The organism is Acetobacter estunensis (assembly GCF_019083805.1).
GTDB lineage: Bacteria > Pseudomonadota > Alphaproteobacteria > Acetobacterales > Acetobacteraceae > Acetobacter > Acetobacter estunensis_A.
This window is the reverse complement of record NZ_JAHRDV010000002.1, coordinates 57,672-115,342: the sequence shown is the minus strand read 5'-3', so window position 1 is coordinate 115,342 and position 57,671 is coordinate 57,672. Positions and strand designations below refer to the sequence as shown.

Genomic DNA, 57,671 nt, shown 5'->3' with positions numbered 1-57,671 from the left:
CTGCGTTCAGTGACGGCGGCAAAAGCGCCAGATATTCTGTCAGAAGCCCTGATGGCGTGGTGCTCATCGAAAGTATTTCGACGGTCCGGATCCGTTCGACAAACGAAAGGCCGATGAGAGACGCATCCGTGTAATGACGCGCGAGCCGTTCCAGCCCCGGCCGGTACTCTGCCGAGCGCGACAATGTGCTTCCCAATGTCGCCAGATGACGCAACCGTCTGTTCCCGGCTTCGAAAGCGATCAGTAGCGAATCCGGCCAGACAGAAACCGGCCATCGAATGAGAAGATCTTCACTGACCAGTAGCGCAAACTGCGCGCGCGCCGCCTGTATGGCCGCTGCCTTGAGGCGCGCGGCCGGAAGCACATGCAATGAGCAGCGATTGGCAAACTTCACCAGAGACAGAACAGACGCCAGTTCAGCAACATCCAGCCAAGGAACGCAACGCCGCATCTCCCGTTCGGCCGGTTTTACCCGCTCAATGGCCGCTTGCGCCTGCGTGCAGAAGCCTTCGAAGCGCCCAAAGATGCTGACCAGCGCGGTATCACACGCATCGAGAAGGGTCCGCCCCATTCCGCACTCACGAGCCACGGACCGGGCAATCGGCAAAACGATGTCGCAAGTAATGCGTGAAGCCAGCAACACGAGCAGCCCGTACATCCATGACCGACTGCCTCCCATCGCCAATCCGCGCAATGTTTCCTCGAATTCGTCACGATCCGGACTGACGGGAGCGGCTTCCCGCCGATGAGGAAAAAGAAATTCAGCCTTTGCAAAAATCACCCCGAGTGCAGGAAGAATTTCTTCTATTTCGTTCGTGCGTAAGCCTGATGAAACCGCGATCTCGTTAAGCACCTGCTCTGGAACTGGCCGAGACAGCACATCGGCAGCCCGCGCCCACAACAATTCCGAAGCCCTGCGGATCGGATCGGCCCACTCCGGTTCGTGGACAGCATCGCGCTCAGGAAGGTGCTGACCGTCCGCCGCCTGAATCAGACGCTCAACCAGACTCGCCTGTGGAAAGCAGTCCAGCACCCATATGGCGAGCGGCTCAAGCAGGGAATCCGGCACACCTTTTTCCGATTCCGCGACTGATGCACGCCATGTCGTCACTGGCACGACAAGCGGCCAGAGCGGATGAAGCAACAGGAAAACTGGCGTTACAACAGCATCCGACGGTGGCGTCATGCCAGCTTTCGAAGACATTACGACTGGTAGATCAATCTTGTCTCGCATGTCAGACGTCCTCCAGCACATGAAGGAATGCCATGCGGAGCAGTCGTTCGTTCCGTTCGACCAGATGGAGGGACATATCCACCGAAACCGGTCTGTCGATCGCAGCCGTTTGCCACCGGCTCGCCCAACTCCGCCCCTCTGCTGCCGCTGTCTGACGATGCATGAGCATGATCGCCAAAGCCGCCATATCCGAAAGGAAATGAAAAGCCGTGTGGGCATGTACCGTATCGCCCAGCAGGTGACAGAACCGTATCCACCCCGGGAGAAGAGCCAGCTCCTCGGCATAGGGCAGATTGGCGGCAGTCAATCGCTTCATTCTCATTCTGTCATGCAAAAGCGCCCTCATATCCGCATAGACAGCTTCGTAATGCGCAAGAACCTGCCGTGAAACACGCACAAGTCGTTCAAAAATGACGCCGCCACCCGTCCAGGCGAGACAATCCTCCACGCTCCCCAGTTCACGTCTCAAAAGCTCCATGGTCGGAACGGCTGGGCACAATCGCCGGGCATCTTCGGAAGGACGAAATCCCATCTGCACGAGAATGGCCGCCAATCTCTCCGGTACATCGGGACGCGCATCCCATGGGCCGAAAAGAGTCTGCACATAGGCCAGCAATCGGCTTTGACGCTCGGCCTGCACGGCTCTGGCTTTTCGCGCGAGAACCTGCGTTTCCCGTCCCGCAAAGCCCGCCACTGCCGTAGACAGCGTCAGCGCGCTCATTTCGAGGAAGTCGGGCGCCTCGACCGCTCCGAGTTGCCGAAGCAGCACGCGATCGAAGGCGGTCGGTACGAACCCGAGATCTTCCAGCGAATCAGCAGGTGTAACGAAGAGACCTGCCCCGAAAGGATTGGGCAGAAGAAGCTCCGACTCACGTCGCCGATGCGATCTGAGAAGCAGGCCTCCCGTCACAGGACTGGTAGAGGGAAGAAACAGCAGCAGTCCGGGTGAGAGCGGCAGTTCTGTAGGCGCATGAGAGAGAAACGAGTTCCCGGCAAGCATCTCCATGAGGGAAGGCTGTTCTCCTGAGGGTATGGGATCATGACGGATCGAACGGAAAACGGCTGGCACCGACGGCGATGACGTGTCATGTGCTGGCCCGAGCACATTCAGACCGGGAACAATGAACATTCCGTCAAGCGCGCCCTCATCCGCACGCCGCAAGCCCGCCGGCCGTAGCGGTAAGTCCCGTCCCACAAAAGGGAGCCGGCCCGTCGCCGCCGATCCGACACGCGACATCGCTTTCGACATTGTCAGTGGCGTGATCGAAAACAGGCGCATGCTGGAAACCACGCTTGCGCGTTCGCCTGCGGCACAGGATGCCGAAGCGCGCGACCGGGGAGCGGCCCATCGTCTTGCCGCCGCCACACTGCGCCATCGCGGCACGCTCATGGCCGTGCTGGAACCTTTCCTGCGCAAGGAACCACCCGAACCGGTGCGCATAGCGCTCCTTATCGGTGCCTGCCAGCTCCTGTTTCTCGAAACGCCGCCGCACGCCGCCGTGGGCACCACGGTCGATCTGATGCGTCGTCGCGGACTGGCGCCCTTTGCGGGGCTGGCCAACGCCGTGTTGCGAAAGATCGCGACAGGGGGAGCCTCCCTGCTGGAAGGGCTGGATCAGGAACGCCTCAATATCCCTGCATGGCTGTGGACCTCATGGAAGACGTTCGGCCCGGGAACCGTGCGAGCCATTGCGCGCGGCCTCTCCCATGAAGCGCCTCTCGATCTCACTTTGCGTCCGGAGGCGCCCGTCCCCGAAGGCGGAGAACTGTTGCCAACCGGCTCTGTTCGCCTTCCCGCCGGAACACGGGTCATGGACATTGCAGGCTACGAAGAAGGCACATTCTGGGTGCAGGACGCCGCCGCCTGTCTGCCTGCACGCCTTCTGGCCGCTCAACCGGGCGAACGCGTGGCTGATCTGTGCGCCGCTCCCGGCGGCAAGACCGCGCAACTGGCGCTCGCGGGCGCACAGGTCACGGCTCTGGAGCGCGATCCGGTGCGCATGGAGCGCCTGAAGGAAAACATCGCGCGCCTTAGGCTGGATGTGAACACTGTCTGCGCCGATGCGGCCGCATGGCAACCCGAACAACTCTTCGACGCCATCCTGCTCGACGCCCCCTGTTCCGCCACCGGCACAGCGCGGCGCCATCCCGATGCGCTGTGGATCAAGCGCCCGCGCGATCTGAAAGCACTGGTCGAGTCACAGGAACTGCTTCTTGCCGCCGCTGCCCGCATGCTCAAACCCGGTGGCCGACTGGTTTACGCGGTGTGCTCTCTCCAGTCCGAAGAAGGTCCGGAACAGGCCCGCAAAATCGCGGGCAAACTTGGGCTGCAGCCTCGACCCTTCACACCGGAGGAACTGTCCGATCTTCCGGAATCTTTCACCCCTGAAGGCTGGTTGCGCACACATCCCGGCATGTGGCCGGAACGCGGCGGAATGGATGGTTTTTTCGCCGCCCGTTTTGTAAAGGCCGACTGAGGACAGACATCATGACCTCCATCCGGATCGAGCATATCGATACCCCCGAGGGCCGCGCCCTGTGGAGAGAGATGCTCGACCGGATGCCTGGCCTTCAAGGCACCCTCAATTATGTGACTGCACAACAGGATAGGTCCTCGGAGCGGCATCTGCGCTGGTACCAGCGGGAACTGTTCGAGCGCTGGTTCTTCCGCGTCCCCTGCCCGCGCACCGGTCGTATGATTCACTCGGGCGATTCATGGACCGTCCATGAGCGCAAGACGCTCTTTCGTTTTCCCGACGCGCCTGAACTGATTCTGGCCAGCGCCAATCTCGGTGACGGCTTTCCCATCAGCACAGCGCTGCTGCCAGAACTGGGCGCGGGCCTGACCTTCGGATCCCGGGTATGGAGCCTGACACCCGAAGAAGCCACAGAGGCGCTGACCGCCTTTGCCCGCCCCGAATGGCAGTCCCTCCGCCCAGCAAACGCTGCCATCGCGCTGTGCGGTGACGAGAATTATGCGCATGTGCTGTGGAATCAATTGCCGGCCCTGCAGGAAGCTGCCCGCCTGCCACACTGGCGCGGACCCGTAACGCTCTATTCCCTGCTGGAGCCGCTCGGAGATGTGCGCGACTTGCTACCCGCGCTGAAAGACTGGCCCGTCGAACGGTTCGGTCCCTACCGCATGCCCAATGCGCCGGGACAGGTGACGTTCTGCTTTGGCTCGACATATATCGATCGGCAGACGCGACTGGATGTGCTCGCACACGCCCGTCAAGCCGTATCTCCCAGTCTCCGTCGCTTGATCGGTCAGATCGGAGGGCGTTTCCCTGTGGTGTGGATCAGCGTTCGCACCGGCAACCGCACAGCCACCAACCAACGGGCTTTTCTTGTCGCCCTGTGCACGGGCATTCTCCGTCATTGGCCGAAAAGCGCCATCCTGCTCGATGGCTTTTCCCTACCCGCTAACCATTCCTATCGCCCACGCGATGAAATGGTGCAGGCCGTGGAGCGTGACCGGACCGAAATCGCCGCGATACGACGTGCCGTGTGCCCGTCCGCACCCGATGGGGAGCAGCGGGTGATCGACGCATCCGGTCTGTCCATCACGGATTCCATCGCCCTTGCGGAACATGCGAGTCTTTCCGTGTGTCATCATGGCACCATTCAGCACAAGATCGGCTGGACCGTGGGCGTGCCAGGCGTCGTGCACTCGAATCGACAGGTGCTGGAACGCACGCCCGGACAATGGGCCGCAGAGCAAGCCGAAGGCGTCGCCGTTCCTTATTATCTGCCGCCGGAACTGGTGGTGGACGAAGAGGTCGATTTGACGAACATAAACGTGGAGCGGTTTTCGTTGCTGAATGGCAATTACCGCTTCGCCTCACCTGATGAGGCGGCAACTCATGCGCTGCGGGAACTCGCCCGCCAGCTACGTGTTGGAACACTTTGATGTGGCGTGAAAGTTGCCGTCTGTACGGTTGCGCGAAACGCCACGATTACCGATAACGAAAGCATGACCCAGACCATGCCGTTGCTGATCGCGCCCAGCCTTCTTTCCGCAGACTTTGCCCGACTGGGTGAGGAAGTCGCAGCGATCGAGCAAGCCGGAGCCGACTGGCTGCATCTGGACGTGATGGACGGCCATTTCGTGCCCAACATTTCCTTTGGCCCCGCTGTTATCGCCGCACTGAGGCCGCACACGAAACTGCCGTTCGACGTCCATCTGATGATCGAACCCGTAGATCCCTATCTGGAAGCCTTTGCCAAAGCTGGCGCAGATCACATCACGGTCCATGCCGAAGCCGGACCGCACCTCCATCGCTCGCTCCAGGCCATCCGCGCGCTGGGTGTAAAAGCCGGAGTTTCGCTCTGTCCGGCAACGCCCCCTGAGATGCTCTCACAGGTCCTGGACATGGCGGATCTGATCCTCGTCATGTCAGTCAATCCGGGCTTTGGCGGCCAGAAGTTCCTGAGCAGCCAGACACACAAGATTCGCACCCTCCGCCAGATGATCGACGATTCCGGCTACCCCATAAAATTGGCGGTCGATGGCGGCATCGATGCCGAAACCGCGCCGCAGGCGGTTGCATCTGGCGCGGATGTGCTGATCGCGGGCAGCGCTATCTATGGCAAGGCCGATCGTGCGGCAGCCATTCGGGCGCTCCGCACAGCCGGAGCCGCGTCCTGATGCCTGAAGACTCGGACAGTAATGGCAAGGACCGACGCGAATGACAGGAGGACGACGCTGGCTTCGCGACTTACGGTTTTCCCTGGCACTTCTTGGTCCGCTGGGAGGCATGCGCTCCATTCCGGTCGTTCCGGAACAGACCGTGCGCGATCTTTGGCCCGGCGATGCGGCAAAGGGAGAACGACTGGTTCAGGGGACCGCCTCCCATGACGGAGAGGTCCGACGTCTCCACGCCGGTCATTGGAGCGAACCGGACTGGCCAGAAAATTTTCGTGACTGGCTGCAGGGATTCGAATGGCTGCGCGATCTGCGCGAGCTTGGATCGGATTCTGCTCGCACGCGTGCCCGTATCCTCGTTGCTTCTTGGATTCAGCAACCCATAGCCGATACGCCTCTCCAGAACCCCGCGATTACAGGCGCGCGTATCGCGTCATGGCTGTCGCATTACGACTTCTTCGCCGCCTCAGCGGATGAGCCTTATCGGCGCGCCCTGATGCATCGTGTCGTGCTCGAAGCCCGGACGATCATGGCGCTTCTGCCGACCGACCGGCACGACTGGACCGTGTTGCAGGCCCTCAAAGGGCTTCTTGCCGCCGCCATCGCCATACCGGGACAGACGGGTTTCCTATCCCGCTACATGAAGCTGATCGATCCGGAACTGGAGCGGCAGATCCTCCCCGATGGCTGCCATGCCTCCCGTAGTCCGGGTGCGCAGCTTCGCGTCCTGCGGGAACTGGCCGAAATGCGGCTGATGCTCCAGAGCACGCGCATCCCCATGCCCACATCGCTGGCGTCTGCGCTTGATCGCATGGCGCCCGTCCTGCGCGCCTTCCGTCATGGTGACGGTCGTCTCGCCCTGTTCAATGGCACATGCTTTCACAGCCCTGCACTGATCGATCTCGTAATCGCACGCGCCATGCCGCGGGGCCACGTTCTGGCGCGCAGCATGAAGGACGGTCGCTTCGGACGTGCCGCATCCGGCAACACCGTGCTGCTGGTGGACGGCGGGTCGTCCGCAGCAGACTATCCCGATCTGGCCCACGCCGGTTTCCTGTCAATGGAACTGTCATCGGGACGTTCACAGATCGTGGTGAATTGCGGCAGCAGTCCTAAAAAAGGCTGGCACGAAGCCCTGCGCGATGCACCCGCTCACTCCGTGCTGTCCATCCCCGCGTTTCCTCCAATGACGTGGCGCAATGATGGCCAGATCGAGACCTGTCCAAAGGTCAATTACCGTCACACGATGTCGGACACGGACCATCTGATTGAATTGGAAAGCGACTGCTACCGGCCAGCGGGGGGCGAAACCTATCATCGTCGGCTGTTCCTTGCCCGTGAAGGGGCCGATCTTCGTGGCGAAGACCGGCTCGACTGCAAGGGAGATACTCCCGAGTTTGTCCTGCGCTTTCATCTGCATCCGCTGATCCGCGTAGAACTGGAAGAAACCGATATTCTTCTGCATACGCATGATGAAGTCTGGCGTTTTCGCAGTGACGGTTATTCCTCCATTGAGGAAAGCATGTATTTCGGCGGCCCCACCCCTGTCGCGACCCAGCAGATCGTCGTGCGTCCCGCCGAAATCGAACCTGAGCAACCGGCTTACGAGGCGCCGTTGTCTGCGGAAGATGCAACTGCCGAACAGATAAGCGTTGAGGAAGTATCGGTTCAAGAAGAAGAAATAGACCTATCCTCTGCCGAGAACGTCTCTCCCGTTTCTGAAGAACCAACCGCCTCCGCACTTCCATCAGACGAAGAAACGCACGTCGAGGAACCTCTTTCCGTCGAAGCGGAAGCTCAGGCACCAGAACCACCACCCCCTCCTCGACTGGCATCTGCCATCCGCTGGGCCTTCACACGTCTCGACGAATGATCGCAGGTGAGACGGTGTTTCACGTATGAAAATACTGGAAATCACCAACGTCGATTTTTCGCTTAGGCAATTTCTGCTTCCTCTCATGAGAGAACTGCGGACCAGCGGACACGAGGTTGTCGGCGTCTGTGCGGATGGCCCGCTTCTTGCCGATGTGCGAGCGGAAGGTTTCCGCGTTGAGATCGCGCCAATGGCCCGGTCCTTCTCCCCGCTCGCGCAGTTCCGTGCTTTCATCTCTTTGGTCCGGCTTATCCGACGCGAACGGCCCGACATCGTTCACGCGCACATGCCCATCAGCGGCCTTCTCGCACGATTTGCGGCCAAGCTCTGCGGCGTGCCGAGAATTGCCTACACCTGCCACGGCTTTCTCTTCAATCAGCCGGGTTCATGGGCGCGGCGCACACTTGCGCTGGTGTTGGAATGGTTGGCCGGACATATCACCGACATCTATCTGACCGTCTCGCAGGAAGAAGCCGCTGACGCGCGACGCCTGCACATCAATCCGCGCGCGCAAGCCATCGGCAATGGACGCGATCCCGAGCAGTTCAGGCCGGACAACGCGGCACGGAGACGGATCAGAACCGCCATGGATGTACCGGATGGACGGGTGGTAATCGTCGCCGTCTCACGACTGGTGCGTCACAAAGGATATCCGGAACTACTGGCGGCCATGGAGCACGTGCCAGACGCGGAACTATGGATCGTAGGCGATCGTCTGAGCAGCGATCATGGAGCCATGCTTGATCCACTGTTCGAGCGTGGCCGTGAGCAATTGGGAAACCGGCTTCGTTTTCTGGGCTATTGCACAGATGTCTCCGCCATTCTCGCAGCCGCCGATATATTCACACTACCAAGCCACTTCGAAGGACTGCCCATGTCCATCATTGAGGCCATGCTTACGAGCCTTCCCGTCGTCGCAACCGATATACGCGGCCCCAGAGAGCAGGTGGTGGCGGAAAAAACGGGACTGCTCGTACCTCCCGGCGCCATATCGCCCCTCGCCCGCGCCCTTGAACGCCTCGTGCAAAATGCGGATTTACGTCACCGTATGGGTCATGCCGGACGCATTCGCGCCGAACATCTGTTCAATGAACGAACAATCCTACGCCGCACCGTGAAACTGCTGACTTCATTCTGAAGAAGATCCACCCAGCACACCGGGTTGGAGAAGATCCTGCACAAAATTGTAATGAGGTGGCAAAAAAGACGCGAGGCCATAACAGACGAGCGCAAAAACGAACGTCGCGCCATACAGCACGATGGCACGCCCCCAGCCCAATGCCAGCCCTTTGCGGGCCACAAATACGCCGAGCCACAGCCCATAAAGATCGCTCGCCAGCACCACGGCCGTTCCAAACCCCGGGCTGCTTGCCAGAGGCGAGAACATCAGGGCACCAAGCAACAGCGCCACTATGGACACCAGAACCGTAACCCACTCGCACCACACGGCGGCCGTCGCGTAACGCAGCCAAAGTTTCTCACGTCCCCACCGACGGGCCAGTGCGTGGGAAATGACAGGAAGCGCCAACAGGGTACAAAAAGAGAGTTCGACACGCACCAGCCCGATGAAAGGCTGCTTTTGGAGCGGAACCGTCAGAAAACCCACCAGACACATGGCCAGACCCGGCGCGAGCGCTGACAGGAGGCTGTCCACACTTCCTCCGAAACGCTCGATCCCCTCCGCACGACCGCAAGCCAGAAGGGCCATGCCCTCCACGATGGATTTCGGACCCGGCCTCTCGCCGCCACGGGATGAGCCGCTCACGCCACCGTCCTTTCCAGAAGATTTTCATAGATTGCCGTAAGGCACGCCAGATCGGACACCGCGACGTGCTCATCGATCTGGTGCATCGAAGCCCCGACAAGGCCGAATTCCGCCACAGGGCAATACTGCGCGATGAACCGTGCGTCCGACGTGCCGCCTCCCGTGTCGAGTTTCGGCTCACGGCCCGTCACAGCTTTAACCGCAGCGCTCAAGGCACTCACATCCGGGCCCGGCTTCGTAAGAAAGGATTCTCCGCTGATGCTGACATTCACAGTCGCACCCGGAGCATGCCGCATGCAGATCGTCTCGATCCAGCCGCGAAGTGCCGCTCCCGTATGAAGATCATTGAAGCGAATATTAAGCCGCGCCTCAGCCATCGCCGGAATGACATTGGTCGCCGTGTTACCCACGTCCACGCTCGTCACCTGGAGGCTGGAAGGCTCGAACCATTCTGAACCGTTGTCCAGTGGGGCGGCCGTCAACTCCGCAAGGACGTGGAGCAGCCGATGCACAGGATTGTCGGCCCGATGCGGATAGGCAACATGACCCTGCCGTCCGTTCACGACGATATGGGCATTGAGACTGCCACGGCGACCGATTTTGATCACCTCTCCTATCGCTACGGGATTGGTCGGCTCTCCCACAACGCAGAAATCGGGAATCAGGTCGTGCTGCTTCATCCATTCCAGCACCTTCCGCGTGCCGAACCGGGCTGGCCCTTCTTCATCTCCCGTGATGAGCAGGCTTATGGAACCGCGTGGCGTGGGTGTTCTCGCAAGAAAAGCCGAAACCGCCGCCACGAAAGCCGCAATGCCGCCCTTCATGTCGCAGGCCCCACGTCCATACAGCCGTCCATTTTCAACAGTGCCTGCAAATGGGCCATGCGCCCAGTCACTGCCACCCGGCGGAACGACATCGGTATGCCCGGCGAAGCACAGATGCGGCTTTCCCGTGCCCAGACGGGCAAATAGATTCGGCGTGCGTTCAGCACCTTCCCCGAAGGGAAGATGCGTGACGACAAAGCCCATCGCCTCCAGCGTCGCCCCCAGCGCAATCTGCGACTCACCGGGGTCCGGACTGACGGAGGGATGACGGATCAGATCCGCCGTCAGTGTCGTGACGTCGAGAGGCTGGGTCGTCACTGTAAAATCAGTCCCGAAGCAGATCGTTGATGGATGTCTTCGAGCGTGTGCGCTCATCCACACGCTTGACGATCACCGCGCAGGCAAGGCTCGGATTGGGGAGCCCCTTGTCATTGAGCGGCGTCTTCGGCGGCAGATTGCCGGGCACGACCACGGAGTAGGCCGGGACACGTCCCATATGGATCTCGCCTGTCGTGCGATCCACGATCTTGGTGGATGCGCCAAGGAAGACACCCATGGACAGCACGGCACCGGTCTCGACGATCACGCCTTCCGCTACTTCCGAGCGTGCACCGATAAAGCAGTTGTCCTCAATGATGACGGGAGCTGCCTGCAACGGCTCCAGCACGCCACCAATGCCCGCACCTCCACTGATGTGGCAATTTTTACCAATCTGGGCACAGCTTCCCACCGTGGCCCAAGTGTCCACCATGGTGCCGGAATCAACGCGGGCACCGACATTCACAAAGCTGGGCATCAGAACAGCGCCCGGCGCAATGAAAGCCGAACGGCGCACGACTGCTCCCGGCACGGCGCGGAACCCGGCACTGGCAAAGCGTGCCGCATCCCATCCTGCGAACTTCAGCGGCACCTTGTCGAAGGCCGGAGCCCCCGCCGCGCCTGCCTCCATGACGCTGTTGTCGAACAGACGGAAAGACAGAAGAACGGCCTTCTTGAGCCATTCATGCACGGTCCAGCCGCCTTCTTTCTTGGGCTCCGCAACACGCAGGCGACCAGAATCCAACGCATCGAGCGCGCTCTCGATGGCGGCACGATCCTCGCCACCCGTGGCGGGCGAAACGTCTGCGCGCGCTTCCCACAACGCTTCGATCCGGGATCTGAGTTTCTCTTCGCTCATCGTCTTCCACATCCCCTGCTGGTCGCCGCCTTCTGTTCTCGAAGGCCTCTTTCCTGCGCGGGACCATGCTGTTCATGCCCCCGCATGTCAACGCGAAGACCTTAACGCGAAGGAAACCATTCGCACCTGAAATATGCTCCCATGAACACGCAGCCTTCCTCCCCTGTCCCGGATTCGTCACCGTCCGATCAGGACACCGAACTGATGAATGCGCTTCTGGCCAGTCGCCGACGCTGGAAAAGCCTGACTCAACTGGTGGCTGATTTTATTTTCGAAACGGATGAGGAAAGCCGGTTCACCTTCTTTGAGGCCGCGCCTGCCATGGGCTGGGCCGATCAGGATCTGCTTGGCGAACCCAGCAGCCGCCTTCTGCCATTTGTCGCGTCAACTGCCGCCCCCAACCCGTTCCAGACGCACGCTGTCATGCGAGGGCGACGCTGCTGGATCAAGCAGGGCGACGGAAGTTTCAGTTGCATGCTCATCTATGCCACTCCGCTCCTTTCCCCAACGGGGCAACATAGCGGCGTACGAGGACTTGGCATCGACGTGTCGGACGAGGTGAACGCGAACGCCGATCTGGCGGTCGCGCGTCTTCACAGCGAAATCGTTCGACGCATCACCGCGACGATGCGTTCACGCGCGCTCTCCCGCCTCGGCATTCCCCCGGCTTTTGAAGAACTGGCGACCATGCTCGGAGCCGCAGGTGGGCTTCTTCTCGCGCCTGCCAACGCAATGGAAGAAGGCACGGAACCTGCTGAGGAAGAGGACATCGTCCATCGCATTCCGTCATCCATGCCGGCCTTCGATGCGGCAATGGAGCACATTCTGCGCGAAATTGACGGGGAAAGTTCATTCAACCCGGAAATCCGTCAGATCGACGGACATGATGTCATTATCTGTCGCAGCCGCGTGCGATACAATGCGCCCGTGACCATGGCACTGTGGCGCAACAGTCTGGGCGTCTGGTCACAAGACGATGCGAATCTGGCTGACGCCGCGCTCGCCACCGTTGCCTCCGCGCTGGAAATGAGTGCTCTCAATCAGGCACTGGCGCGCAATGCCCGGTTCGACCCCCTTACAGGCATCCTCAATCGCAATGGCTTTCAGGGAGAAATCGCCCGGCGCTTCCCCAGACTGGACCGGGAGCGCTTGTCCGGCACCCTGCTCGTCATAGGTCTTGATCGCTTTTCGGAAATAAATGCCCGCTTCGGGTTTGAGGCCGGGGACAGCGCCCTTCAGCAGGTTGCGACTTATCTGCGCGATGCCATTCGCCCCACCGATCTTGCAGGCAGACTTGGCGGGGACATCTTCGGCTTGTGGCTGGATGGCGCGGATCATTTCGTCGCTGCTGAGCGGGCTGAGGCTTTTTGCCAGCATGGCGCCGCCATCTTTCTAACCGAACCCGTCACTCTGACCTTTTCCGTCGGTCTGGCCGCCCGCGACTGGGAAACCGGTGAAAGCGTCGAATCCCTGATTGATCGCGCCACCTTTGCAATGCGGAGCGTCAAGCTGGCTGGAGGCGCCCGCTGGCACACTTCACTGGAGGAGTCCTCCCCATGACCGCTTCTCTCAATCCGAAGTTCTTTCAGATTTTGCCAACCCGTGCACTGTCGGGTTCCACACCCGCAGCCGGAACGCTGCGCGGCAAATCCCGAGCCGAGATACCGGTCGCACCGGACGCTTCCCTACTAGACAGGCTGAAACAGCGTCTGAACGGCCTGCGTATGGACATGGAGCCGGCCCGACGTGAGGCGCTGATTGCCGTCATGTGCAAAACACTGACCGAACTGATGAATGAAAACTGGCAGACAGGTCGCCGCATACTGGCGCAGATTACAGGGGATGCGCAGGCCATAGCCATCATCGGTCCGCTGTCCGAATCGTCCGAGGCCACAGACCGTCTGATGGCAGAGCTTGACGAAAACACCCTGTCGCTCGAACTGACACGCCTCGAAGCCGACATGCAGGACCGTCCGAGCAGCGTTCGCCAGCCTGTAGCAGCTTTCTCTCTCGACGCCCCCGCCAGTCAGTCGATCGCCCATGTGGAACCGGCTCTGGACAAGATGGAACGCCTTCCGCCTCCCCCGACCGCGCTGGAACATGCCTGCATCGTCACGGTCAAGGCGCTGATCCGTGAACGTTGCGCCCATCTTGTCGCGCCCGTGCGCCAGAAAATCGAAAAAGAACTTTCCTTTGAAATGGCCGCCACCTCGGAGGTTACGCGCGCGCCAACCCTTCCGCCTCTCCCTTCGACAGGAGGAATATCTTCCAACGTCGAAACCGTCATCGCGCGCGCCCTCCACGACCATGACCTAGCTGCGATTGCCGCAGCCCTCTCCGAGAAAACAGGCATAGACATTTCGGTCGTGCAGGATGCTTTTTCCGGTCGAAATGCCCGGGCCATTACAGCGCTGTGCTGGAAATCCGATCTGCCCGCTCCAATAGCGGCCGCTCTTGCGATGCACATTGCACTCATTCCACCTCAGCGCGCCATTCAGCCGGCTGCTGATGGGTCTTATGCTCTCACCGCCCGCGAGCTCCATTGGCAGTTGGATTTCCTCAAGGAAAAATGCACCTCCATGGCGGCCTGAAACTCTTTCACTCTTGTTCTGGAGCAATACGCAGGGCGTGATGATCCAGAACACCTTGCAGCATGTAAGCGGCCGCCAGTTTATCCACGACCTCCTGCCGCCTCTTTCGTGAAAGATCCGCCTCCCCCACAAGGAGGCGGTTCACCACGGAAGACGAGAAGCGCTCATCCCACACAGCCGCTCGAATCTCCAGACGCCCAGAGAGGGCCAACGCCCAATCCCGCGCCGCCTGCGCTGCAGGGCCAAAGCTGCCATCCAGCGAAAGCGGCAGCCCCACAACCATGCCCCCCACGTCTTCGCGGCTTATGATTTTCTGGATTTCGTCCGCCACGACAGAGAGTTTGCCGCGCTTCACCACACCACAAGGCGATGCAACCATGCGCATCACATCCGAAAGCGCCAACCCGATTATACGGGAGCCGGGATCAATCCCGAGAAGACGCTGACCGGGTGACAGCTCTTCCATCAGTTGCGCCATGTTGAACAGTGCCATGGCTTGACGGTATGTTACCGGGCCGGTGGCAACGCCAGCACTTTTTTCCCTTCAGTTGAGAGTTCTGCTTCATGTCGCTCGATCCCGCGACCACGAGACGCATAGCCAAGCTCGCCCGCATCGGGCTTGACGATCAGGAAATCGAAGCTGTGCGCACGCAGCTCGGAGGAATCCTCGGCTGGATCGAGATTCTGGATGAAGTCAACGTGGAAGGCGTGCCGCCAATGGTGGGCACAGCCGTCAATACAGCCCTTGCCCCCCGCGTGGATGCCGTGACGGATGGCAACTGTCAGGACAAGGTGTTGTCCAATGCGCCAGACCGCGAAGGTCCCTTCTTTACTGTTCCCAAGGTGGTCGAATAATGCTGACAGATCTCACGATCGCACAGGCGGCTGACGGTCTCCGAAAAAAGGATTTTTCGGCGGTCGAACTGACGCACGCGCACACCACCGCCATTGAAGCGCTGAACGGACGTCTCAACGCCTACATCACGCCAACGCCCGACAAGGCTCTCGATGCCGCGGCAAAAGCTGACACAGCACTGGCGGCTGGAGATGCACCCATTCTCACCGGAATCCCGCTTGGGGTGAAGGATCTGTTCTGCACCGATGGCGTAAAAACCACCGCCGCTAGCAAAATCCTCGCCAATTTCATCCCTCCTTATGAGAGCACGGTGACGGCGAAATTGCTCAAGAACGGAGCGATCTTCCTCGGCAAAACCAACCTTGATGAATTCGCCATGGGATCGGCCAATCTCACGTCCGCTTTCGGAGAGGTCGAGAACCCCTGGCACCGCGCGAATGATCCGTCCCCGTTGGTTCCGGGTGGATCTTCCGGTGGATCGGCCGCGGCCGTAGCCGCACATCTCGCCATGGGCGCGACGGGCACGGACACCGGCGGCTCCATCCGCCAACCGGCCGCCTATTGCGGTATCGTCGGTCTCAAGCCGACCTATGGGCGATGCAGCCGCTGGGGCACGATCGCCTTCGCAAGTTCGCTGGATCAGGCGGGACCGATGACCCGCTCCGTGGAAGACGCTGCCATCATGCTCGGCGCGATGGCGGGTCATGACCCGAAGGACAGCACCTCGGCCAATCTTCCTGTGCCGGATTACAGAGCAGCCTGCGGCCGGAGCCTCAAAGGTCTGCGTGTCGGCATCCCTGCCGAATATCGTGCGCCCGGCATGTCCGAGGAAATCCTCGCGGTCTGGCAAAAGGGCATCGACATGCTGCGTGAGGCCGGATGTGAGATCGTGGACGTCTCCCTGCCCCACACGAAATATGGGCTAGCAACCTACTATATCATCGCACCCGCTGAATGCTCGTCCAACCTCGCCCGCTATGATGGCGTACGCTTCGGCGTTCGGGCCGAAGGCGCCACAAGCCTCGACGAGATGTATGAAAAGACGCGCCACAATGGCTTTGGCGAGGAAGTGCGCCGCCGTATTCTGGTGGGCACCTACGTTCTGTCCGCAGGTTACTACGATGCCTACTATCTGAAGGCTCAGAAAGTCCGCACACTGATCCGCCGTGACTTCACTGAAGCTTTCGAAAAAGTGGACGTATTACTGACGCCGACGGCCCCGACGGCCGCTTTCCGTCGCGACGAGAAGCCGGTCGATCCGGTGCATATGTATCTTAATGACGTCTTCACCGTCCCGGCCAGCATGGCGGGTCAACCCGGAATGTCATTGCCGATCGGTCTCGACAGTCAGGGCCTGCCCCTCGGGCTTCAATTGATCGGTCGCCACTTTGATGAAGAAACACTGATTGCCGTGGGTTCGGGCTTGGAAAAGGCCGCCGGTTTCACGGCTCGCCCGGATCTGCGGGCGGGAGCGGATGCATGACCTACACACTTGAAGGCAACACCGGCACTTGGGAAATCGTCGTCGGGCTTGAGGTGCATGCTCAGGTCATCAGCCAGTCCAAGCTGTTCTCGGGCGCGTCCACCCTCTTCGGAGGGGAACCGAACTCGCACGTGAGTCTCGTTGACGCCGGTTTTCCCGGCATGTTGCCAGTCATCAATCAGGAATGTGTGCGACAGGCCGTCCGCACCGGTCTTGGCCTGAAGGCGCATATCAACCTGGAAAGCCGGTTCGACCGCAAGAACTACTTCTACGCGGATCTTCCCACCGGGTATCAGATCAGCCAGTTCGAGCATCCGATCATCGGCACAGGTGTCGTTTTGATCGAGCTTTCGGATGGCAGTACGCGCGAAATCGGCATCACGCGCCTGCATCTTGAACAGGATGCGGGCAAACTGATGCACGATCAGGATCCGAAACGCTCTTTCGTGGATCTCAACCGCGCGGGTGTTGCCCTGATGGAAATCGTCAGCGAACCCGATATCCGCTCTCCCGAAGAAGCCGGTGCCTATCTGCGCAAACTACGTCAGATCCTGCGCTATCTCGGCACCTGCGACGGCAACATGGAAGAAGGCTCCATGCGTGCCGACGTGAATGTCTCTGTGCGCAAGGCCGGAGAGCCGTTCCGCACACGGTGCGAGATCAAGAACGTCAATTCGATCCGCTTTGTCATGCAGGCCATCGAGATCGAAGCCACACGTCAGATCGAGATCTGGGAAGCCGGCGGCGAAGTGGATCAGGAGACGCGCCTGTTCGATCCGAACAAGGGCGAAACACGCTCCCTGCGTTCCAAGGAAGATGCGCACGATTACCGCTACTTCCCTGACCCGGACCTGCTTCCTCTCGTGATCGAGCAGGATTGGGTGGATCAGCTCAAGCAGACACTACCAGAATTACCTGACGAGAAACGTGCACGTTTCCAGAAGGAGTATGGCATCACGGCTTATGACGCTGGCGTTCTTGTGGCTGAGCAACCAACAGCGGATTTTTATGAACGCGTGGCCAAAGGCCGTGACGGCAAATCCGCTAGTGCGTGGGTAACAGGAGATTTCTTTGCGGCCCTCAACCGCACGGGAAAGTCAATCGAGGAAAGCCCGGTTAGCTCGGAAAATCTAGGCGCGATGCTCGACTTGATCGCGGATGGCACAATCAATGGCAAGATCGCCAAGGATGTGCTGGAGACGATGTTCGAAACAGGTGAAGCACCGCTTGAGATCGTGGAGCGCAAAGGCCTGCGTCAGGTGACGGATACGGGTGCCCTTGAAACAGCAGCCGATGACATCATCACGAAACATGCTGACAAGGTGACGGAATACCGTGGCGGCAAAGACAAGCTCTTCGGCTTCTTTGTTGGCCAGATGATGAAGGCAACCGGAGGCAAAGCCAACCCGGCCATCGTCAACGACATCCTTCGCAAAAAGCTGGACGCCTGATGCCGTCTGTCCGGGCCATTCCTTAATGGCTCGGACAGAGTGGTTTAAAGAAGAACGAGATTGTCCCGATGGATCAGTTCCTCAGGACCGTGCCAGCCGAGAATATCTTCAAACTCTTCCGATCTGTGCCCAAGTAATCGTGTGGCTTCCCCAGACGTGTAGGCACAGAGTCCACGCCCAAGCTCTTCTCCTGAAGAACTCACAACGCGCACCAGATCGCCCCGTCCAAACTCACCTGAGACACCTACGACACCGACGGACAAAAGCGATCCGCCCTGCTTCAGCGCACGTACGGCCCCTGCATCAATGACGATATCCCCAACTGGGTTGAGGCTACCGGCAATCCATTGTTTGCGAGCCGAACGGCCGTCCACTCCGGGCAGAAACCACGTGCATCGTGCGCCATCGCGAAGAGCCGCCAGCGGATGTTCTCGCTTACCCAGCGCAATGGCCATGGCGCAGCCGGATTCCATCGCGATATGCGCGGCCACGAGTTTCGTCCGCATCCCACCTGAAGAGTAGCCGGGCGGCGGCGCGCCTCCCATGGCGTCGATGTCCGATGTCATCGCCTCGACTATAGGAATATGCCGCGCTTGGGGATCGGTACGAGGGTCGGCAGTATAGAGGCCATCGATATCGGAAAGCAGGATGAGTTGATCCGCATCGATCATCTGCGCCACGCGGGCAGCCAACCGATCATTGTCACCAAACCTGATTTCCGCTGTGGCCACGGTATCATTCTCGTTGATAACCGGAACACAGCCGAGCGCCAGAAGCGTATCGAGCGTGGCCCGCGCATTGAGATAGCGCTGCCGATCTTCTGTATCATCCGGCGTCAGAAGCAACTGGGCTGCAGTAAGCCCACGTTCCGAGAGAACGGCTGTCCAAGCCTGCGCGAGACGTATCTGCCCGACGGCCGCAGCAGCCTGCTTCTCTTCCAGCCGAAGCTTGGGTCGGCTTGTCAAACCGAGCGCATGACGTGCCAGTGCAATAGCACCCGATGAAACAAGCACGACTTCCGTGCCCGCCTTTCTCAAAGCGGCAACGTCATCAGCGACACTGGCCAGCCACTCTTCACGCGGGGCGGCACGATCCGGATCGACCAGCAGAGCGCTCCCGATCTTGACCACCACACGACGGGCCAATGCGAGAGACGGTGTTGCAGTCATGATGCAGCGTCCGTATCTGCTGCCTCCTCCGCACGTTTGGCACGTGCCTCGGCGACGCGTTCATACAAAGCGCGCAATACTTCGGGCACACCTTGCCGGGAGACGCCCGACATGACCATGACAGACGAGCCGGAAGCTTTCGCCAGCGCCCGTTTACGCGCTGAAAGCTGCTGCGGGGTCATCGCGTCTGCCTTGTTGAGCACGATGATCTCGGGTTTATCCGCAAGTCCACCGCCATACTCGACCAGTTCATTACGAATGGTCCGCCACGCCTCCACCACATCGCCAGCCGCACCATCGATAAGATGGAGCAGCACAGCACAACGCTCGACATGGCCGAGGAAGCGATCCCCAAGCCCATGTCCTTCATGCGCACCTTCAATCAGGCCCGGAATATCGGCGAGGACGAACTCTTCCGTCATGGACAGCCGCACTACGCCAAGCTGAGGATGCAGCGTTGTAAACGGGTAATCCGCGATCTTCGGGCGAGCCGCCGACACGACGGATAGGAAGGTCGATTTTCCAGCATTCGGCAATCCGACCAATCCGGCATCCGCAATCAGCTTGAGCCGGAGCCAGACCCACCGTTCCTCTCCCGGCCAGCCCTTGTCGGACCGACGAGGCGCGCGGTTGGTACTGGTCTTATAGTGGGCGTTGCCACGACCACCATCGCCTCCGCGACACAGCACGATACGTTTCCCTGCCGCATCCAGATCGGCCAGCATGGTTTCGCGATCATCGTCCATGATCTGCGTGCCGATCGGCACCTGAATGACGACATCGGCAGCAGCCGCACCAGTGCGATCGGACCCGGCACCGTTGCCGCCTTTGCGAGCGCGAAAATGCTGCGTGTAGCGAAAATCGATGAGCGTATTCAGATTGGGAACGGCTTCGAAGATGATGTCGCCGCCACGGCCGCCATTTCCACCATCGGGTCCACCGAACTCGATGTATTTTTCACGCCGGAATGCAGTGACACCGTCACCACCATCTCCAGAGCGCACATAGATCTTGGCCTGGTCGAGAAACTTCATCACCGTCACCTTGCATCCAGAGATGCAAAAAGGGCCGATCCAGATGGACCGGCCCCTGTCTTGCGTCTGAGCACGAACTCACGTCCGCGCCGGGCGGTCTTACTCGGCCGCGATCGGCAGCGCTTCGACCGAAACATGAACACGACTGTCCGCACGACGCTGGAAACGTACGCTTCCGTCCGTCAGCGCGAACAGCGTGTGGTCACGACCCACGCCAACATTCTCACCAGCGAGCATCTTCGTGCCGCGCTGACGGACGATGATGTTGCCAGCCACGACGGCTTCGCCGCCGAACTTCTTCACACCGAGACGACGGCCTGCACTGTCGCGTCCGTTGCGGGATGAACCGCCTGCCTTTTTTTGTGCCATAAGTCTTACTCCTTAGTGTCTTGCCGTCTGAAATCTTCAATCCCTTGATAGGGAGAGAAATCAGGCAGCCTTGATCTCGCTGATGCGCAGGACGGTGACCGGCTGACGGTGACCGTTCTTGCGACGGCTGTTCTGCCGGCGACGCTTCTTGAAGATGATCACCTTGGGAAGACGATCCTGTGCGACGACCGTGGCCGTTACCGTAGCGCCTGCCACGAGAGGCGCGCCGATGGTTGTGCCGGCTTCACCGCCTACTGCGAGGACTTCGGAGAAGGTGATGGTCGAACCGGCCTCACCCTCAAGCTTCTCGACCTTGAGAACGGCGTTCGGTGTAACGCGATACTGCTTGCCGCCGGTGCGGATGACTGCGAACATTCTGAAACTGTCTCTTTCCGATCAATCGACCTCTCGCGGCGCTTTCGCACAGGCGATCAGTCCAGTCGCTTCTTCTCGTTGACCGTCATACGCGGCCTGCCCCGCCTTATGGCAGCGGAGTTGCGCTTTTACGCGGCGTCGTGCCGATCCGTCAACAGGAAACGCCGGAAGATGAAAATGGCTCTTGTCATTCCCTTCGGGTTTCCCTAAAAGCCGCTGGCAACGCCGCTAGGCGTGTGGAGAGGTGCCAGAGTGGTCGATTGGGGCGGTCTCGAAAACCGTTGTGCCTTATGGGTACCGTGGGTTCGAATCCCACCCTCTCCGCCAACCACCCTTACAATCCAGTTTCAACTCGCATCATAAATGGCGGATTTCTGCGGATATCCTCTCATTTCGTGTTGCATCCTGAGTCATCAAATTGCATTCTATCCCACATCACGCGTGGTATGGAGTGTGGGAATAGATGGGCCGGTTATCAACGACCTCTGTAAAAGCCACTAAAGAGCCTGGACGCTACGGAGATGGCGACGGGCTCTATCTCGTTGTGACCCCATCGGGGAGCAAATCTTGGGTTTGCAGGGTTCAGAAGAACGGCAAGCGGCGGGATATCGGCTTAGGCAGCGTCAAGAAGGTGCCTTTGGCTCTTGCTCGGGAGCGCGCCATCAAAACACGAATGCAGGTCGAGGTTGGAATTGACCCCGTCTCAGAGCGTCGCAAAAAGGCAGGCATCCCCACATTTCGTGAAGCCGTCTCTCTGGTCTTCGCGGAGAACAAGGCGAGCTGGAAAAATCAGAAGCACCGCGCTCAGTGGTTGTCCACACTGGAGCGCTATGCCTTTCCCATCATTGGTGACCTCTCCATCTCGGAGCTCGACGGACATCATGCGCGTGATGTTGTTGCACCCATCTGGCTTGAGAAGCCCGAAACAGCGCGCCGGGTGCGTCAACGCATTGGCAGTGTCGTCGATTGGGCGATTGGCAAAGGCTACCGAACCTTACCGTTGCCGCTCGCAGCGATGGACAAATCTCTCCCGCGAATTCAATCCAAGCCCGTTCATCATGCGGCACTTCCCTATGCGGAGGTACCGCAATTTTTGTCTTATCTCCAAGACGGTGATTCGATCGGTCGCTTAGCACTGTCGGTCTTAATCCTTACTGCGACACGCTCCGGTGAGGTCCGCGGGGCAACGTGGGACGAGATCGACTTCGAGAAAGCCCTCTGGACAATCCCGGCTGAGCGCATGAAGGCAGGTCGAGAGCATGTCATTCCTCTCTCGCCGCCAGCGCTCGCGCTGTTACGAAAAGCTGCAACCTATCGGGAGGCGCGGAGCCCTCTAGTCTTTCCAGGGCAGCGAGGAGCGAAGCCGCTGTCGGACATGACTCTCACCAAAATCTGTCGTGACGCCAAAATTGAAGCCGTCCCACATGGTTTCCGATCGTCTTTCCGCGACTGGGTTGCAGAAGAAACCACCTTTGAAGGTGATATCGCCGAAATGGCCTTGGCCCATGCGATTGGGAACAAGGTCGAAGCCGCTTATCGCCGGGGAAACTTGTTGGAAAAACGGCGGGTCATGATGGATGCTTGGGCTTCATTTTGTATTAATGAAAGGACATCGGTGTGTCGTTAGCAGCTCAAGATCCTAATGATGTCGCTGCTCGACTGATGAACCCGCAACAGCCGTCTTTAGGGCGAAAAAAGATTCATGATCTAACGAAAATAGCAGTAACAAAACTGAGAATAATTTCGTTCACTCTCTTTTTATTACAGGCTATTTTAGTCTCATTTCTTCTAGCAAGCGTGGTCTGTATAGTCTTAGCTACGCTGATGAACCGCCCTTACGTCACGCCAAACTATCAAATAAATGCATTTTTGGCTTTTGTGTTGAGTTTATTATTCATTCTATTCATAGAATATTTATTTTTTATACTGCAATTCAAGCCGCACCTAATTCCATCTGTCTATCTGAAAAAAATTCTATGCCTACCTCATAAGTGCAAGCTCCAAGAGCTGGACTCCCTTTTAGAAGCGCTAAAATCAGGCGATATCAAATTGCGCTCAAAACGAGGAATCCTGCCCCCTTATATATACAAGAGTGATTGGGCCATTCTCCTTTTTGCAGGAGCCGCCTACAAATCCGAGCGTCGCTGGGTCGGCTGCCGCTGGTTACAGTCTTACGATGGTGATTTGGAATTGTTGGGAATCTTCCCTGTCACGCCTTCCAAAACATCATCTTCGGCCGAACTGACTTCTACAGCTGACAGAAAATACACTCCTACACTTAAACCGCAGCCGCACGAGCTTCATTGGATATTGGCTGTCCCTCAGGAAAATTTTGAAGATTTTTTAGAAAAAGCGAAAAAGGCAAAGTCTTGGGAGCACGAAGATGGACCCGAAAGGCTTGTCATCGTTTTGCGTGCTGCCCGTCGTTACGCCCAAAACTGCTACGAGAACAATACTCCACTCGTTGTTACCAAAATGTTGGCTGACGCGTCAAAGGTACTGGCGGAAACTATTCCTGGCGGGCGCATCAGCCTCACTGACAAATTCGGAGACAACTCAAAAAGTTCAGAAGCTTGGATAGATTCTGTGCTCAGAATCAAAGGAAGCACAAAGACCTACAAGCCCATTCGACAGCTTGCATTGAGCTATACGCAGAGCAAAGAAAACTCGATACCCTGAGATTGTATTCAATTAAATCATACACTTAAGATTTACGAGCCCTTACATCTTGTAAAGAGCCGCAGTCGCAAAGCAACTCATTTACGGTCATTTCGTCGCTAACAGTGTCGAAAAAGGACAGATCGAAATGGCCGATGAATTTAACGACCAGAGGCTTCTAACAATCGATGATCTGTTGCTCCTCACGGGGTACCGATCGCGCGCCACCATTTACAGGCATCTCCACAAAAACATTTGCCCAAAGCCAATTATCATTGGCGGAGGCCGCGTCCGATGGCGCTCTGGCGACATTGAGCACTGGCTCAAGAGCCTCCCGACCCAATCCTACCGTTAACGGTCTGAGGCAGCGCCTACGTCGTTAAGCGCCACACCGCCCCAGAGCTCCCGAACATTCTTAGCCCTTCCAGAATTTGCGTCCTCGAACGCGAAAAGGATCTCGCATGCCCGTGTTCCTGAGTGCTTTTGTACGCCTTCAGTCCTGGTTATCACGCGCCTCTAACCAGCCCCTCTCGGTCAAAGCGCCAGCCCGTATTCTGCGGGGAGTTGGCCCCATCATCGAGAAGCTGATTGCCGATGATAAAATCGGCGAGAGCTACCGCTGCGCCACCTCGCACTGGTTTCGCTATGACGTGCCCCCTTTGGCCTATTATCACGGCACCACATCGACCTGCGTCATCTCTGGCCCGTTGCTGGAGCAAGGCAAAGCCTACCGCCCAACAGGCGCGATCATTGAGACACCTGGCTTCGATGTCCGTCTCCCGCCAGAAGACGCTCACGACCTGGACCAACAGATCCAGATCGCCATAGAGAGCACGATCGTCGATTGGGTCGCGGAGTATCAAGAGCGCGAGCCTGCCCCTGAGCCTCGCCATCCGCCAGGCCCAACAGTCGATCTCGACGCGCTTCTTGACGATACGGCCTCAGTGTTTCATCCAGACTCATTAGAGACACGGTTTGCGCCGCTTAAAACGCAGAAGCGCCGCCGTTCTACCTCCTCATCCAAGGGAGGTCAGCATGCCTAAACGACAGCCTGTCTCTCTACCGTTCGACCGACCCGAGACTTCGTCTCGGGCCACAGAAAGAAGAACACACCCCACGCATTGGCCTGCGGCTTGGGGCTGCGCTTTTCAGAGCGTGCGATCCGCCTACACATCCGGCGGTTCTGTTCGACACCTTGGAGCGCCTAGATTTTCCGAGAGTGCGGATTGCCTACACGGGCAGATGCAGCCATGAGCACGGTCCAGCACACTCTGCGCCTGCCAAGGGCGCTCGATCAGGCTCTACGCAAGCACGCGGCAGCTCGCGAGCTGACCCCTTATGCACTCTTACAGCTCTGCGTTCGCAGCGGACTCGCGAGCGCAATCGAAGAGCGCGGCCAAACCCCGCTCCTTAATGAGATCGCGCAAGAGCTTGGAGCGCTCAGTGCTCGCGTTGCCCATGTCGAGCGCCTGACAGAACGTACGCTCTATGTGTCGTGCGCGGCCTATGTCTATGCCCGCGCCGCAGCATCGGCCCGTGTCGATGACACCCAACTCAGTGATGACATCATGGCCGCTTTTCAGCGCCAGCTTTCTCATGCCGGAGACGCCTCATGAGCAATGATCTCGACCAACGCGCTCATGCCCAAGCTTTGCGCGCCCTTCGACGCTCCGAGAGCGGCGCCCGCGCCCGTCAGGCAATCCTGATCGTAGTTTTTGTGTCCCTCGTGAGCGGTCTCTTGGCGGGGCTGGCTACGACACAAAACGAGACGCTGCGCTTGGCAGGCTCCTTCTTGCGTGCAGAAGCCCAACGTCCGGTCATGGCGATGACGGGCAGAGACGTTCCGATGCGCGTCATTATTGAGGACAAAACATACGACACCGGAGCACAAGAGGTTCTGAGCGCACCTTGGCTCCGGGTACGCATGATTAGCCTAATGGAGCGTGTCGCAATCGGCCTCATCTTGGGTGCCGGTGGCGCGATTGCGGGTCTTTGGCTGACCAAAGACAGACGGCAGCGCAAAGCCGCTGCTGAGCTGGCGGATCGCTATATCAGCGGCACGCAACTGGTCTCAGCCCAAGTTCTCGCTGAAACCACAGACAATCCCAACGATCCAGCGCCACTCTTCATAGGATCGGTATCGATCCCGCGCAGTTTTGAAACCCGCCATTTTGAGCTGGATGGCTCGACGGGGTCCGGCAAGACCACAGCCATGCGCCAGATGCTTGATGGCATTGAAGCCCGTGGCGAGCCTGCAATCGTCTATGACATCTCCGGCAGCTTCGTCGCTCAGTATTATAACCCTGTGCGGGGCGACATCATCCTCAGTCCTTTTGATGCCCGCGGGGTTTATTGGAATCTTTTCGACGAGATCCACCATCCGGCTGATGCCGCGCGGCTTGCGCGCTATCTGATCAACGAAACCGGAGACCGGGATCGAGACGTCTGGTTAGAGACGGCGCGTATCCTGGTCGCCAATATCTTGCGCCAGCTTTGGGAAGAACAACGCAGGACGCCGACCGCGCTGATCGAGGCGCTCCAATATATGACGAGTGAGGAGTTGGGGCGCTGGTTGGCCCATACCTCATCAGCGCGCACCTTTGCACAGGACGCAGAACGGGCCACAGCCAGCGTGCTTTTCATGCTCGCCAAGGCCGTCAATCTGCTGATGTTCCTGCGGGCTGAGCCGGAACCGGGCGCGGCCAGCTTCTCCTTTGCCGCGTTCTTCGGTGGCCTGGACAAGCACAAAGGCGGAACACGCGCGCCTTGGGTCTTTGTGCCGCGCAAGGAAGATTACTTCGAAGCGGTCAAACCGCTCATGGCGCTTTGGCTCGAATGCGCGGCCTCGGCGACTTTGGCGCTGCCACCTTCGAACACGCGGCGCCTGTGGTTTGTGCTCGATGAGTTTCCGGATCTTCCCCGCGTTGACAACATGACGCGTCTGCTACCCCAAGGTCGACAGTTCGGGGCTGCGGTCATTCTGACCTTTCAAACCATCGGTCAGATGCGCAGTCGTTACGGCGAGCAAGATGCCCAAGCCATTTTGGGCAACTGCAACACAAAGCTTTTTCTCCAGCTCTCGGACACAGAAAGCCGAGAGCGCGCCTCTGCCACGATCGGCAAGGTCGAGGTGGAGATCCAAACCGTCTCGGGCGTGATGGACGCCAAGACCCGCAAGCCCCAGATCACCGTGAGTTCTCGGCGTGAGGTCCGGCCTGCTGTGATGGAGAGCCAGCTCCGCCTCTCTCCAGGACGCGGCTATCTGCTCCTCCCGGATGGCTTGCCAGTGGCGCAAATCGCACTCAACACAGACCACATTGCGGCCCGTGGCGCTCCAAAAGCCGCAGCTTTTGAGGCGATTGACCCAGCCAAAACATTCTGGGGCAAACAAGACAGGCCGAATGCTGTGCGTGAAGACGCCGCCCTTGAGAAAACGCCATCCAAGACGGCGCAAAAACCGACATCGGCCGTTCCACCCAAACCCACCCGTGATCGGGGGCCTGTCTGATGGTGGCGACTGTTTCCGGACTAACCAATGCGGCGCAAGCCAGCGCCTATTATGAAGCCGACGACTATTATTCTGAGGATGGCACTGCGCCGTCCGTTTGGCTGGGAAAAGGTGCGGCTGAGCTGGGCCTCTCTGGAGAAGTCGATCAGGAGGCGTTTACACGTCTCCTACACGGACAGATTGCCGAGGATCAGCGTCTGGGCACGCAGCGCGATGGAGAATGGAGCCATCGCCCTGGATGGGATCTCACCTTCAGTGCGCCGAAGTCCGTATCGATCATGGCGGAGGTTGCAGGCGATCGTCGTCTGATTGAAGCTCATGAGGCGGCGGTCCAGCGCACCCTTGGCCTTGCCGAGCAACATTTGGCAGCAACGCGCATCCGAGAAGATGGGGCGGTTCGCCGTGAGGGTACGCAGAATCTTGTGATTGCAAGTTTCCGACACGGGACCAGTCGCGCGCTCGACCCTCAGCTCCATAGCCACAATGTCATTTTGAACATGACGCAGGATCAAGACGGTCAGTGGCGGAGTTTGGAGCCCCGCGCTCTGTATCAACTCCAAAAGCAGCTGGGCGCGCTCTACCGCCAGGAATTGGCGCATGAAGTGACAGAGCTGGGCTATGCGATCACCAAAGGCAAAGATTCGAGCTTTGAGATTGCCGGTCTCTCTCCTGAGAGCTTGGAGGCATTTAGCCAAAGAGCGCAGGCGATCGAGGCACAACTGGCGGAGCGTGGGAAGTCGCGCGCTCAGGCCAGTGCTGCTGAAAAGCAGACGATCGCGCTGGATACCCGCCAGGCCAAAGAAGCTGTGCCCCAGGATGAACTGGTTCAGGCTTGGAGAGAAGCCGCCGACTCAGTCGGACTGACAGAGGAGAATCGCCGCCAGCTTGTGGCAGAGGCTCAGGGGCGCCTGGCGGCGCAAGCCGCTCAAGAGAGTTCCAACGCGTTTGGTCGGGAGCTGTTGGCGGATCAGGCTGTTGCTCAAGGGGCGGCGATGCTGGGCGAGCGGAATGCGATCTTCGCCACGACAGCGCTGTATGAGGCGGCAGGACGCTTTGCGCTCGGTACGGTCAGTCAGGCCGAGATTGCCGAGGCGATCACGCGGGCTGAGATGGCGGGCGGGCTAGAGAGACGGACCTATCTCGATTATCGGGGTGCCGCCTTTGAGGGCATGACGACCGCGACCAATATCGCCCATGAGATGACGCTCTTGCGGCTCGAAGAGGACGGACGGCACAAAGCCGTGCCCATCCTCTCGCCCTTGGAGGCTGCTAAAACCGTGGCTCAGGCTGAGCAGCGCTCAGCCCTCAAAGGACATACCTGGAATGAGGAGCAGCGCACCGCGACTGCGCAGATCCTTACGAGCAGCAATCAGATCGTTGGCCTTCAAGGCTACGCAGGCACCGCCAAAACATCGACGGTCTTGGCAACGGTGGCCAAGAGTGCAGAAGCGCAAGGCTATCGCGTCACAGCCCTGGCTCCGACCGCCTCAGCCGCGCAGGTGCTGGGGAATGCGCTCGACAGTCGAGCCGATACCTTGGCGCGGCATCTTTTGGCCCCCGGCCGCCCCACCTCCCAACCTCAGTTCTGGATTGTCGATGAGGCGTCGCTTGTTTCAGCCAAAGATATGGCGAAGCTCTTGAGCACAGCGCAAAGCCACCGAGCACGGGTGCTTTTGGTGGGCGACGTCAAACAGCTTGGCTCTATTGAGGCCGGAGCGGCCTTTGAGCAGCTCCAAGAGGCGGGCATGGAAACGGCCAGACTGACGACGATCTTGCGTCAGACCAATGAGCACACAAAAGCGGCCGTTGAGGCCAGCTTGGAGGGAAACGCCAAGAAAGCCTTGGAGGCCCTGGATCGCGGCGGCGGCCGTGTGGTGGAGATTGCTAGTCGTGAGGGCCGTTTTGCGCAGATTGCCGAGGACTATGCGGCTCTCAGCACAGAAGAGCGCCAGAAGACGTTGGTCATTGAACCATCACGCGAAGGACGTGACCGGCTGACCCAGGACATTCGAGAAAAACTGATAGAACACGGTCAGCTTGGCGCTGAGGCTCTCAAGGCGACGAAGTTTGTCTCCAAGGATCTGACAAAAGCGGAGGCCAAGCGGGCGGAGAGTTATGAACTCGGCGATATTGTGCGCTTTGCTAAGGATTACGCCGATAAGGGCGTCTCTCGGCATGGTGCCTATCGGGTCATCCTGACAGATGAGGTGAGAAATATGCTCACGCTTCAAGATGAACGTGGACGAGAACTCGCCTGGCATCCGAGGCAATGGGGCGCGGCACAAGCTCAGGTCTATCGCGAGGAAGCATTGGAGCTCCGCGTGGGCGATCGGGTGCAGTTTACGCGGAACGGCAAAGCGGCAAAGCGCGTGAATGGGCAGCTTGGAGACGTGATCTCAATCGACAAAAGCCAAGGGGTTGCCCGCGTCAAACTCCAAGGTAACCGGATTGAGACGATCAGCGTGGAGCGCACACGGGACCGGCATCTCTCTCATGCTTATGTGTCCACCGCTTTTGCGGCTCAGGGGCGAACGGCGGATCGAGTGTTCGCCAATGCGGAGAGCTCGGCCACGCATCTTTTGGAGCAGAAGAGCTTCTATGTGGCACTCTCACGAGCCAAGGCTGAGAGCGCACTCTACACGGATGACCGATCGAAAATGCAGCTTGGGCTTCAGGAGCGCTCGGGAATGTCGGCTCGTGCACTCAAAGAACGCAGAGCCGATATGCAGGCGGGAGAGCAAAAGGCGCGAGAAAAGGCTCAGGACGCCAGTCTCGCTCTGTGAGGCACGCCATTGTGCCTGTTGCAATCTTATGTAACCAATTGAGTCATGCTTTGGCCATTTGAACTCCATCGATCCTATCATCGTCGCAATGACATTCATGCGCGCTTTGGCGGTCAGCAACAGGGCGGCATTTCAACGCCCGCTGACGCGCCTGGGATCTTCATTTTTACTGGGCATGGTGCCGGCCATGTCGGTTATCAGGACGTTTTCGAGACGGATGGGAGCTTCCGATATACGGGACAAGGCCAGCTTGGCGATATGCGGATGATCTCGGGAAACCGAGCCATCCGCGACCATGTGCAGAATGGCAAAGATCTCTTGTTGTTTCAGCAGACCAAGAAAGGCGGCCGGGTCCGGTTTGAGGGGCTCTTTGTCTGTGCTGGCTGGGAGATCGAGCAGCAGCCCGATAAGAACCGCCAGCAGCGGCAGGCGATTGTCTTTACGTTGGTGCCTCAGAGCGGGCTTTCCATCGAGGCTGAAGATCTCGCGACGGCAGCTCCGCCTGATTTCCCGTTAGCAGAATTGAGAGAGCGAGCGCTTCAAGCGGCTCTCGCATCCAATGAGGCTAGCCCGCGTATCGCGTTGGCCAACGTGAGAGCTCGCAGCAAAGCAGTGCGGGATTACGTTCTGGCCCGTGCTGCGGGAGCGTGTGAATCTTGCAGAAGTCCGGCTCCGTTTTTGACGTCCTCGGGGCAGCCATATCTCGAGGCGCATCACATCCACAAACTGAGTGACGGTGGCCCGGATCACCCCAATTCAGTCGCTGCGCTGTGCCCAAACTGCCATCGACAAGCTCATTTTGGGGCACACCAGATAGCTTTGAACGACACATTACTTGAGCGCGTGCAGCGCTTCGAAAAGTAAATAATTTTTTCGTTATGGGGAAAAAAGCGGGCATTTGGGCATGAGACGGCCTCCTTCCGACAAGCTAACATAATGCCAAGACAGCAGGGTATAGAACAGAGATTATGAAGAAACGTATTATATTTGTCATGAATCGCTGGGATAGCAGCAAAGGTGGCATCCAAACAGTCAACCGTGAACTGTTGTTAGCACTCGCCCGTAGCAGGGGCGACCTCGAGTGCATAGCCGTTGTTACCTATGCTGAGCAAGCAGAAGTCAATCAGGCATTTTTAAATGGTGTGACACTCATACACGGCACGCAGGTCGACGAATGGAATGACGTCCTATTGTCCAATAAGTTTCGCGATATCGACCCGAACTCCGTCATCGGTGTGGTCGGTCATAGTTCCTTTTCTGGTTTGCAGGCAAAACTCCTGCGAAACTTCTGGTTTAAGAATGCCTGCTTGGTTCAGTTCATTCACATGGACCCTATGCGAACTGAAGCAGTTAAGGAAAACAAGCAAGACAGATTTGTTGCGGAGCGCGAACAGAAGCTACGAATCGAACTCGAAATCGCTGCGGAAGCTGACGTAGTTTTTTGCGTCGGCCCGCGCCTTCACCGTGCGGTCCGTGATCTGTTCATCACACATCAATATGATCACAGCCGCGTTTATCGTCTAGATTGCGGCATGGCCGCTGATCAGAAATTGCGTGAAGAGACGCCAGAGCAGCCCATAGTCGTCTGTCTCGGCCGCACGGAGAGCATACGGGTCAAGGGTCTCGACATCTTTGCTTATGTAGCTGGGATCATCGATCAAGAATGGGCGATTAATCCGCTTACTAAAGGTAGGCATATTAAGCCACGATATATCGTGCGCGGTGCAGAAACAAATCCCGAGGCACTCCAGGCTAAGCTTATCGCCTTGGCCTCAGAATTTGGCGGGAATCCAGAGATTGTAGTCCGACCATACACCACTGACAAAGCGAATTTGAATGCAGACCTACGCGGCGCCACCGCTTTCCTTATGCCTTCCCGTGAAGAAGGTTTTGGCCTTGTGGCATGCGAAGCAATTTCATTCGGGGCCCCGATCGTCGTCTCGGCGAATAGCGGGATGGCCGAACTTATACAAGAAATAGCTCAAGAAACCGGCATGGATTTTGGAAGCTGCGTAATCGAAATGTCAAGCGATGCAAAGGAAGTCGCAAAGCAGTTCGCTAACGTAACACTGCCCTTACTGGTTGGAAGGCCAAGTGATAACCTCCTATATCCGCGACTACGTGGCCACCTATCCTCAGTTTGCTCTTGGGAAACGGCGGCAGCTAAGTTTATCGAGGTAGTTGAGGCCAGCCATTCACAAAATCTCGCTGAGGCGTCCGATACAGGTATACCCAAGCATGTGATGTCCGCAGGAGATACACCTACCGAAAATCCAGAGGGAACTTCGAGCATCCAAGCTGTCCTTGCCGCGGAGCGAGAAAGCCTTATGATGAAAAATGGAGTGATTGCAGTAGGAGTTAGCCAAGCAATTGTGGTGACTGTGGAAAAAGGAACTAAGCCTAATCTCCCTGCAAAAATCAACGGGTTCAAAGTTGTAGTGCGTGAGGTTGAAGAAGTTAAGTTGACGTCGACTGAACCTAGCAGCGGGCATGACCTGTTGATTAACGGCAAACGGTGCGCCACCGTCGGTCTGTTCGGCATCGATTTTTCCGGCCAGCTTTTTGCCATCACGGTAGCACATGCGTTCGTCGGAAATTTCCACGATTTTTATGAAATTGTAGTAGAAGAGCAACGGATACCAGTCACAATCGAGCGTCTGGATGAGCGGGGCGATTGGGCGATACTGCGCGTTCATAGCGGCAAAAATCCGTATGATTACCGCTACATCAGCTATCGGCGCACAGGCGCAAATGTCTTTGTTGAAACGCCGGGCAAGCTAATCGCCGGGACCGTTGACTCTATCGACATCACAATGGACATCGCAGTAGGCCAACATGGTAAGAGACGTTATGAAGATGCTTTCGAAGTAGCACTCGACACAGGGATCAGAGCCGGCTGTTCAGGAGCAGTCGTTTCTGACGATTCTGGAGGGATACTAGGCGTTGTCGTCGGTGCTGTCGTCAAGCATGATGGTTCGGTTAGTGTTATTGCTCGAGACGCGAGCAATATTTTAGAGCAGCATGCACTCAAACCGGTCTCGCTCGATGATATATCGACCCAACCTCATATTTGTTTACTGTTAGAAAGTGATGAGGTTGCCAGCGCCTTTTACAGCAAGCTCAAGTATGTTAGCAGATTTAAGCGCCAGGGTCGGCTCTACTTTCGCGGACGCACTTTGTCCGGTACGCGCCTAACTTTTACGACTTTAAGAAACTTAGACAGCGTAAATTCATCAATAGCAATGACATCGATGTTGATCGATAACCGCCCCGATGCAGTGTTTATTGTCGGCCAATGCACAGGGTTGAATTACAATCAGAAGCCTGGTGATGTCCTAATTGCGTCGGAAGTCTTAGGGTTTGAATCGATGTTCGCATATAACGCGACTTCGCATTTCTCGCCTAATGTTTTTGTTACGTCTATGATGCTACAGAGCCTGGGACGCCAGCTTATACACGATGGTAGTCTTGACCGTGTGCACGTAGGGCCAATCGCTTCATTCAGCTCACCAGTATCCTACCACAATATAGACTCTCTCCAAGCCCAATCTAGAAATCTTGCTGGGCTTGTTATCGGTGCTGAGGGTGCTGTAAGGGCTGCTCATATGGTCTCAAGCGAGTTGCCGGTCCTCATAGTAAGCGAGATCTCCACGCTTTTGGGTCAGTATGCAAAAAATGGAGAGAACGTCCTTTGCCATGCTTCGTCCGTCGTCCTAGAGATAATCTCGCACCTCAAAATCAATACTCGCACGAAGCGCCGCAGTCTTTTCGTTGATAAGCCTATTCTGGCACCACACCTTAGAGGCTGACTCGAAAAGCGGTCTGGGTAATTCTTCGCAGCATTCTGCGGATATGAGCTACAATGAGCCATGCTTGGGGGGCTCGTGGTTTTGCCTCGACCTTTCTCTTGAGGCGGCAGCATCTGCCTAGCTATGTGAAGGTCCGCTCTGCGATCTATCGCTTTGGCAGCAGTGCAAAACCCTAAGCGCGGTTTGAACGTTTTACAATGTCCAGCAACCAGTCTGCCATTCGCGGCAGAGCCTTTCGCAGTCTTTCTCCAGCGTACTCTGCATCTGCGATAAGACGACGTAGCCAAAGAAAGAGCAGTCTGATTTTTTCTACGACCAGAGGGGCCCTGTCGCGATCCTGAATATTGGCGGCATGCACAACCGCGACGATGAGATGTCCCAGGGTAATATAGGTCGCAATATGTCGTTTGCGCTCGTTGATCCTCTTGCCTGCGTCATAACCTCTGGTGTCGTCATTTTCTGCACCAGAACATGGTTGATCGTCTCCCAGGGCCTCTCGCGCCGCCATACGTAGAAATACCCCCGAACAGTCGTATAGTGTGGAAAGTCATGTGGCAGGGCGAGCCACTGGCATCCCGTTGAGACGATATACAGGACCGCCTCAACAATCCGACTAAGTTCCGTTCTCCTGGGACGGCCATATTGCTTTTAAGGGTGGCATCAGGGACGCCATAAGCGCCCATTCCCGATCGCGCAGGTCACTTGCATATGCCACGTCATCTCGACGACACTGATGCGAGGTGATTTCCGGCCAGGTCACTATTCACCCCTTCTCTTTACAAAGACGGCTGAATCAGAAACCATTGAAATCACTCAATTCATTTTCGGCCAGGCTCTAATATATTAAGGCAATTGTAGCCTTATAACGCTCGATAAAATCTAAAAACAACCGATCCGGGCACATTGACTCAGCCGCTTAAGCAGAACGATGGTGCTGGTGAGTGTCAGTTCCCTACGTCCTTTTTTTCTGCCTGCCCGCTTGAATGCCCAAAACTTGGCGAAAGAGGGCGTGGAACATCACATTTTGTGAAGCAGCAAAATGGGCATTTAATGTGGGATTAAATAAAAAAATTATATAAATTATAATCTTTTACAAAGGGTTGTTTGATATTTTAGGAAGACACCCTCTCCGCCAGAGACGAACAAATAATCCATAAATATAAGATAGATACGAAGATCGGCGCTCCGCTTGCACATCTTAAGGATTCAACTCAGGTGAACGCGAGCAGCGCGTCAGGCTGACGCACAGCCTCCAACAAAAAAGGCACCTCCGATATGGAAGTGCCTTAGTAGAGGGCCCGGTCCCCGTGGAACGAAGCGACGGTCTTCCCTGCACCTTATAAATGAAGCGTCTTACGAGAGTGTGGCGTCCCGCACGTTATTCCGTGAAGAATGTGCTGGGCACGACATTGAGAGCCTGACTGAGCCGGATCACCTGATCTCCATCGGGTCGGCTCTTACCCCCTTCAAATTCGATGATATTTTTTTCTGCGATGCCGGAACGCGCGGCAAGGTCGCCCGTTGAGAGAGCGTGGTCCTCTCGAATCTGCCGCAGTTTCGCTCCCACTGCCTGCGCCAGTTTATCGTCATCCGATTGTGCCATTTTGTGGATATTCCCCAGATCCCACAACCCACCTCTCTTTTGAAACAATAGGTGGGACAATTCCGCCACATCCCGCGACCAACGGGCAACATGACGATCTAATTCGTCATTTTCTGTTCCACTTTGAGACGTCACATGTGCTGTCTCACTCTTGGTAGTTCACGATTAAAGGCCCCTTTTATGAAGCATCAGCTTTTGGCTCTTGCCGACGAAAAGTTCCTCGCATCCGATTTCCTCGGCGCAGCCGAAGCCATCCGCGAGTACATGGAACTTTTCCCCACCGGCCCAAGGCAAGCACCTACCGCTTCAACCGACAAAACGAATGGTAGTGCAAAAAGGTTGCATCTCAAGAATGAGATTGCGCAATAACTCTCATTCGGAAAGCGCATCACCGCTGCGACACTTCATGGTCGCATTAAATTGGCCTCGGAAACGGTGCCTATCAGAACAATAAAGATGGTCAGTCATTGTTGACCGTCATTCGTCTAAAAACTGCGTCTAATTGAGAAGAGCTTCCTTCAAGAAGCCCCACGCAGCACCATGCTTCACTTCGGCCCACTGCCATTGTCGGTAGGCGTCCGCAGTGCGGTTGCGGTCCATGACCGACATTCAATCTCTTTTATCTGCATTACGAAACGCACTCTTTGGCCGGCCGGCGGTGTTGCCGGATTGGAGCAGCCGGAATTGCACGCTATTAAATAAGATCACTTGCTCTGTTTGCCGACAGACAAAACACATCGAAGACAATGAAAGTCATCGCTACAATGGCAGCACGTATCTTTCGTCAACACTCACTTTAAACAAATTACTACTAAATGATATCAAACCAGATGCAATTTCGATCACTTTTCCAACAATAAAATACTTTGCCCCTTCTTTCACTGAACGGCGAACGAGCATGAAAATTTATGGGAACTGGATGAAACAGGCTCTAGTAATAGCCTCCTTGACAGCGTCGTTATTGCTCACCACCTGCTCAGGCCATCCTCACCTAACCCCTCGTCAAGAAGCTCGACGCGATCAGTCGAAACTGCATAATTGCAATGCTATCTCTGACCGCACTGCACGAGGTCAGTGCCTGATGGGAGAAGCACGACGCCATTATTTATATGCGCATTCACCGGGACAACGTAGTCCACATCGCATTCGATAGATCCCGCTCTTCACAACGACACTCTCTCTTTCAGAATGTGAAGAATTCGGTCTTCACTCCAGAAAATCCATCAGCCGCATACCTCTCGAAATCAGAGGGTTCTCGCTCAGCCATCTCCCAGCACCGCCAATGTGTGCCGGACAATCATAGCGTCTTCATCCGTCGGAATGACCCGCACCTCAACCGCACTGTCCGGCGTACTGATGACATCCGCATGACGGAGATTCGCCTGCGGGTCGATCTTCACCCCCAACCAGGCAAGTTTTCCACACACCATCGCGCGGATCTCACTCGCGTGCTCGCCAATCCCGGCGGTAAAGACGAAGCCATCCAGCCCCTGGAGCGAAGCGATCAGGCCGCCGGCCTGCCGCGCCAGCACATGCACGAAAATCTCCACCGCTTCGTGCGCCTTCGGTTCGGCGCTCGCTAAAAGAGTACGCATGTCATTTGCCACGCCACCCGAGAGTGCCAGCAGCCCCGACTCCCGATAAAGCAGATGTCGCACTGCATCGACGGACAGACCGAACTGGTTTTCCAGATACAGCACGATGGCTGGATCCAGCGCTCCGCAACGGGTACCCATTACCAGTCCGTCCAATGGCGAAAAACCCATGGTCGTGTCGAGACTCTGGCCCGCTTGCAAGGCGCAGAGACTGGCTCCATTGCCCAGATGTGCCACAATCACCTGTCCTTTTGCCAGATGGGGAGCAACAGTTTCGAGCTTACGGGCAATGTATTCGTAAGACAGGCCGTGAAAGCCATAACGCCTTACACCGGCGGCCTCATAAACCGTAGGCAAAGCGAACCGCCGCGCCACGGCAGGCATGGTTCTGTGAAACGCTGTATCGAAACACGCCACCTGCGGCACGTCCGGGCACAGCTTCATCATTGACCGGATAAGCGCGAGATTATGAGGAATGTGTAGAGGCGCAATAGGGGTGAGCTTTTCAAGCGAAGCAATCAACGCCGGTGTAACCCGCTCAGGGGCCATATGATCCGGCCCACCATGCACGACACGATGGCCAATGGCCGTCAGTTCATCGCCCGTAAGGTGCTCACGCACACGGGCCGCGACTTCTTCCAACAACGGTTGCATGGGCGTTTCACTATCCGTCCAGCGACGTTCGGCGAGAACGGTTCCCTGTGCATCCTTGAGAACAAAATGGGGGGCAGAGCCGATATCCTCAATCTCGCCTTTAAGCAAAAGCGATGACTGACCTTCTTCTCCGACAGTTGTGGCAGAGAATTTAAGGCTGGAGGAGCCGGCGTTGAGCGCAAGAACGATCCGGGGCATCGGGTAAGCCTCCCTTCATGCAGCAAAGAGCGGACATGATGACACGGATCGCTGCATCAGGCAGCCTCCGTAACGAACGGAGGCTGCCGACAAAGCGTCGTCTCAGGGACGACCGATCGACTGATACTCCAGCCCTTCGGCACGCATGGCCTGAGGGTCAAAGATGTTACGCAGGTCCACGACAACCTTGCCCTTCATGGCCTCACGAATCGCCTTGGGAGCAAGTGCGCGGAAAATCGTCCACTCCGTCAGAACGACCAGCGCGTCTGCGTCCTTGGCCGCATCCAGCGCGTCCTTGCAGTAGACCGTGGAGGGCGGCAGCATTGGCTTGGCCACGTCCATGCCCACGGGGTCATAGGCACGTACTTCCGCTCCTGCTTCTGCCAGACGATGCAGGATGGGGATCGACGGCGCCTCACGCATGTCGTCCGTCTCGGGCTTGAAGGTCAGACCCAGCACGGCAATCTTCTTGCCATGCACTGACCCACCACACGCCGCGATGATACGTCCGGCCATGCCGATTTTGCGCGCATCGTTGACTTGCACCGTGGTCTCAACCAGCCGGATCGGGCTGCCGGCTTCCTGCCCGATACGCGAGAGCGCCAGCGTGTCCTTGGGGAAGCAGGAACCGCCATAGCCCGGACCCGGATGCAGGAACTTGCGCCCGATACGGCCATCCAGTCCCATTCCCTTCGCGAGATCATGCACATCAGCGCCGAGTTTCTCGCACAGATTGGCGATCTCGTTGATGAAGGAAATCTTCACGGCAAGGAAGGAGTTGGAAGCGTATTTCGTCAGTTCCGCAGTCTCAAGGTTCATGAACACCAGCGGTGCTTCGATGAGATACAGCGGACGGTAGATCTTGCGCATCACCGCCTCGGCGCGCTCGCCGCCGTCAGCAGCCTTGCGATCCAGACCGATGATAACACGATCGGGTTTCATGAAGTCCCCGATCGCGCTGCCCTCACGCAGGAACTCGGGGTTCGAGGCCACGTCGAACTCGGCGTCCGGCCGCTCCTCGCGGATGATCTCCGCAATCCGGCGGCTGGTGCCACACGGCACCGTGGATTTCGTGACTACGACCGTATAGCCGGTCAGCGCATTGGCAATCTGCCGGGCGGCCGTGTGAACATACTGCATGTCCGCCGCGCCATCGCCATTGCGAGGCGGCGTGCCCACGGCGATGAAAACGGCCTCGGCCCCCTTCACGGCGGTAGCGATATCATCGCCGAATGTCAGGCGCCCCGCCTGCATGTTCGATTCGACAAGCTTGTCGAGTCCGGGCTCATAAATGGGAATACGCCCCTCGCGCAGAGCCGCCAGTCGCGTCGGGCTGTTTTCGACAACCGCGACCTCGATACCGAATTCCGCGAAACACGCGGCCGAGACGAGGCCGACATAGCCTCCACCGATCATCGCAATACGCACTTGAAATCTCCTCCCGGTTTTCCGGGCCAGTCCGAGCAGATGGGGGAACGCCTGCCCCCCGAGACAGGACGAACAATGAGCCTGTCAGAGCGGGCGCGGTCAAGGCCGCAAAAAGAAGAAGAGACATGATCCTTCCAGAAAAATCTCATCCACTCCACTGTTCTTTGACGTAAGCGGATGCCCGGGTTACGGCATGTTCTTTATCCACTGCGCGCGGTACCCGAAAAGTCCACCCCGCAACGGATTATATGATAAAGGACCAAGACCCACCGGATGAATGCCTTTCTCGATCTTGTGGCCCTGATCGGCCGGACAGTGTTGGCCATTGCCTGCGGCACGGGCGCCATCACCCTGTTCGCGTTGGAAGGTCTTTCCCATCTGGTGCGCCCTCCTTTTTATTGGAGGGTTTTCCTCGGCTCCCTCCGCGATACCGGCTTTCTTTCCCTTCCGGTGGTGGCACTGACCGCCCTTTTCTCCGGCGGTGTGATTGCGCTCCAGTCCTATACAGGCTTTGCACAATATCATGCCCAGAGCGCCATCGCGAACATCGTGGTGCTGGCTGTGACCCGTGAACTCGGCCCTGTCATGGCGGGTCTGATGGTGGCCGGACGGGTGGGCGCTGCCATGGCTGCACAGATCGGCACCATGCGCGTGACGGATCAGATCGACGCGCTGACGACACTGCGCACCAATCCGATGAAATACCTCGTCACTCCGCGGCTGCTGGCCGGTATCATCTCTCTGCCGCTGCTTGTCGTGGTGGCGGACATTCTTGGCGTGATGGGGGGCTTCACGGTCTCCACCGTCAAACTCGGCTTCGCGCCTGAAACCTACATCATGGCCACACTCAACGGTCTAAAAGTGGAAGACGTGACCGTGGGGCTCGTCAAAGCGGCCGTGTTCGGTTTCCTCATCGCGCTCATGGGCTGCTACTACGGTTACACCAGCCGTGGTGGCGCAGAAGGCGTGGGAAGCGCCACCACATCCGCCGTGGTCTCGGCCTCCATTCTCGTGCTGGCCTTCGATTATCTTCTGACGGATCTGTTTTTCGCCCAATGACCGAGCCAGCCTCCCTTCCCAAGATTCGTATTCGCGGCCTGCGCAAAGCCTTTGGCGCAAAGCAGGTGCTGGACGGTATTGATCTGGACGTACCGCAGGGTACCTCCTTCGTCATCATCGGCGGCTCAGGTTCCGGCAAATCCGTGCTGCTGCGCTGCATCCTCGGTCTCATCACCCCAGACGAAGGCATCATCGAAATCGATGGGGTGGATGTGCTGCGCGCTCCACAGAGAGAGCGCGAGGAACGGCTGGAAGAAATCGGGATGCTGTTTCAGAACGGCGCCCTTTTCGACAGTCTGTCCGTATGGGAAAATGTCGCGTTCGCCCTGCTTGCTCCAACGGCTTCCCCTCGCCTATCCCGTGCACAGGCCCGCGTCCGCGCCAATGAAGTACTGGCGCAGGTCGGACTGGATGCGTCTGTGGGCGATCTCTACCCCTCCGAGCTTTCAGGCGGCATGCAGAAACGTGTGGGGCTTGCCCGCGCCATAGCGGATCGTCCTGAAATCCTGTTTTTCGACGAGCCTACTACAGGCCTCGATCCCATCATGGGCGCGGTGATCGACGGGCTGATCGTGGACTGTGTGAAGCGTATGGGCTCAACGGCCATTGCCATCACGCACGACATGGCCTCCGCCCAGCGCATTGGTGATCAGGCCGCCATGCTCTATCGCGGCAAACTGGTGTGGCAGGGACCGGCCAGTTCGCTCATGCACAGTGGCAATCCGATGGTGGATCAGTTCACCCATGGACGTCGAGAAGGCCCTATTACCATGGAACTTCGGCGCTGACGGCCTTTTCATGACACATCCCCTGACCGTTATTGGCCTGATGAGCGGTACATCGCTCGATGGCGTGGATGCCGCCGTGGTCCGCACGGACGGCGAACGGGTCTTCGCTCATGGGCCGTCATTCGAACTGCCCTACCCGTCCGAACTGCGCCAGCGCACCCGCGACCTGCTGGATCGCGCGAGCGAACTGGACGCGCATGATCCTGAACTTCTGTCCGTTGAGCGCGCTCTCACTCTCCATCATGTAGAAGCGGTGCAAACACTCCGCACGCGGGCCGAAATGCCGATTGATCTGCTCGGTTTTCATGGTCAGACGATTTTCCATGCTCCCGCCCAACACCGGACGCGGCAGATCGGCGATGCAGCGCTGCTGTCACGCGAAACCGGGCTTGCAGTGGTTCATGACTTCCGCAGCGCGGATGTCGCCGCTGGCGGTGAAGGTGCTCCCCTTGCGCCATGGTACCACGCAGCACTCCTGCATGATGCGCCGCGTCCCGTGGCGGTGCTCAACATTGGCGGCGTGGCCAATGTAACGTTTATCGATCGCGATGACATAATCAGTGCCTGCGATACCGGACCGGGCAATGCCTTGCTGGATGATTGGGCGTTCCGGCACACCGGTCACGCCTGCGATGTGGATGGAAGCCTTGCCCGGACCGGTCGCGTTGATCGGGACATTCTTGAACGCCTGCTCGCCCACCCTTATTTTCAGCGCCCCGCCCCGAAATCTCTGGATCGTCTCTCTTTTGCCATGGCGCTCGACGCCGTGCGCAATCTCAACCCCGAGGACGGTGCCGCCACTCTTGCGGCCTTTACCGTGCAGGCGATCGCCCGCACTCCCCTGCCGCATCGTCCCGAGGCTTGGTTTGTCTGTGGCGGAGGACGCCATAATCCCATGCTCATGGAAGGCTTGCGACACACTCTTCAAGCATCGGTCGAACCCGTTGAAGCGCTCGGGTGGAACGGCGATGCGCTGGAAGCCGAGTGCTTCGGCTATCTTGCCGTGCGAGCATTGAGAAGACTGCCGCTTTCATCCCCTCTCATCACAGGTGCTCCCTCATCAATTTCCGGTGGAAGGCTGACATGTTCAGGGCTGCATCCCATCCCGCACTGGCTCGGTGATTTCGAGCGATAAGTCATGCTTGACGCCCTTCGTGAGCACGACTAATTAGTCCGCGTCAGGCCGGCGTAGCACAGTGGTAGTGCAGCTGATTTGTAATCAGAAGGTCGGGAGTTCAAATCTCTCCGCCGGCACCATGATTTCCCAATAAAAACAATATATTGATAGCGCAAGCTACCATTTCATTTTAAGCATATATCTACTTCTGACAGCCGGAGACAGGGACAACAGCGCACCTTGCTCGACGCGCCTATTCTCCCTGATACCGCAGCCCATCGCAAATACTGGAACGCCATTAACAGTGCAAAAGCTAGGCTCTTAAGCCTACCGGCGGACGACTTTTGTCATCTTAAATCAGCCCGTAACGCTCCAGTAGATTGTCCACTTCCGTTCCATCCGTCAGATGACGAACCAACCCAGAGGCTGGTACTTTCTTCCCGTCCCGCAGTTCTGCCGCAGCTTGCAGCAGCATCCGAACATCATAGACGCTGCCAAAAACTTCCGGCACAGCCCGGTCAACATCAAGTAGCGTATAAACCGCCTCCATCGCCGTGCGGACGGAATATTCCGTCGTAAACACCGTATCGCGCGGCGTTTCGGCGAACTGGCCGAGGAAGGCCAGATTAACACTCCCGTCCGGCACTACCTTCGGACGATCCCCCGGAGAGCGTGGCATGAACTGCGCCGTAATGAAGGGCATCATACAAGGATGTGTGATCGCCCCTTTCGCCGCCATGTCATCAATCTGATCCGTTGGCACACCCATGTGAAACAGCCACTCCCGCGTGATGTCTTCGCCAGTGCATTCCTGCATCGGCTTTTTCACGTAATCACCCGGCACATCACTGAACAGACCGTAGAGCCACGCCACCATCTGCCCTTTTTTCTGCCCTTTGAAATGGGGCTGCCGACTGACCACCCAACTCATCAACCATGCGGAATCCTCAATGGTGATCGGACCACCCGTTACCGTGCGTCCGGAGAACGGATCTCGGCCCGTCACCTTGTGCACAAGTGCAGGGATGCGTTCATCCAGCGTCGTGACCGTCGCAGATTCCCAGCGAGATTTCTTCGTGTCACTGCAGAACACATCCGGCCTTCCAAAGGCCGGATCCTGCGCAGCAATATTGCGCCAAAGTTGCCAGATGCTTCCTTCGTGAATGGAAGAATCAATCGGCGCAGGCGTGTGATGGTCTCCCCAACGAGAGTTCTCCACCATGGAACCATTGGTGACAAAAACCAGTTCATCCGGGCTAAGATCGACACCTGCCGCTGCACCGTTTTCCAACCAGTCGATATGGGTCGCCACCTTTTTTCCGTCCGATGTATCGACCGTAACATTCGTTACGCGTACACCATGGCGAAACACGACGCCCTGATCGGCAAGCCATGTAGCCAGCGGCTTGCTTAAGGATTCCTGCTGATTGTATTTGGTGAATTTCAGGGTGTGCAGATCCTTCAATCCAAGAATCTGATGCACAAAGCGGGCAAGATAACGCTTCATCTCAATCGCGCTATGCCAGGTCTCGAAGGCAAACATCGAGCGCCAGAACAGCCAGAAATTCGACTTCATGAAATCGCCCGACAGCACATCGCTGATAGTCTTGTCGGCAAGCTTTTCCTCATCTGCAAGGATGAGCGAAACGATTTCCTTCCGGGCCTTCCCGGTCAGCGTCAGCTTGTCGCGACCCGGCAGGGGCTGCCCCCGCCCGCACATGGCCCGTACCGGACTGCTGCTGGGATCCACCCGATTGAGACGATAGAACTCATCGAGCACGGAGGCATCCGGCACTTCCAGTGATGGAATGGAACTATAAAGATCCCACAGACACTGGAACTGCTCCTCCATTTCCCGGCCACCTCGGATCAGCCAGCCGGTCTCTGCATTGCCAGCGCCATCCAACGCTCCGCCATCGGCGTCCGATGCCTCAAGAATGGTGATCTTCTGAGGAACCATCTGCGCGTCACGGATCAGAAACGCTGCCGCTGCCATGCCAGCAAGACTACCGCCCACAATCCACGCTGAACGATTTTCAATTCCGGCCGGCTTTTCAGGACGAGCGAAAGCTTCGAAATTACTGTGAGCATATCTCATGGGATATTCACCTCCGGTCAGGGCGACAGCGTATCCATCCGCCGCTCCATATGGAAAATTTCGCTGACGATCACATGCCTCTTCTTCACGCCTGTCCTTGACGTGCATCATCTTCACGTAAAGCGTGATGTCACTCTTGTTCTCCTGTCTGCCGAAGGCTCACTTGTTTTCTTCAGAGCATTGGGAGGATGGCTTCGGTCCTTTTGTATGGGGCTGTCCCGGATGCCATAACGACGGGACACGACCATGGTGACCAAAATTCACCAACCGCGCCTCTTCAAGATCAATGCGTCCGAGAAGGTTGGAACGCAGCACCCATATGGCAAGCGAAGCCCCCGCAAAAGGCCCCACCACGTAAATCCAGAAACCGCCCCATTGGTCACTGAAAAGCGCTGGCCCAAAACTGCGGGCCAGATTGGAACTGTTACCGGATAACCACGCCGAAATCGGATTGCAGATCAAAAAATACAGGCCACCCGCCCAAGGTGTAATCCATTTCAGAAGAGGATGAGCTGCCAAACGGCACACCAGCAGCACGAGAAACAGAGTCAACAATGTTTCTGTCATCAATGGCCAGAGGATTGCGACACCGCTGAAAGGGACTGTTGCAGCGTAAGACGACACATGCGCCATTCGCCCCCAGAACGGCCAGATACCGCCCAATTCCGCAAGAAAGAATGTCGCCAGACAGGCGCCCGCCATCTGCGCAACGACATAACCGCACAAATCAATGGACCTTAATCGTCCTGCCAGACTAAAGGCGACAGAAATGGAAGGGCTGAGATGCGCCCCGCTGACACGACCAAACGGCGTGAAAGCCGCAATTGTTCCCGAAAGTCCAAAGAAGAGTCCGCAAAGCGCCGTCTGCACAAGTGGATGCAGCGCAAGAACGCGCCCTACAGATGTCAGAGGCGTGGTCAACAAGGCAACCGAGACAATCCCACACACCATCATGACTGCCATGGCCACCATTTCGCAAATGTAGAGCTTCCAGTGAAAAGGACGTCTGGGATGTGGATGACCGGCAAGCGGACGATCCTCCATGGCATGAGGGGTCGCCTGCCGGGTTTCAGTCATCTCTTTTCTGCCTTCCCTGCTATTCCGCGCCAACGAAATTCATTATCGGGAAACCTGCCGCTTCCTCTTCGATTGGGTTCGCGCCAGAAATTGCCGCAACGGCTCATCCCATCATCGGCATGCTACCTGCGCACTCACATGTTTCAATTGTTCCTTGTGCAGACGAGCATCCCTGACAATTGTCCATCATCGATTCATTTCAGAGAAAGAGAAAGCAGGACACGAACTTGCAGCGTTGATCGCATCTCTTTCGTTTCTTATGACGACCCTGGACTTTGATAACTTACTATCTGCATATAAAACTAATGCAGTTACGGCCCACAGAGTTCCTGCAACCATTCAACGTAAGAATCATTCCTTCTTTAAAATTCCAATGAATTTCCGATTCATCGTTTCATCTTTCAGTCGCTTCTTTCACGACCGGGGAAGCGCATGCGCAAACATAACGCCACCCATCCTTGCCCATCTTGAGAGCGTCGATATTGGCTGGTGGAATGATGTCCCAGACATCTCCTGTCCACACAAAAACATCTGTAGATTCAGAATTATATTCCAGAACATGTCTGGTTCCACTTTCCGTCCCTTCCGGAGGTCGGCAGTCGTTGAGGGTGCTCATACAAAAACAGCTTTCTCAGGTGGCAATAATTTCTTCCATCACCTCCATAACCCTTGAAAGCTTCTTATCGCCTAATGGTAGGCGTGAACGACACGCCCAATTCCACGTTGTTTGACCAACAGAAACCGCTCCACTCCTCTCGACGTTAATATTGGTCCCTTACTGCAGCGCCACTCCTGATACCGTTGAGCCCCCGTGTCCTGCCTGCCATCAAACAAGAGGCCCGCATTGTCACACGCACACAAGATCACCATTCTTGCTTCTGTCATGCTGGCGCTATCCGGTTGCTACGGTGGATATAGCTATTCCGGCTACAGCGGAAGACCATACTACGGTGGTTTCGGCCCGCCTCCTCCCGCATGGGGCGGTGGCTGGCGGAGAGGCCCTCCTCCCGGTCCCGGCTGGGCTTATGACCGTGGTCCAAAACCCGGAAGAGGTTGGCGCGGAATGCCGCCCGGCGGCCCGCTACATGGTGGAGGTGGACGAAATGGACCCGGTCCGCACGATGGCGGACGCCCCCATGGCAGCGCAGGCAATCATCCACCGAGTGGAGGTGGCCCACGCGGCGGCGGCCGGGGACGTTCTCGTTAAATTTAACCTATCCCATCCGTCACCGAAAATGTGACGATCATTCCGGCTTCACAGAAGAGCGCTCTCAATTGACCCGGCTTCTCCAGCATGAGAGGAGCAAACCATGGAACTGAGGCATCTGCGCTATTTCGTGGCCGTGGCCGAACACGGCAGCTTCACCCGGGCAGCCGGTGCTCTGGGCATGGAACAGCCTCCCCTCAGTCAACAGATCAAACAATTCGAGCGCCTGTTGGGGGCCACGCTTTTCCATCGCATGACCCGTGGCGTGGAACTGACCGAAGTGGGAGCAGCACTCTTGCCTCAGGCTCAGGCCATTCTCTCCATGAGTGGTGAGTTTCAGGCTCTGGCCCAAGGTCTTTCGCGCGGCGAACGCGGACATCTGCGTGTTGGACTTGCCGGAGCTGTGTCACTGCTGCCCATCATTCCCCAGGTCATCCGCCGTTTCCGCGAGACATGGCCGGAGGTGGTGGTCTCTTTTGAGGAGAGCAACACACCTGCGCTGTCCACCGCCCTTCATGAGCGTCGGGTGGATGTGGCCGTAGTCCGCCCTCCCATGATGGACGAGGACAACCTTGCCGTTTATCCGCTGCTCGATGAACCGACGGTCGCCGCACTCCCAAGCGGCCATACTCACGCGGGCGATGGCGCGATCCGGCTGTCCATGCTCGAACATGAACCGCTCATCATCTTTCCTCGCGAACTTGGTCCGGGCTTTCATGACGCCATTCTCTCGGCATGTCAGAACGCGGGCTTCACGCCCCGGATGGGCCAGCAAGCTCCCCAGATCGCGGCAACGGTTCCTCTGGTGGCGGCAGGACTGGGCGTATCCGTTGTGCCCCGCTCATTATCTCAGATCCACGCGGGAGGCGTGACATTTCATCCGATCGAGGAACCTGCTCCACGCGCTTCACTGGCCATCGCAGTGCTGAAAGGACGTCCCACCCCTCTGGTCAGCCGTTTTGTCTCGACATTACGTGAGGCTTGCCGGGAATGGGACGATGAACAGCAGACCATGGACCCATCATCCATCTCCGCTCTCCCTTAACACCGGAACCGCCGCCCCTGAGCAGCCAGTTCACTTCAATCTAAACAGGTATTCTGGATATCTTTTTCCTGCACAAAAAAAGATATCGATTTTCACTAAGCTGCCCTTAACTTCTCTTCCACCTTCGCTGGATCAAGGCTATTTTGCCTTACCGGACCGCGAAACCGCCCTAGCGGCTTGTTGGCACACCGCGCGGCCCTCCACATGACGGGAGACGGAGAAGCGTGCGTCATTGTTCGTGGTGCGGAGAACCCTTCGAGGGTAAGGAATTCGGGCATTATTGCTCGCGTTACTGCGCGGACGCCGCACATAGAGAAGAAGAAGCGACAGCCGGCAAAGGAGAGACTGCGACGGCTTCTTCATCCGCGGAAGCATTACAGGAAAAAAACATCCCACCTGTTCGTTCAGGCGTTTTTCCACGTGTCTGGAATATCACGGGAAATGTCTGCAAAGGTCTCGGCGCCATTGTCGCCCTGCTGCTTCTTGCGCAAGGAGCAAGCGAATGGCTCAACCGCTCTTCTCTTCCCACTCCCGAAGTGAGCCTTGCCCCTTTGCCCGAGCAAAAGAGCGCCGACACGGCTATTCACCCGCTAGAGCCAGCCCCTCCAGCGCCACTTCCACAACCCAGTACGGTCGCACGTGAGGACGCTCCGGCCATCTCAGAAGCTTCGAAGACGCTGGAGCAACCGCCTGCTCCGGCTCCAGCAATCGCTCCAGAGCTCAAAACGACTACAGCCTCACCTGAACCTGCTTCAGCTCCCGATAAGCCTGCCGTCACAACCTCATCTGGTTCTTTCGTTGCCGGAGAAACCGCCCGGAAGAAATGGGACCGCTGGGTGCGTTCACTCTCTGGCGAAAGCCGCAAAGGAGCGCTGTATTGGGCAGCCGGAACCAATGCTCACACAGTCAGACGATGTGATGGCACGGAAGATTTCGCTCTGAGTTGTTTTACCGCTCAACGGAAGCTGGCCGGCATCGAACAGCGGCGAACCCACGATCTCAATTTTGACCGAGGCTGGAAAGCAGGGCATCGCGCGCTGCGTTAAACCTCTCAAGCGGCTCTCAATGAAAGAGAGCCACCCCTCATCCAATGTCCTCAGGTGAAATCGGTATAGGCCCCTGTCCCCTGAAGTTCATTCTCGGCTGCGGTCATTTCGTCAGCGGTGGGCTCGCGGGACGCCGTGTTCTCATAGAAAGCCGTAATAAGAGCCTGCGCCGCATCGCCATGGGAAAGTGTATACAGAAGCGTGGTGCGGGATGCCCCAGCCTGCAACTGATTTTCCCAGTCGCTGATAGTGTCCGTTGAAACGGTCTCTCCCAGAATTCGCGAATAGGCGCTGCTGACCTCGCTCGCCGCTTCTTGTCCGTGCGTTACCCAGTAAACCACCGAATCATGTGTCGAACCGGCCGCAAGAACATCTTCCCAACTACTGATCTGATACGTAAGCGGCGTAATGCCTACTTTCTCCTGATAAATATTTGTGATGTCAGCGGCCGCTTCCTCTCCATGGCTGACACACTGGATCAAATCCTGATAGCCGGAACCCGCAGCAAAACTGTCTTCCCAACCCGTTATTTGATAATCCGAGGCCGTAAAATCAGCCTTATCCAGATAAACCGACTGAATGAGTGCCTGAGCTTCCGCACCGTGACTGACACTCTGGATCAGATCCTGATAATTATCACCTGAGGCAAAGCTGCTTTCCCAACTTGCTACCTGATAATCGGCGGGGGTTACATCTGCTATGCGCTCATAAGTCTGAACGATCAGATCCTGAACTTCAACACCCGAAGAGATCGTCTGCACGAAGGCACTATAATTTCCTCCCGTCGCAAGATAATCCTCCCAATAGGAAATCTGCCCCTGCCATGCCGTCACATCGGCTTTTTGCTGATAAACATTGCTGATCGCGCTGCTGGCAAGATCGCTATGGGTCAGTTGCTGCACGAAACCGTCCAGCGTCACATCGCTCGACACCATCGCCGCGCGCCATGACGCGACCTGATCGCTGTCTGCCGTGACCGTCACACCCACTTTGTCGGCATACGCCGCGATAATGGCGTCCGCCGTGCCTTGGGAATAGACCACATCCTGCTTCAGAGAGGCGAACGTATCGCCTGCGGCCAGCATCGATTGCCCCTGACTGATGACGCTGGAAGATGCCTCATCGCCCGTCAGATCCACGAACAGGGACTGGAGTGCGCTACTCGCTGTCGATGATTGCGCCAGCGAACTGACCAATCCGGAATAATCCGAGTAATAATCCCCATAGGAATCCATCTTCACGACGGTAATGTCGGACGCACTGCTGCTCAGTTCAGCACTCGTCGGCGTACGCCCAAGAACCGACTGGTACGCCCATGTCACGCTGTCATCGATCAACTGATCTGTTTGGGTAGACACAAAAAACGGCTTCGTTGGATAGATCGTGCTGGACCAGCTGAAAGCATCGTTCGCAGAGGTGGTGGAAGACGTGGTCTGTGCCGTGTCCGTAGACAGAAACGTCAGGCTGCCACTACCATTGGTCGATGTTGAAGATGTCGTAGACGATGAAGACGTGGCAGTTCCGGTTCCCGTAGTGGCGAGAGTGTCAGCAGCGCTCGCCACCGTTGCGCTGTTGCTTGTGTAATCAGAGGCAGTAGCCCCCGTCGTCGCAACAGGCGTCGTATCCGTCGTTGTACTATAGGCTGCGGCCAATGTGTCCGCCGTGGACGCGGCGGGCGTCACTGCTGCCAAGGTCTGATCCGTCGAAGATGTACCGCTCGTCGCCGCTGCAAGAATCTGCGAAGAATCAGTCATCTGCAATCATATCCCTACTAAAATACGTGACCGTTTCCTCTGGCTCCCGAGCAAGTATGGAATCGGCTTTAACGATTTATTAGCGATATGGTTGCGTCCCCACCAAGTCAAATCGAAACGGGACGGCGTGTTTCTTTTCCCCCAAAGTGACGTATTCGCCCCACACTTAGCGCCGTCTCAGGGACGACCCGAGCGATGATAGGGATGACCGCTGGCGATAGCGCGAGCCCTGTATATCTGTTCCACCAGCATGATCCGCGCCAGCATGTGCGGCCAGGTCATGCTCCCCAGCGACAGGGTCGCGTCCGCGCGTTCTATAACGGAGGCATCAAATCCTTCGGCTCCCCCGATCAAGAAACAGACAGTTCGTCCCGTTTCCAGCCATCCTGAAAGCCGCGCCGAAAATGCTTCACTGGTCAGAACCTTTCCCCCCAGATCGAGAGCCACCACGAGGGCACGATCCGGCAGCGCCCCGAGAAGGGCGGAGGCCTCACGTCGTTTGATTTCGACCGGCGCTCCTCTTCCATCCGGCAGTTCCGTAATCGTCAGAGATGGATCAAGACGCTTGCAGTAACGCTCGATAAGAGCGCGTTCGTGGGAATCTTTCATGCGTCCAATGGCTATCAGGCGCATGAAGACATCGCTCGAAAAAAAAAGATCTCAGCCATTTCCCATCTATGCCGCATGCAGGAACGCGAGACCATCATGCGGTGTCAAATGCGCTTATCGAGGCAGCGGTGCGGTCCGAAACAATGTAACCCGCAGACCACCATGCGGTACAGGCGCTTCGGGCGCAAGAAACGGCAACCCCGTTGCCTCGGCCAGATGCCGTTCGGTTGTGACCAACCCCACGCGCCAGCCTCCAAAACGTGCCAGAAGCACCTGCCCCAAGGCCCGATATAGCGGCATGAGACGCTTCCGATCGCCAATTCGGTTCCCATAAGGCGCATTGGTTATGACAAGGCCAGGCGGTCCTTCCGGTGGCGTGATCTCGCTGATCGTCCGTTCCATGAACTCCGTCCACGCTGCCACCCCAGCCCGCTCCGCATTGTCACGGCTCATGCGGATTGCGCCTGCGTCCCGGTCACTTCCATAAAACCTTGCTGCAGGCGGACGGACGCTTTGTACGCTGCGCATCTTTTCCCATGCTTGCGCATCGAATGTTGCAAGCTGTTCAAACGTAAAATGCCGCGACCGACCGGGGTTCAACCTTGCCGCAATCTCCGCTGCTTCAATGACGAATGTGCCCGAGCCGCACATCGGGTCCAGCACAGACTCTTCTCCCGTAAAACCGCATTGTCGTAGAAAAAGGGACGCCATTGTCTCACGAAGAGGAGCACGGTTGACGGCCTGCTTGTGCCCACGCCGGTGCAGCATTTCGCCAGACGTATCGACACTCAATGTGCAGACATTGCGCTCTACGCGCGCCCGGACGACAATTCCCGCGTCGGGACTTTGGAGAGCACCCAATGTCTCATGAATGGCCGTGCCGATCCGCTGGGCTACCGCTTTTTCGTGATAGAGGCGCGAACCTACAGACACGGCCTCGACACGGAAGGATACATCCGCACGCAGAACGTGGCCCCACGGCACCTGCCGTGCCAACTGATCGAGTTGTGCAAGATGCGTGACCCGGAAGGAAGCGATACGAGCCAGAACGCGCGTCGCGCCCCGAACCCACAGATTGGCCCGCCATACCTCGGGCCATCCACCGTGCGTGATGACACCACCCGGAACGGCCACCGGTCGCTTGAACCCCTTGTGCCGCACCTCATCGCACAGCACAGCTTCAAGACCGGGGTTGGTGGCAAGAAATATCTCGAAATCCGCGCTCTTCGTCATGACGCCTGCAATGGCAGGAACGAGCGGCCTGAGCAACATGCCGAACTGTCACATGATACCCTTGCCAGAGCGAACGCACGCAAAAGACGTATCACCGGCAATATCAGGCACGCTTGAAATGGACTTCAGGGGTCAAGCAGGATTGTAATCGTCCATGTTACGGGGACGTCGGAACAACCTGAGTCGTCCGCCAACATGCTTGGGATCGGCACTATAGCGCACCGATCCACGACGCAATCAGAGTGTGGTGACCTCACCATCCGTGGTCTCGTCGAGATCGCTGCCCCACATCTGTTCCAGCCCGTAAAGCGTGCGCGCTTCCGCCTTGAAGAGATGGATGACGATGTCACCCGCGTCGATCAGCACCCAATCGGACCCGTTCGCACCCTCCACGAGAATACGCTTGAGACCGGCTTCGCGCAGCTTGCGTTCGATATGCTGGGACATGGCCGCGATCTGACGATCCGCCACGCCCGTGGCGATCACCATACGATCAGCAAAAGACGCACGCCCCGTCAGATCAATGACGACGATGTCCTCGCCTTTGTCATCGTCGATACTTTCCGTGATGAGCTTGAGATACGTCTCCAGTTCATCCGCCGGCGCATGCGGACGCTTCTTCGTCTCCTTGCGCGGGCCAGCAGCCGCGGCCTTCTTGCGGGGCGTACCGGGCGCCTTCACGGCTTCCGCCAGAGCGGGATCGACGGGCTTGGTCGCTGCCTTGGACTTGGCAGACACACGCGGCGCAGCAGACGCCGGGCCGGCTCCCGCCGTGCGACGCTTGGCTTCCGTATCGGAAGGGGGCTTCCTGGCTATGACCGTATCTCCTGCCGGGTGGATGCCCGATCTGTCTGACGTAAGGATTCTGCGCTGCCTGCACGACGCAGGGCAGTTGCCGATATACCGTTCTGTGGCCCCGGAAGAAAAGCCCAGACTGGAGGGGTTTTTTCGACAAGCTGACGAATACGTCCCACTGGCAGCCGCGCATGACGCAGCCGTTGCGCCGTCTGGCCGTGCAGCGCCGCCGTCGTGCTGCCCGGGCGAGGCATGACGGCAATCGGCACTTCCCGCACAAAGGTTTTCCAGCGATGCCAGCGCGGAAGCTCGGCAAAGACATCCGTGCCCATCAGCCACACAAAATGCGCACGTGGGAATCGCCTCCTGAGCGCACGCACCGTATCGACCGCATAGCGCGTGCCCAAGCGCGCCTCGATCGCGGTCGGCACAAGGTGCGGCTCACATGCCAGCCGCCTTACCGACGCAAGACGCGACGCCAGCGAGGCCATACCGCGCTTTTCCTTGAGCGGATTACCGGGAGACACCATCAGCCACACCTGATCCAGTCCCAGCACATGCAACGCACGCCGGGCAATCTGGATATGACCTTCATGGGCCGGATTGAATGAGCCGCCGAGAAGACCGATCCGCAATGCGCGCCGATCTCCCCGCACAGGCAGCGTGGCATGATGAACCGGCACCGTCTGCGGACCTTACGGTCGGACCTGACCAGTCCCCAGAACCTCGTAGCGGAAGGTCGTAAGTTGTTCGAGCCCAACCGGACCACGAGCATGGACACGCCCCGTCGCAATACCGATTTCCGCGCCGAAACCGAACTCGCCACCGTCACAGAACTGAGTGGAAGCGTTCCACATCACCACCGCGCTGTCGGTGCCATTGAGGAAGCGCGTGGCGACCGTCTCGTCCGATGTGATGATAGCCTCCGTGTGCCCGCTGCCATGCACCGCGATATGTTCCAGCGCCGCATCTACCCCATCGACCATCGCCACGGACAGAATGGCATCGAGCCATTCCGTGGAGAAATCCGCCTCTGTGGCTGCCGGAAGGTCAGGCACAATGGCTCTGGCTCGCGCATCGGCACGGAAAGCACATCCCAGCTCACGCAGATCCGAAACGATATCTGGCAGGAGCGATGGAGCAATGGCGCTGTCGATAAGCAGCGTCTCGGTCGCGCCGCAAATGCCCGGACGGCGCATCTTGGCGTTACAGATGATACGCCGCGCCATCTGCGGCTCGGCAGCGGAATGGATGTAGGTGTGACAAAGTCCCTCCGCGTGCGCAAGCACGGGAATCCGCGCCTCGTTCTGCACGCGCTCGACCAAAGAACGCCCCCCGCGCGGAATGATCAGGTCGATCAGACCCGCCGCCTGTAGCATGTCAGAAACATGTTGACGGTCAGTGCTCGGCGCCATTTGCACCACCGCCTCAGGCAACCCGGCCGCTTTCAGACCTGCCACCATGGCCGCGTGGATCGCTTGTGCGGAGTGAAAACTCTCGGAACCGCCACGCAGGATAACGGCATTGCCGGACTTGATGCACAATCCCGCGGCATCCGCGCCGACATTGGGACGGCTCTCATAGATCACACCCAAAACCCCGATAGGTGTGGCCACGCGACGGATTTTCAATCCATTGGGACGCGTCCATTCACTGAGGATACGGCCGACCGGATCGGACAGATCCGCCATATCCTCCAGCCCCTTTGCCATCGTTTCGATGCGCTCGGGCGTAAGAGTCAGCCGGTCCCGAAAAGCCTCGCTGCCTTTATAAGCCGCCAGATCTTTCGCATTGGCTTCGAGAATAATATCACGGGTTTCGCGCAGAGCATTCGCTGCCGCCCATAGCGCCTTATCACGCTCCACGGTTGGCGACTGCGCCAGCGTCCGGGCTGCCACCCGAGCTGCGCGGGCCATGGCCTCGATCGCGCCGGGTGTGGTCGCTTCCGCCTGCGTGCTGGCGCTCATTTCTGGTCCCCTGTCCTCTCTTGGCTTGTGGATGTTCGGTCAGACGTTGAAGCGGAACAACAGAACATCGCCATCCTGCACGACGTAATCGCGTCCCTCGACACGCATCCTGCCCGCTTCCTTGGCGCCTGCCTCCCCATTATACTTCACATAATCGTCATAAGAGACGGTCTCGCAGGCAATGAAGCCCCGCTCGAAATCGTTATGGATGACAGCCGCGGCCTGAGGCGCCTTCGTGCCGGCCGTGATGGTCCATGCACGCGTCTCTTTCGGCCCCACTGTAAAATAGGTGGACAGGCCGAGCAGGCGATAGCCGGCAGCAATCACACGGTCGAGACCACTGTCTTCCAGCCCCAGACCTTCAAGAAACTCCTTCTGGTCTTCGGCGGGAAGCTGGCTGACTTCAGCCTCGATGGCGGCGGACACCACAACACAGGCAGCCCCTTCGGCGTTCGCGCGTTCCTCGACGGCCTTGGAGAAACTATTACCCGTCGCCGCTGAGCCTTCCTCTACGTTGCAGACATAGAGTACGGGCTTCGTCGTCATCAGCTGAAGACGTGCGGCGGCAGCTTCCTGTCCGGCAGGAATGGCTGTGCGGGCCGGACGACCTTCACGCAACGCGGCGATCAGCGGCTCCATCAGTTCGACCTGAGCCTGCGCCTCCCGGTCGTTGCCGCGAGCCTTTTTCTGAAGGGCGACAATCCGCTTTTCCAGCGAGTCCAGATCGGCCAGCATCAGTTCTGTCTCAATGATCTCGGCATCACGCACCGGATCGACGCCACCTTCGACATGGGTGATGTCGTCATCCTCGAAACAGCGCAAAACGTGGATGATGGCGTCCACTTCACGGATGTTGGCGAGGAACTGATTGCCCAAACCTTCTCCGCGCGACGCGCCACGCACCAGCCCGGCAATATCCACGAACTCAAGGCTCGTAGGCAGAATCCTCTGGGATTTGCCGACGCGGGCCAGGTTCTCCAACCGCGGATCGGGCACAGCCACACGCCCAACATTCGGCTCAATGGTGCAGAACGGATAGTTGGCCGCCTGCGCCGACGCCGTGGCGGTCAGGGCATTGAAGAGCGTGGACTTGCCGACATTGGGCAGTCCGACAATGCCGCAGTTAAAGCCCATCAGTCTCTTACTCCTGTCTGGCCCTTTCCGGGGCCGGGTGGTGTCGGGGATTGGGGAGTGTTGGCCATGAGAAGGGCGATACGGCTCATGAAAGCCTCTCTCTGTCCTTCTGCCAACAAGGGGACGGCATCGGAGATGGCATCCATCAGATCATCCAGCCAAGGCTGGTCGGCTTTGGCGAAATCGCCCAGCACCCAGCCATGCACCCGCTCTTTGGAACCGGGGTGATCGATGCCCAGACGCACGCGCCAGTAATCTGGCGTTCCAAGCTGGCGATCCGTTGAGCGCAGTCCGTTATGACCGGCCGCACCGCCACCTTTCTTCACACGAACCTTGCCGGGAGCAAGATCAAGCTCGTCGTGAAAGACGGTGATGGCATCGGGGGGAATTTTGTAGAATGTCGCGGCTTCGCGAATGCTGTCGCCGGACAGGTTCATATAGGTCATCGGCTTGAGCAGCAGCACCTTCGCACCACCCACACGACCTTCGGCAACCTCGCCACGAAACCGCTTGCGCCATGGCGAAAAACCATGGCGGTTCGCAATGGCGTCGACCGCCATGAAGCCGATATTGTGGCGGTTGCGGCTCATGGAAGGCTCAGGATTTCCCAAACCCACCCAGAGCTGGAGCGCCGGTTTCATGGCGGTCTGTCCCGTGGGTCCGGAGAAGAATGACTTCCCCGGCCCAGCGGGCCTCCTTACTTCTTTTCTTCAGCAGGTGCGGCTTCAGCCTCAGCCGCAGGAGCTTCTTCTTCGACATCGACCGTCGGCGCGGCAATGGTGGCCACGACGAAGTTCGGGATCTGCACGGTAGCGACAACGCCCTCGGTGCCCTTGAGATCATCCCAACGCACGTTGTCGTTGATGTCCAGCTCGGAAATGTCAGCCGTGAAAAGCTCCGGAATGTTTTCCGGATCAGCCGTCACTTCAATGGTGTGACGCACAACATTGAGCACGCCACCGCGCTTGATGCCGGGGGAAACCTCTTCGCCCACAATATGTACGGCAACCTCAACATGAACCTTATGACCCGGTGCAAGGCGCTGGTAGTCCACGTGGATCGGCGCGTCCGTCACCGGATGGAACTGCATGTCGCGCATGAGAACGCGCTCGCTGATGTCGCCTGCAGTGACTTCATAGACATGCGAGCGCCAGCCAGGCTTGTGCAGTTCGCGCATGATGATGCGCGGATCGAGGGCAATCAGGGTGGCATCCTTTTTCGCGCCATAGATCACGGCCGGAACCAGACCTTCACGACGGGTTGCGCGCGCTGCCCCCTTACCAGCCTTCGCGCGCAGGGATGCTTGAATCGGAATCAGTTTCGTCGCCACTTTGATAAGCTCCTGAGTATGCGAACACACGCCGGCCTCCAGGGGTGCCGGTGCGGAGGCGGGTGCTTAACGCAAAACCCCGCCTGACGCAAACCAAAAGACGACGAGCAACCTCTCACACATCATGTTCCCCGAGGAGAGCCGTCAGTAAGCGCGTTGCTGATAATAGCTGCCCTGCTGTTGCTGCTGAGGATAATACTGCTGCGCAGGCTGCCGGTACTGTTGCTGATACTGCGGCTGCTGGTAGTTTCCGGGCTGTGTAGGCTGTTGATACTGCGGCTGCTGATAACCGCTACGGTAGTCCCCACCGGGCCGGTTCGGGGTGGTAAG

Annotated in this window: 51 protein-coding genes, 2 tRNA genes and 1 pseudogene (2 of these 54 cut by a window edge); 28 read left to right on the top strand and 26 right to left on the bottom strand. The window is 57.9% G+C overall.

The window, feature by feature from the left end:
- Positions 1-1,234: the 5' portion of a hypothetical protein gene (locus KUA11_RS03315; protein WP_217408984.1), read on the bottom strand. Its footprint begins 62 nt before the window's first position; 1,234 of the gene's 1,296 nt are visible here — the first part of the coding sequence; its start codon is at positions 1,232-1,234; its stop codon lies beyond the left edge, outside the window.
- Between the two features lies 1 nt (position 1,235).
- Positions 1,236-2,240, bottom strand: coding sequence for a hypothetical protein (locus KUA11_RS03310; RefSeq protein WP_217408983.1), 1,005 nt, complete (start codon positions 2,238-2,240; stop codon positions 1,236-1,238).
- Positions 2,241-2,355: 115 nt separating this feature from the next.
- Here KUA11_RS03310 and KUA11_RS03305 point away from each other — a divergent pair, with 115 nt between their 5' ends.
- The 5 genes from KUA11_RS03305 (at position 2,356) to KUA11_RS03285 (ending at position 8,890) form a co-directional block, all read left to right on the top strand.
- Positions 2,356-3,711 (top strand): RsmB/NOP family class I SAM-dependent RNA methyltransferase, encoded by a 1,356-nt coding sequence (locus tag KUA11_RS03305; protein WP_217408982.1) that lies wholly within the window; start codon positions 2,356-2,358, stop codon positions 3,709-3,711.
- Positions 3,712-3,722: 11 nt separating this feature from the next.
- The gene (locus KUA11_RS03300; RefSeq protein WP_217408981.1) at positions 3,723-5,144 is read left to right on the top strand and encodes a hypothetical protein; all 1,422 of its coding nucleotides are present in this window, start codon (positions 3,723-3,725) and stop codon (positions 5,142-5,144) included.
- Positions 5,145-5,207: 63 nt separating this feature from the next.
- On the top strand, positions 5,208-5,882 hold the full coding sequence (gene rpe / locus KUA11_RS03295; RefSeq protein ID WP_217408980.1) for a ribulose-phosphate 3-epimerase: 675 nt from the start codon (positions 5,208-5,210) through the stop codon (positions 5,880-5,882).
- A gap of 40 nt (positions 5,883-5,922) precedes the next feature.
- Positions 5,923-7,752: a heparinase II/III family protein gene (locus KUA11_RS03290; protein ID WP_217408979.1), complete on the top strand. Its 1,830-nt coding sequence runs from the start codon at positions 5,923-5,925 to the stop codon at positions 7,750-7,752.
- 25 nt (positions 7,753-7,777) lie between these two features.
- Positions 7,778-8,890: a glycosyltransferase family 4 protein gene (locus KUA11_RS03285; protein ID WP_217408978.1), complete on the top strand. Its 1,113-nt coding sequence runs from the start codon at positions 7,778-7,780 to the stop codon at positions 8,888-8,890.
- On the opposite strand, the gene KUA11_RS03280 is transcribed toward KUA11_RS03285, so the two are convergent.
- Genes KUA11_RS03280 through dapD form a run of 3 tightly spaced genes read right to left on the bottom strand, consistent with a single transcriptional unit; the run spans position 8,882 to position 11,518 of the window.
- Positions 8,882-9,517 carry a hypothetical protein gene (locus KUA11_RS03280; protein ID WP_166315004.1) on the bottom strand — a complete coding sequence of 212 codons (636 nt, stop codon included), beginning with the start codon at positions 9,515-9,517 and terminating at the stop codon, positions 8,882-8,884. The genes KUA11_RS03285 and KUA11_RS03280 overlap by 9 nt on opposite strands.
- Complete coding sequence (gene dapE / locus KUA11_RS03275) at positions 9,514-10,659, bottom strand: succinyl-diaminopimelate desuccinylase (RefSeq protein WP_368040910.1); 1,146 nt, start codon at positions 10,657-10,659, stop codon at positions 9,514-9,516. The genes KUA11_RS03280 and dapE overlap by 4 nt, the downstream gene beginning before the upstream one ends.
- A gap of 7 nt (positions 10,660-10,666) precedes the next feature.
- Entirely contained in the window at positions 10,667-11,518 is an 852-nt protein-coding gene (gene dapD / locus KUA11_RS03270; protein WP_217408976.1) for a 2,3,4,5-tetrahydropyridine-2,6-dicarboxylate N-succinyltransferase, read from the bottom strand.
- A 141-nt stretch (positions 11,519-11,659) separates the two neighbouring features.
- Between dapD and KUA11_RS03265 the strand changes: the two genes are divergently transcribed.
- Both KUA11_RS03265 and KUA11_RS03260 read left to right on the top strand, forming a co-directional pair.
- Positions 11,660-13,078 (top strand): sensor domain-containing diguanylate cyclase, encoded by a 1,419-nt coding sequence (locus KUA11_RS03265; protein ID WP_217408975.1) that lies wholly within the window; start codon positions 11,660-11,662, stop codon positions 13,076-13,078.
- Positions 13,075-14,109 (top strand): DUF2336 domain-containing protein, encoded by a 1,035-nt coding sequence (locus KUA11_RS03260; RefSeq protein ID WP_217408974.1) that lies wholly within the window; start codon positions 13,075-13,077, stop codon positions 14,107-14,109. The genes KUA11_RS03265 and KUA11_RS03260 overlap by 4 nt, the downstream gene beginning before the upstream one ends.
- Positions 14,110-14,116: 7 nt before the next feature.
- Here the strand turns inward: KUA11_RS03260 and ruvX are convergent, their stop codons facing one another.
- A complete protein-coding gene (gene ruvX, locus KUA11_RS03255; protein WP_217408973.1) occupies positions 14,117-14,602 on the bottom strand; it encodes a Holliday junction resolvase RuvX in 486 nt (161 codons plus the stop codon).
- A 71-nt stretch (positions 14,603-14,673) separates the two neighbouring features.
- Between ruvX and gatC the strand changes: the two genes are divergently transcribed.
- The 3 genes from gatC to gatB are packed head-to-tail and all read left to right on the top strand — an operon-like array spanning position 14,674 to position 17,899.
- Entirely contained in the window at positions 14,674-14,964 is a 291-nt protein-coding gene (gene gatC, locus KUA11_RS03250) for an Asp-tRNA(Asn)/Glu-tRNA(Gln) amidotransferase subunit GatC (protein ID WP_166314967.1), read from the top strand.
- Complete coding sequence (gene gatA, locus KUA11_RS03245) at positions 14,964-16,448, top strand: Asp-tRNA(Asn)/Glu-tRNA(Gln) amidotransferase subunit GatA (RefSeq protein WP_217408972.1); 1,485 nt, start codon at positions 14,964-14,966, stop codon at positions 16,446-16,448. Before gatC ends, gatA begins: the two co-directional genes overlap by 1 nt.
- A complete protein-coding gene (gatB, locus tag KUA11_RS03240) occupies positions 16,445-17,899 on the top strand; it encodes an Asp-tRNA(Asn)/Glu-tRNA(Gln) amidotransferase subunit GatB (RefSeq protein WP_217408971.1) in 1,455 nt (484 codons plus the stop codon). The genes gatA and gatB overlap by 4 nt, the downstream gene beginning before the upstream one ends.
- A 44-nt stretch (positions 17,900-17,943) precedes the next feature.
- On the opposite strand, the gene proB is transcribed toward gatB, so the two are convergent.
- The 4 genes from proB to rplU form a co-directional block, all read right to left on the bottom strand.
- Positions 17,944-19,068, bottom strand: coding sequence for a glutamate 5-kinase (gene proB, locus KUA11_RS03235; protein ID WP_217408970.1), 1,125 nt, complete (start codon positions 19,066-19,068; stop codon positions 17,944-17,946).
- Positions 19,065-20,102 carry a GTPase ObgE gene (gene obgE, locus KUA11_RS03230; protein WP_217408969.1) on the bottom strand — a complete coding sequence of 346 codons (1,038 nt, stop codon included), beginning with the start codon at positions 20,100-20,102 and terminating at the stop codon, positions 19,065-19,067. The genes proB and obgE overlap by 4 nt, the downstream gene beginning before the upstream one ends.
- A gap of 99 nt (positions 20,103-20,201) precedes the next feature.
- Positions 20,202-20,471 (bottom strand): 50S ribosomal protein L27, encoded by a 270-nt coding sequence (gene rpmA / locus KUA11_RS03225; RefSeq protein WP_217408968.1) that lies wholly within the window; start codon positions 20,469-20,471, stop codon positions 20,202-20,204.
- 60 nt (positions 20,472-20,531) lie between these two features.
- Positions 20,532-20,846: a 50S ribosomal protein L21 gene (rplU, locus tag KUA11_RS03220; protein WP_166314949.1), complete on the bottom strand. Its 315-nt coding sequence runs from the start codon at positions 20,844-20,846 to the stop codon at positions 20,532-20,534.
- A 238-nt stretch (positions 20,847-21,084) separates the two neighbouring features.
- Here rplU and KUA11_RS03215 point away from each other — a divergent pair.
- The 10 genes from KUA11_RS03215 to KUA11_RS03170 all read left to right on the top strand — a co-directional run bounded on the left by KUA11_RS03215 (position 21,085) and on the right by KUA11_RS03170 (position 33,604).
- Positions 21,085-21,173: transfer RNA gene (locus KUA11_RS03215), tRNA-Ser, on the top strand.
- A 136-nt stretch (positions 21,174-21,309) separates the two neighbouring features.
- Positions 21,310-22,473: a tyrosine-type recombinase/integrase gene (locus KUA11_RS03210; protein WP_217408967.1), complete on the top strand. Its 1,164-nt coding sequence runs from the start codon at positions 21,310-21,312 to the stop codon at positions 22,471-22,473.
- Positions 22,464-23,525, top strand: a complete 1,062-nt coding sequence (locus KUA11_RS03205; RefSeq protein ID WP_217408966.1) for an Asp23/Gls24 family envelope stress response protein — start codon at positions 22,464-22,466, stop codon at positions 23,523-23,525. The genes KUA11_RS03210 and KUA11_RS03205 overlap by 10 nt, the downstream gene beginning before the upstream one ends.
- Positions 23,526-23,652: 127 nt before the next feature.
- Complete coding sequence (locus tag KUA11_RS03200) at positions 23,653-23,859, top strand: helix-turn-helix transcriptional regulator (RefSeq protein ID WP_211583179.1); 207 nt, start codon at positions 23,653-23,655, stop codon at positions 23,857-23,859.
- Positions 23,860-23,965: 106 nt separating this feature from the next.
- Positions 23,966-24,547, top strand: a complete 582-nt coding sequence (locus KUA11_RS03195; RefSeq protein ID WP_217408965.1) for a hypothetical protein — start codon at positions 23,966-23,968, stop codon at positions 24,545-24,547.
- A 207-nt stretch (positions 24,548-24,754) separates the two neighbouring features.
- Positions 24,755-25,120 (top strand): hypothetical protein, encoded by a 366-nt coding sequence (locus tag KUA11_RS03190; RefSeq protein ID WP_254454624.1) that lies wholly within the window; start codon positions 24,755-24,757, stop codon positions 25,118-25,120.
- A gap of 203 nt (positions 25,121-25,323) precedes the next feature.
- Positions 25,324-27,012 (top strand): type IV secretion system DNA-binding domain-containing protein, encoded by a 1,689-nt coding sequence (locus tag KUA11_RS03185; RefSeq protein ID WP_254454623.1) that lies wholly within the window; start codon positions 25,324-25,326, stop codon positions 27,010-27,012.
- On the top strand, positions 27,012-29,795 hold the full coding sequence (gene mobF, locus KUA11_RS03180; RefSeq protein WP_217408964.1) for a MobF family relaxase: 2,784 nt from the start codon (positions 27,012-27,014) through the stop codon (positions 29,793-29,795). The genes KUA11_RS03185 and mobF overlap by 1 nt, the downstream gene beginning before the upstream one ends.
- Before the next feature lie 45 nt (positions 29,796-29,840).
- Positions 29,841-30,659: an SRA domain-containing endonuclease gene (locus KUA11_RS03175; protein WP_475638912.1), complete on the top strand. Its 819-nt coding sequence runs from the start codon at positions 29,841-29,843 to the stop codon at positions 30,657-30,659.
- Between the two features lie 104 nt (positions 30,660-30,763).
- Positions 30,764-33,604 carry a glycosyltransferase gene (locus KUA11_RS03170; protein WP_217408962.1) on the top strand — a complete coding sequence of 947 codons (2,841 nt, stop codon included), beginning with the start codon at positions 30,764-30,766 and terminating at the stop codon, positions 33,602-33,604.
- Here the strand turns inward: KUA11_RS03170 and KUA11_RS03165 are convergent.
- Both KUA11_RS03165 and KUA11_RS03160 read right to left on the bottom strand, forming a co-directional pair.
- Positions 33,594-34,364, bottom strand: a pseudogene (locus KUA11_RS03165) (transposase). The gene KUA11_RS03170 and the pseudogene KUA11_RS03165 overlap by 11 nt on opposite strands.
- A 618-nt stretch (positions 34,365-34,982) precedes the next feature.
- Entirely contained in the window at positions 34,983-35,207 is a 225-nt protein-coding gene (locus KUA11_RS03160; RefSeq protein ID WP_217408961.1) for a helix-turn-helix domain-containing protein, read from the bottom strand.
- Between the two features lie 180 nt (positions 35,208-35,387).
- On the opposite strand from KUA11_RS03160, the gene KUA11_RS03155 reads away from it, so the two are divergent.
- Positions 35,388-35,576, top strand: coding sequence for a hypothetical protein (locus KUA11_RS03155; protein ID WP_217408960.1), 189 nt, complete (start codon positions 35,388-35,390; stop codon positions 35,574-35,576).
- 890 nt (positions 35,577-36,466) lie between these two features.
- Here KUA11_RS03155 and KUA11_RS03150 read toward each other — a convergent pair.
- Entirely contained in the window at positions 36,467-37,654 is a 1,188-nt protein-coding gene (locus KUA11_RS03150) for an acetate/propionate family kinase (protein WP_217408959.1), read from the bottom strand.
- A gap of 102 nt (positions 37,655-37,756) precedes the next feature.
- Positions 37,757-39,070, bottom strand: a complete 1,314-nt coding sequence (locus KUA11_RS03145) for a UDP-glucose dehydrogenase family protein (RefSeq protein WP_254454660.1) — start codon at positions 39,068-39,070, stop codon at positions 37,757-37,759.
- 285 nt (positions 39,071-39,355) lie between these two features.
- On the opposite strand from KUA11_RS03145, the gene KUA11_RS03140 reads away from it, so the two are divergent.
- The 4 genes from KUA11_RS03140 (at position 39,356) to KUA11_RS03125 (ending at position 42,186) form a co-directional block, all read left to right on the top strand.
- Positions 39,356-40,141 (top strand): MlaE family ABC transporter permease, encoded by a 786-nt coding sequence (locus KUA11_RS03140; protein ID WP_217408957.1) that lies wholly within the window; start codon positions 39,356-39,358, stop codon positions 40,139-40,141.
- Positions 40,138-40,929, top strand: coding sequence for an ABC transporter ATP-binding protein (locus KUA11_RS03135; RefSeq protein ID WP_217408956.1), 792 nt, complete (start codon positions 40,138-40,140; stop codon positions 40,927-40,929). The genes KUA11_RS03140 and KUA11_RS03135 overlap by 4 nt, the downstream gene beginning before the upstream one ends.
- A gap of 10 nt (positions 40,930-40,939) precedes the next feature.
- Positions 40,940-42,064: an anhydro-N-acetylmuramic acid kinase gene (locus tag KUA11_RS03130; RefSeq protein WP_217409195.1), complete on the top strand. Its 1,125-nt coding sequence runs from the start codon at positions 40,940-40,942 to the stop codon at positions 42,062-42,064.
- Between the two features lie 47 nt (positions 42,065-42,111).
- A tRNA-Thr gene (locus tag KUA11_RS03125) sits at positions 42,112-42,186 on the top strand.
- 212 nt (positions 42,187-42,398) lie between these two features.
- Here the strand turns inward: KUA11_RS03125 and KUA11_RS03120 are convergent.
- The gene (locus tag KUA11_RS03120; RefSeq protein WP_217408955.1) at positions 42,399-44,144 is read right to left on the bottom strand and encodes an oleate hydratase; all 1,746 of its coding nucleotides are present in this window, start codon (positions 44,142-44,144) and stop codon (positions 42,399-42,401) included.
- 159 nt (positions 44,145-44,303) lie between these two features.
- The gene (locus KUA11_RS03115; RefSeq protein ID WP_217408954.1) at positions 44,304-45,221 is read right to left on the bottom strand and encodes an MIP/aquaporin family protein; all 918 of its coding nucleotides are present in this window, start codon (positions 45,219-45,221) and stop codon (positions 44,304-44,306) included.
- Positions 45,222-46,093: 872 nt separating this feature from the next.
- Between KUA11_RS03115 and KUA11_RS03110 the strand changes: the two genes are divergently transcribed.
- From KUA11_RS03110 to KUA11_RS03100, 3 genes are all read left to right on the top strand, one after another.
- Positions 46,094-46,462 carry a hypothetical protein gene (locus KUA11_RS03110; RefSeq protein WP_217408953.1) on the top strand — a complete coding sequence of 123 codons (369 nt, stop codon included), beginning with the start codon at positions 46,094-46,096 and terminating at the stop codon, positions 46,460-46,462.
- A gap of 69 nt (positions 46,463-46,531) precedes the next feature.
- A complete protein-coding gene (locus KUA11_RS03105; RefSeq protein ID WP_217408952.1) occupies positions 46,532-47,473 on the top strand; it encodes a LysR family transcriptional regulator in 942 nt (313 codons plus the stop codon).
- 224 nt (positions 47,474-47,697) lie between these two features.
- Positions 47,698-48,519 carry a hypothetical protein gene (locus tag KUA11_RS03100; RefSeq protein WP_217408951.1) on the top strand — a complete coding sequence of 274 codons (822 nt, stop codon included), beginning with the start codon at positions 47,698-47,700 and terminating at the stop codon, positions 48,517-48,519.
- A gap of 50 nt (positions 48,520-48,569) precedes the next feature.
- Here the strand turns inward: KUA11_RS03100 and KUA11_RS03095 are convergent, their stop codons facing one another.
- From KUA11_RS03095 to KUA11_RS03050, 10 genes are all read right to left on the bottom strand, one after another.
- Positions 48,570-50,273 carry a hypothetical protein gene (locus KUA11_RS03095; RefSeq protein ID WP_217408950.1) on the bottom strand — a complete coding sequence of 568 codons (1,704 nt, stop codon included), beginning with the start codon at positions 50,271-50,273 and terminating at the stop codon, positions 48,570-48,572.
- A 177-nt stretch (positions 50,274-50,450) separates the two neighbouring features.
- Complete coding sequence (locus KUA11_RS03090; RefSeq protein ID WP_217408949.1) at positions 50,451-50,906, bottom strand: 23S rRNA (pseudouridine(1915)-N(3))-methyltransferase RlmH; 456 nt, start codon at positions 50,904-50,906, stop codon at positions 50,451-50,453.
- A gap of 90 nt (positions 50,907-50,996) precedes the next feature.
- Positions 50,997-52,115: a THUMP domain-containing class I SAM-dependent RNA methyltransferase gene (locus tag KUA11_RS03085; protein ID WP_217408948.1), complete on the bottom strand. Its 1,119-nt coding sequence runs from the start codon at positions 52,113-52,115 to the stop codon at positions 50,997-50,999.
- 237 nt (positions 52,116-52,352) lie between these two features.
- The gene (rsfS, locus tag KUA11_RS03080; RefSeq protein WP_217409194.1) at positions 52,353-52,808 is read right to left on the bottom strand and encodes a ribosome silencing factor; all 456 of its coding nucleotides are present in this window, start codon (positions 52,806-52,808) and stop codon (positions 52,353-52,355) included.
- Positions 52,809-52,927: 119 nt separating this feature from the next.
- Positions 52,928-53,593, bottom strand: a complete 666-nt coding sequence (locus tag KUA11_RS03075) for a nicotinate-nucleotide adenylyltransferase (protein WP_217408947.1) — start codon at positions 53,591-53,593, stop codon at positions 52,928-52,930.
- Positions 53,594-53,605: 12 nt separating this feature from the next.
- The gene (locus tag KUA11_RS03070; protein WP_217408946.1) at positions 53,606-54,877 is read right to left on the bottom strand and encodes a glutamate-5-semialdehyde dehydrogenase; all 1,272 of its coding nucleotides are present in this window, start codon (positions 54,875-54,877) and stop codon (positions 53,606-53,608) included.
- A gap of 39 nt (positions 54,878-54,916) precedes the next feature.
- Positions 54,917-56,011 carry a redox-regulated ATPase YchF gene (gene ychF / locus KUA11_RS03065; protein ID WP_217408945.1) on the bottom strand — a complete coding sequence of 365 codons (1,095 nt, stop codon included), beginning with the start codon at positions 56,009-56,011 and terminating at the stop codon, positions 54,917-54,919.
- Positions 56,011-56,652, bottom strand: coding sequence for an aminoacyl-tRNA hydrolase (gene pth / locus KUA11_RS03060; RefSeq protein WP_217408944.1), 642 nt, complete (start codon positions 56,650-56,652; stop codon positions 56,011-56,013). Before pth ends, ychF begins: the two co-directional genes overlap by 1 nt.
- 56 nt (positions 56,653-56,708) lie before the next feature.
- Positions 56,709-57,341, bottom strand: coding sequence for a 50S ribosomal protein L25/general stress protein Ctc (locus tag KUA11_RS03055; protein WP_217408943.1), 633 nt, complete (start codon positions 57,339-57,341; stop codon positions 56,709-56,711).
- A 144-nt stretch (positions 57,342-57,485) separates the two neighbouring features.
- Positions 57,486-57,671, bottom strand: partial view of a hypothetical protein gene (locus KUA11_RS03050; RefSeq protein ID WP_217408942.1) — the 3' portion only. Its footprint extends 216 nt past the window's final position; 186 of the gene's 402 nt are visible here — the last part of the coding sequence; the start codon falls outside the window, past its right edge — the gene reads right to left on this strand; the stop codon is at positions 57,486-57,488.

Excerpts from the sequence above, each read along its gene's own strand:
- KUA11_RS03160 (WP_217408961.1), bottom strand. The coding sequence starts at position 35,207 with ATGGCACAATCGGATGACGATAAACTGGCGCAGGCAGTGGGAGCGAAA.
- KUA11_RS03195 (WP_217408965.1), top strand. The coding sequence starts at position 23,966 with ATGCCCGTGTTCCTGAGTGCTTTTGTACGCCTTCAGTCCTGGTTATCA.
- KUA11_RS03085 (WP_217408948.1), bottom strand. The coding sequence starts at position 52,115 with ATGACGAAGAGCGCGGATTTCGAGATATTTCTTGCCACCAACCCCGGT.
- KUA11_RS03105 (WP_217408952.1), top strand. The coding sequence starts at position 46,532 with ATGGAACTGAGGCATCTGCGCTATTTCGTGGCCGTGGCCGAACACGGC.
- gatC (WP_166314967.1), top strand. The coding sequence starts at position 14,674 with ATGTCGCTCGATCCCGCGACCACGAGACGCATAGCCAAGCTCGCCCGC.
- KUA11_RS03150 (WP_217408959.1), bottom strand. The coding sequence starts at position 37,654 with ATGCCCCGGATCGTTCTTGCGCTCAACGCCGGCTCCTCCAGCCTTAAA.
- gatB (WP_217408971.1), top strand. The coding sequence starts at position 16,445 with ATGACCTACACACTTGAAGGCAACACCGGCACTTGGGAAATCGTCGTC.
- pth (WP_217408944.1), bottom strand. The coding sequence starts at position 56,652 with ATGAAACCGGCGCTCCAGCTCTGGGTGGGTTTGGGAAATCCTGAGCCT.
- mobF (WP_217408964.1), top strand. The coding sequence starts at position 27,012 with ATGGTGGCGACTGTTTCCGGACTAACCAATGCGGCGCAAGCCAGCGCC.
- KUA11_RS03305 (WP_217408982.1), top strand. The coding sequence starts at position 2,356 with ATGAACATTCCGTCAAGCGCGCCCTCATCCGCACGCCGCAAGCCCGCC.
- KUA11_RS03265 (WP_217408975.1), top strand. The coding sequence starts at position 11,660 with ATGAACACGCAGCCTTCCTCCCCTGTCCCGGATTCGTCACCGTCCGAT.
- KUA11_RS03175 (WP_475638912.1), top strand. The coding sequence starts at position 29,841 with ATGCTTTGGCCATTTGAACTCCATCGATCCTATCATCGTCGCAATGAC.
- rpmA (WP_217408968.1), bottom strand. The coding sequence starts at position 20,471 with ATGGCACAAAAAAAGGCAGGCGGTTCATCCCGCAACGGACGCGACAGT.
- proB (WP_217408970.1), bottom strand. The coding sequence starts at position 19,068 with ATGACTGCAACACCGTCTCTCGCATTGGCCCGTCGTGTGGTGGTCAAG.
- KUA11_RS03200 (WP_211583179.1), top strand. The coding sequence starts at position 23,653 with ATGGCCGATGAATTTAACGACCAGAGGCTTCTAACAATCGATGATCTG.
- KUA11_RS03130 (WP_217409195.1), top strand. The coding sequence starts at position 40,940 with ATGACACATCCCCTGACCGTTATTGGCCTGATGAGCGGTACATCGCTC.
- gatA (WP_217408972.1), top strand. The coding sequence starts at position 14,964 with ATGCTGACAGATCTCACGATCGCACAGGCGGCTGACGGTCTCCGAAAA.
- KUA11_RS03185 (WP_254454623.1), top strand. The coding sequence starts at position 25,324 with ATGGCGATGACGGGCAGAGACGTTCCGATGCGCGTCATTATTGAGGAC.
- KUA11_RS03115 (WP_217408954.1), bottom strand. The coding sequence starts at position 45,221 with ATGACTGAAACCCGGCAGGCGACCCCTCATGCCATGGAGGATCGTCCG.
- KUA11_RS03155 (WP_217408960.1), top strand. The coding sequence starts at position 35,388 with ATGAAGCATCAGCTTTTGGCTCTTGCCGACGAAAAGTTCCTCGCATCC.
- obgE (WP_217408969.1), bottom strand. The coding sequence starts at position 20,102 with ATGAAGTTTCTCGACCAGGCCAAGATCTATGTGCGCTCTGGAGATGGT.
- rplU (WP_166314949.1), bottom strand. The coding sequence starts at position 20,846 with ATGTTCGCAGTCATCCGCACCGGCGGCAAGCAGTATCGCGTTACACCG.
- ruvX (WP_217408973.1), bottom strand. The coding sequence starts at position 14,602 with ATGGCACTGTTCAACATGGCGCAACTGATGGAAGAGCTGTCACCCGGT.
- KUA11_RS03260 (WP_217408974.1), top strand. The coding sequence starts at position 13,075 with ATGACCGCTTCTCTCAATCCGAAGTTCTTTCAGATTTTGCCAACCCGT.
- ychF (WP_217408945.1), bottom strand. The coding sequence starts at position 56,011 with ATGGGCTTTAACTGCGGCATTGTCGGACTGCCCAATGTCGGCAAGTCC.
- rpe (WP_217408980.1), top strand. The coding sequence starts at position 5,208 with ATGACCCAGACCATGCCGTTGCTGATCGCGCCCAGCCTTCTTTCCGCA.
- KUA11_RS03310 (WP_217408983.1), bottom strand. The coding sequence starts at position 2,240 with ATGGAGATGCTTGCCGGGAACTCGTTTCTCTCTCATGCGCCTACAGAA.
- KUA11_RS03070 (WP_217408946.1), bottom strand. The coding sequence starts at position 54,877 with ATGAGCGCCAGCACGCAGGCGGAAGCGACCACACCCGGCGCGATCGAG.
- KUA11_RS03300 (WP_217408981.1), top strand. The coding sequence starts at position 3,723 with ATGACCTCCATCCGGATCGAGCATATCGATACCCCCGAGGGCCGCGCC.
- KUA11_RS03135 (WP_217408956.1), top strand. The coding sequence starts at position 40,138 with ATGACCGAGCCAGCCTCCCTTCCCAAGATTCGTATTCGCGGCCTGCGC.
- KUA11_RS03210 (WP_217408967.1), top strand. The coding sequence starts at position 21,310 with ATGGGCCGGTTATCAACGACCTCTGTAAAAGCCACTAAAGAGCCTGGA.
- KUA11_RS03170 (WP_217408962.1), top strand. The coding sequence starts at position 30,764 with ATGAAGAAACGTATTATATTTGTCATGAATCGCTGGGATAGCAGCAAA.
- KUA11_RS03140 (WP_217408957.1), top strand. The coding sequence starts at position 39,356 with ATGAATGCCTTTCTCGATCTTGTGGCCCTGATCGGCCGGACAGTGTTG.
- KUA11_RS03120 (WP_217408955.1), bottom strand. The coding sequence starts at position 44,144 with ATGAGATATGCTCACAGTAATTTCGAAGCTTTCGCTCGTCCTGAAAAG.
- KUA11_RS03190 (WP_254454624.1), top strand. The coding sequence starts at position 24,755 with ATGAGCACGGTCCAGCACACTCTGCGCCTGCCAAGGGCGCTCGATCAG.
- KUA11_RS03290 (WP_217408979.1), top strand. The coding sequence starts at position 5,923 with ATGACAGGAGGACGACGCTGGCTTCGCGACTTACGGTTTTCCCTGGCA.
- dapD (WP_217408976.1), bottom strand. The coding sequence starts at position 11,518 with ATGAGCGAAGAGAAACTCAGATCCCGGATCGAAGCGTTGTGGGAAGCG.
- KUA11_RS03095 (WP_217408950.1), bottom strand. The coding sequence starts at position 50,273 with ATGACTGATTCTTCGCAGATTCTTGCAGCGGCGACGAGCGGTACATCT.
- KUA11_RS03145 (WP_254454660.1), bottom strand. The coding sequence starts at position 39,070 with ATGATCGGTGGAGGCTATGTCGGCCTCGTCTCGGCCGCGTGTTTCGCG.
- KUA11_RS03090 (WP_217408949.1), bottom strand. The coding sequence starts at position 50,906 with ATGCGCCTGATAGCCATTGGACGCATGAAAGATTCCCACGAACGCGCT.
- KUA11_RS03285 (WP_217408978.1), top strand. The coding sequence starts at position 7,778 with ATGAAAATACTGGAAATCACCAACGTCGATTTTTCGCTTAGGCAATTT.